The following is a 57,671-nucleotide window of genomic DNA, read 5'->3' as shown; positions in this document are numbered from 1 at the left end:
TAAGAAGTTTTCTTTCCTCTTTGTGATGGCAGGGAACGTCATCGAATTTAGGATCAAAAGCCGGAGAAACGGTGTAACGTTTGCTATAGTGCAGTAAAGGGCGCAAATTGATGCCGTAACTGTCTTCTAATAAGGCGAGATTATTGTAACGGGCGCAGATGCGAATCACGTTCATCATTGCAACAGGAGAGCCGGCAACCGCCGCAAGCCAAATCAAATCGTGGTTGCCCCATTGGATGTCGACGGAGGGAAGTTGCATCAATCGCTCGATGATTGCATCAGGTTTAGGTCCTCGATCAAAAATATCTCCGACCACATGCAAATGATCCACCACCAAACGTTGAATTGTATACGAAAGAGCCACGATCAACGCCTCGGCTTGTTCAAGAGCAATTAATTTTGTAATGATTCCTTCGAAATAATCGATTTTATCTTTTTGCGCTTCGACTTCGCTTAATAATTCTTCTAAAATGTAAGCAAATTGAGGTGGCAATGTTTTGCGGACTTTTGAACGGGTATATTTTCGTCCGGCATAATTGGTTACCCGCAGCAAAGCCAGTAATTGTTGGCGAAACCAGACGGGGCGTTTTTCAGGAGACAGCTGTAACTGTTTCATTTTTTCTTCCGGGTAATAGATCAGTGTACATAAGTCCAGCAATTGTTTCTCGGAAAACGTGGGGAAACATTCTCGAACTTTTTCTTTCACACTTCCTGAACCATTGCGTAAAACATGATCGAATGCTGCAAATTCACCGTGGATATCACTGACAAAGTGTTCGGTGCCTTTTGGCAGGCGATGAATCGCTTCTAAATTGATCAATTCCGTCAAAACGGCTTCTTTCGTTGCAAATTTTTCTTTCAATAGGTGCAAGTATTTTTCTTCCACGATTTTCGCTCCTTTTTACATGGTCACTTTCCAATATAGCAAAAAATAAATTAAAAGTATAGGTGTAAATAATGATATTTCACGCTGCTTATTCGTGTTATAGGATAAATGGTCTACATGGTGTTTTCTGAGAAAAAATAAGTAGCGAAGAGGAAATCGCTGTAGAAATCAAAAAATAGATTACAAAGCGACCTCTTTTTTTGCAGGAAAAAACGAATAATTTGCGGTAATCTGCTTTTTTTCAAGGGATATCAGTTGCGCCATTTCTGGTTTGTCAGTAAAATGTTGATGGGACAGAAGGGAGCAATAGGCATGGTAGAATTTACTGTAGGTAGACAGTCACGTATCAAGACGATTGCAATTCGTGTAAAAAACCGTGATAAAATGATTGAGTTTTATCGTGATATGATTGGCTTTTCTTTGAAACGAGAAGAAAACGAACTAGCGATTTTTGGGACGATTGATCAACCAAATGAATTGTTGTGGTTGGAGGAAAGCCCACGAGCAGAAGACTTTTTAGGAGAAATCAAAAAATTACAGCGCCTGCGTTTAGTCGTATCGGATACCGAAGCAGCGGAAATTTTGAAACGCTTGAATGATCGGGAGTACGCGCTTGAATATGCAACCTATGAACAAGCTTGGGGAATTTTGGTGGCAGATCCGGAAGGCAACCCGCTGGAAATTTATTATGAAGCAACTGAAGCAGCACCGGAAGAATTAGCAACGCAAGCGACAGGCACCTTTGCCGGTTTGACAGAGCCCGCTCATTTTGGAAAAGTTCATCTTCATGCCAGCAATTTAAACGAAGAAGTCCTCTTTTTTGACGAATATTTGAAGTTAGCTGATTTTGCCGCGGCAGATGGAACGTCAGAAGCGAGCTTCGAGGTGGAATTAACAGAAGCCCATGGTGGAACGATTGATCTGGAAACCCACAAAGTATTAGGGTTGGATTTTTTCAAGGTGAGCGTAACAAATCAAGAATTAGAAGCGTTGGAAAATCGCTTGGAAGCGAAGAAACAATCGTTTTATTACGATAAGAAAAAAGGTATCTTAACTATTTATGATGCTATTGGTCTTGAATGGTGGTTTGTGGCAGATGCCGCAAACTAAACAGGAAATAGAAAAAAACAGGTTGACTCGTGAGAGCCAACCTGTTTTTTTTATTTAGTCGGCTTAATACCAGCCGTTTGCTAACCAGAAGGATTGAGCAGCTTCCCAAGAGCCATAACGTTCAGCTACATAGTTGTCTGCGACTTTTTCTTGGTTTGCAGCAGAGTAGTCACCATTTAAGTAAGAAGAGTCTAATTGGTAACGACCGTAGTATCTGCCATTTTGTGCAGTATAAGAACCACTAGATTCTTTTTGCGCGATCCATTCTTTTGCAGAAGAAGTTGTTGCGGTCGATGTCGTCTCTGTTGTGTCTGCTTGTTCGGTACTTTGTGTTGCTTCCGCTTGGTAAGCAGGTTCAGTTGCTTCTTGTGCTGTTTCAGTTGTTTCAGCAACTTCTGCAGGTGCAGTTGTAACTGTTCCCTCAGTATCGATTGTTAATTGTTGACCAACATAAATCAAATTGCGATCAGCGATTTCGTTGTCAGCAACTAGAGTGTCGATTAAGCTGTCATCTCCAACGAATGCTTGAGAGATAGAAAAAAGCGTATCACCACTTTGCACGGTATATACTTCAGCCGCATCTGCATTTGAACCAAAAGAAAAGCCTAGACCTGCAGCAAGCAAGCCGCCAAAAAGTACTGTTTTTCCTAATTTCATAAAAAATTCCTCCATCTGTGCTTAGGCCGAGTTCACTAAGCGGATTGTGTGTTTCTCAGGTACAAGAGCTACTTTAACACGCATTTATATTTCATTGGTAAAAACAAGATGACGTTTCATCACAAATGGATAAAGATTGTTACATAAAAGGAAGTTTTTTTACAACGTGTAATAAAGAACAAACAACGTCATGGAAAAAACGAAACAAGGAAAAAAGCGTTATAATGAAAGAAAACCAATTTCGGAGGTACACTATGTATCCAGCAACACAAAAAATCATCCAGAAAAAAATGCAACAAGGTGTTTATCCCGGGGTCATCTATGAATTGATTCATGGGAAAAATAAAGAGATGGGAATTTACGGCGCTGCCGCCATCCTTCCGGAGTTTCAGGGAATGGAAGAATCTCTGCTGTTTGATGTTGCCTCTTTGACTAAAGTTGTATGTACAACCACGGTGGTTCTCAAATTATGGGAACAAGGTGAACTCATGATTGATCAATCACTGCATACCTATTTGCCAGAATTTTTGAATCGGGAAATTACGTTGCGTCATTTATTGACCCATACGGCGGATATCCAGACCTGGATTCCAAATCGGGATCAGCTGAATAAAGAGGCGCTGCGACAAGCGTATCTAAAAATGGAAAATGGCGAAAATATTGGGAAAGTCGTTAATTATACGGATGCCGGTACGATTTTGCTAGGATTCATGTTGGAAAAATTGTTTCAAAAACCGGTGATAGAAATCTTTCAAGAAGAAGTTTTAACACCGCTTAAAATGACTGCAAGTTGCTTTTTGCCTTCAGATAAGAAAAAAATCATTCCCACCCAGCAGCAAGCAGACGGCACTGTTTTGCGGGGAATCACCCATGATCCGAAAGCGCGAATATTAGCAGAACATGCCGGAAATGCCGGATTATTTACGAATTTGGCGGATTTGGAAAAATTTGTGCAGATGTATCTTGATTGGGGAATGATAGCGGGACAGTCTTTTTTGCGAAAAAAAACAATTATTCAGCTGCTAAAAGATCAAACTCCTGATGGAAAAGGCGGACGCTCATTCGGTTGGGATCTAAAAATAGCATCCAAACAATCTGCTTTGTTTCATACCGGTTATACCGGCACTTTTTTGTTAATTGATCCTCAAAGGCAGGAGGCGTGTATCTTTTTGAGCAATCGCATTCACCCCAATGATGATCGGGCGGGCTATATCAAACACCGAGACGAAATTCTGGCGGTCTATCAAAAAGAACGTTTCCTTGAATGAAAAAATGATATAATGGCTAAGGAAAGTGCGGTCATTCTGTCTAATTTTGTAAATCAAAGCAAGAGAAAGATGACCGTAATGAAAAATCGTATGAAATCTAAAAATTTTATACCAAAAAAATGAATGAGGAGAGTTAAGATGGAACCACTATTTATGAAACCTGTCTTCCAAGAAAAAATTTGGGGCGGCAGCCGTCTGCGTTCTGTTTTCGGTTTTGACATTCCTAACGATAAAATTGGCGAAGATTGGGCAATCAGTGCCCATCCCCATGGAGTCAGCGTAATTGAAAACGGTAAATTTAAAGGAAAAAAATTGGATGAATTGTGGCAAACCAATAAAGAGTTATTTGGCAATCCTAGTGAACCAGTTTTCCCATTACTGATTAAAATTTTAGATGCAGAAGATGACTTATCAGTACAAGTCCATCCTGATGATGCCTACGGAAAAATCCACGAAGGCGAATTAGGAAAAACGGAATGCTGGTACATTATCGATGCGGAGCCCGGCGCAGAAATTGTGTATGGTCACCATGCCAAAACACGGGAAGAATTAGCAGAAATGATTCATGATGGACGTTGGGATGATTTATTAAAACGGGTCCCTGTGAAAAAAGGGGATTTCTATTATGTACCGAGTGGAACGATCCATGCAATTGGGAAAGGCATTATGATTTTAGAAACTCAACAAAGTTCAGATACGACTTATCGGGTATATGACTACGATCGCAAAGACGATCAGGGCAATACGCGGGAACTGCATATTCAACAATCTATTGATGTGACAACAGTTCCAGCACGCAAGCCTGAATTATCAATCACCGAAGTCAAACAAGGAAAATCGTCGGTAGTCACTTATCTGAAAACAGATTTCTTCAACGTATATGAATGGCAAGTAGTTGGTCAACTTAAATTAGAGGCACAAGCCCCTTATACGTTGATGACAGTTATTGACGGCTATGGACATTTGATTATTGATGGAAAATCGTATGAATTGAAAAAAGGCACTAGTTGTCTTTTACCAACAGGAATCGATCAATGGCAACTAGAGGGCGAACTAACGATCATCGCTTCTGAACCAGGGAAATAAACAAAATGCTCAGAGCCCGAAATAAACGAGCTCTGAGCATTTTTTTAGATTTTTTTCAGGTTCAACACGGTTTCTCTCCGGATCAATTTGTGAGGAACGATTACTCGGATACCGGAAGAAACTTGTTGATTGATTTGTTCCATCAGTTTTTGAGTCGCCATCTTTCCCAATTGCGTGACATCCACATCGATACTGGTGAGGTAAGGATGAGTTAATGTAGAAAAGATCGAGTTATTAAAGCTGACAAGAGAAAGATCGTCCGGAACGTGATACCCGAAAAGATTTGCCAGTTGCATGACCCGCACAGCGAACAAATCATCAATGACTACTAGTGCAGTTGCTTTGGTTTCCTTTAATACGGTTTCAAACGCTACATAATCTTCCGGTTCTTCAAAAGTGACTGCTGGAAAGGTTGGCAATTGTGCAATCATCAAGGCTTTTTGGTAACCAAAATAGCGTTCAAAATAAAGATTTTCCCGAACGGTATTGGTGATGAATAAAATACGTTCATGCCCGTTTTCAATCAAATGCTCGGTGGCTTGTTTTCCTAACAGTTGATTGTCGTTATCGACAAAAACGATTTTTTCCTCGTTTTTGTAGGCTTGTCCAATCAAGGTGAAGGGGATACTGTTTTTAAATAAATAATCAATCACCGGATCATGATTGTCTGAATAGGTAAGGATGAAGCCATCCACTTGTTTTTGTTGGTGCATCCGTTTAACGTTTTCTAAAAGGGTGTCAAAATCAGGTGCCGAAGCAACCGCCACCGACATTTGAAACCGGCTGGCTTCTTCGTTGACTGCTTCGATCGTTTCCAAATAAAAGGGATTACCTAAACGTTCTTTGGAATCCAATGGTGGCAAGATAACGCCAATCGCACTGGAAATTTGTTTCCCAAGATTGCGGGCAGTCATGTTTGGTACGTACCCCAGTTCTTTCATCACTTTGCGGACTTTTTTCTTAGTCTCCTCAGAAATGCTGGAATGGTCATTGATCACGCGGGAAACAGTCGAGGTAGCGACTCCCGCTTTTTTGGCTACGTCTTTAACCGTGATACTCATGGATCGACACTTCCTCATGCTAAAGATAAAATTTTCTTGTTCATCATATCAAAGTTCTGTTGAAGATTCTACGGACAAATGAAGAAAACGGAGGAAATCTCCGCTTTCTTTTTATTCAGGAATCGCTACAGTAAGTTCAGCTGTTAAGGTAACTGGTTCATCGTAGAGAGATAAGGCGATCGGTTCGCCGGAAACCAGTGACAAGCGAACGGTCTCTTTGTTCACATTAATGGCGATCAGTCGTCCGCGATAGTTGATGTGAAAGGCATAGCTGTCCCAAGTCTTAGGCAAGAATGGTGCGAAACGCAAGGTTTCATGATCGGTTTTCATTTGTGCAAATCCTTGCACGATTGCTAACCAGCTGCCGGTCATTGAAGTAATATGCAGTCCATCCTCCGTATCGTTATTGTAATTGTCTAAATCTAAACGAGCTGTCCGTTCGTACATTTCCAACGCTTTTTCCTCCATTCCCAGCTCCGCCGCTAAAATGGCGTGAACGCTGGCAGAAAGGGAAGATTCATGAACAGTCATTGGTTCGTAGAAATTAAAGTTATTGCGCTTTTGTTCTTCTGTAAACTGATCTTGGAAGAAATAAATTCCTTGCAGCACATCTGCCTGTTTGATAAAACAAGAACGCAAGATGCGATCCCATGACCAGTTTTGATTCAATGGTAATTGAGCAGGGTCAAGATCAGAAACTGGCATTAGGTCTTTATCTAGGAAAGTATCGTGTTGGACGAAGATTCCTAATTCCTTATTTTCTGGGAAGTACATGTTGTCGATAATATCTTGCCATTTTTCTTGTTCAGCTTCAGAAATCGACACCGTCGCACTTTCTTTGAAACGACGATAATTTTCTAAGGTATAGCTGAGAACCCATGTTGCAATCGTGTTGGTGTACCAGTTATTGTTGATGTTGTTTTCATATTCATTTGGTCCGGTCACGCCATGAATCATATATTTTTTATTGCGTTTAGAGTAATGGACCCGATCAGCCCAGAAGCGGGCGATTTCTGTCAATACTTCTAAGCCTTCTGTTTTTAAATACGTTGTGTCACCTGTGTAGTTCGTGTAATTATAAATGGCATAAGCAATCGCACCGTTTCGATGAATTTCTTCAAAGGTGATTTCCCATTCGTTGTGGCACTCGACACCGGTAAAGGTGACCATGGGATAAAGCGCTCCTTTTAATCCCTGTTGTTGCGCATTGTGATGGGCTTCCGGTAATTGATTGTGACGGTATTTCAAAAGATTCAACGAAACTTCCGGTTTTGCCAAAGCTAAATACAAAGGAACAGCATAGGCTTCTGTGTCCCAATAGGTTGCACCGCCGTATTTTTCACCAGTAAATCCTTTTGGTCCAATGTTCAAACGTTCATCTTCGCCGTAATACGTGGAGAAGAGTTGGAATAAATTAAAACGGATGCCTTGCTGCGCTGCAGGATTGCCCTCGATTGTTACATCGGCCAATGCCCAACGTTTTTTCCACGCATCAATTTGTTCGGCTTTTAATTCTTCGTAGGATTCCGAATAGGTTGAAAATAACTCCGCAGCCATTGCTGTTTGTTGTTCTGGAACATCACGGCTGGTCAGTAAAATGACTTTTTTATCTAAAGTGATTGTTTCGCCGGCAGCGGCGTGGAAATTAAAACGATCCGTGATGCCGAGAGTTTCCGTTGTTGTTTCTTCACTTAAAAGAGAATGTTTCATTGCAGCAGTCACAGTAAAGCGTTCAATGCCAAAGTTATTTGGGATTGTTCGGATGGTCAAATGACTCATATCCTCCGTCGTTCCGCTATCAAGGGCTTCCCAAAACAGTTCGTCATAGTTGCTGTCTTCGTTACGAACATTGCTGTCAAGCTGAGAAAGAACGGTGATGTCAGCTTCCCCGGCAAGCACTTCTGCTGTTAACCGTATCAAAGCTAATTCTTTTTTAACGATGCTTAAAAAGCGTTCAAAGCTGAATTTGATGGTTGCACCGTCAACATCTACGGTAAAGGATCGTGACAAAATACCTGTCTGCATGTCCAATTCCAAATAAAAATCACGATGGGGCAGTTGATTTAAATCGATTTTTTGATCGTTGACGAAAAGATCCATCTTAATAAAATTAACTGCGTTGATGACTTTGCCGAAATATTCCGGATACCCGTTTTTCCACCAACCGACGCGGGTTTTATCAGGATACCAAACACCGGCAAGATAGGTGCCAAGGTGATGGTCACCACTGTAGCTTTCTTCAAAATTTCCCCGCATGCCCATGTACCCATTACCGATACTGGTCAAAGATTCTTGCAAGCGGCGGTGATCTTTACTTAAAGTGGTGGTTGCGATTTTCCAAGGATCAATAGCAAAAAGGCGTTGGATTTGTTTCATTTATTTTCCCTCCAATAGACTTCGTTCTTCCACCTAATAGTAAACGCAATCGATTGCATTAGTCAAGAAGAATCGTTGCAAAATAGAATTTTTTTTGGAAAAAGGAGAAATGTCACGAGTCTTTTGTTGATGGTAGCCGAAACAAATGGAAAAAGAGTGAAAAGGAAAAACAATTTATTTGTGGTTTACAAACGCAACCTTTCTGACTATAATGAAAAACATAACGAAACCGATTGCGTTAATAAAAGCCTTTTTGTTCTGCTTGTTGCTGAATAATGATAGTGCCGATGGCTGACGTGAAAACTTGCTACATAAAAAAGGAGATAGAAAGATGAAAAAATTATTGAGCTTTGAATTTTGGCAGAAATTTGGGAAAGCCCTGATGGTTGTAATTGCAGTAATGCCGGCTGCTGGATTAATGATCAGTATTGGAAAAACGATTCCGATGATCAATCCGGATCTGGGATTTTTGATTACAACAGGTGGCGTTATTGAAAATATCGGTTGGGCAGTTATTGGTAATTTGCATGTTCTGTTTGCACTGGCAATCGGTGGAAGCTGGGCGAAGGAACGGGCAGGCGGTGCGTTTGCTGCCGGGCTATCATTTATTTTGATTAACCGAATCACCGGTTCGATCTTTGGCGTAACCAGTGCAATGCTTGCCGATGAAAAAGCATTTACCCACACATTATTGGGAACAAAAATTATGGTAGACGGATTTTTCACCAGCGTTTTAGAAGCGCCAGCTTTGAACATGGGCGTATTTGTCGGGATTATTGCGGGATTTGTTGGAGCCACTGCCTACAATAAATATTATAATTTCCGCAAATTACCGGAAGCGTTGTCCTTTTTTAATGGCAAACGATTTGTTCCCTTTGTCGTTATTTTTCGTTCGGTGCTTGTTTCATTAGTTTTAGCACTTGTTTGGCCGGTCATTCAAGCCGGAATTAATAATTTCGGTTTGTGGATTGCGCAATCACAAGAATCTGCACCAGTTTTAGCGCCGTTTTTATATGGTACATTGGAACGCTTGCTGTTGCCATTTGGTTTGCATCACATGTTAACAATTCCTATCAACTATACAGAATTGGGAGGCGCCTACACGATTCTTTCTGGTGCGCAAGCAGGAACGCAGGTCTTTGGACAAGATCCTCTTTGGCTAGCATGGGCAACGGATTTGGTGAATTTGAAAGATGCCGGTGACCTTAGTCAATACCAACACGTTTTAGGCAATTGGACACCTGCCCGTTTTAAAGTTGGACAAATGATTGGGGCATCTGGTATTTTGATGGGCTTGGCGGCAGCAATGTATCGCAATGTTGATCCTGATAAAAAAGATCGGTACAAATCAATGTATTTTTCAGCAGCACTGGCTGTCTTTTTAACTGGTGTGACAGAACCGTTGGAATTTATGTTTATGTTTGCAGCAGTACCACTTTATGCCGTGTACGCTGTCATTCAAGGTGCAGCCTTTGCGATGGCAGATATTGTTAATTTGCGGGTGCATTCTTTCGGGAATATTGAATTGTTGACACGAACCCCGATGGCACTTAAAGCGGGACTGGGAATGGATTTGGTGAACTTTGTCTGGGTTACTCTCGTATTTGGCGTGTTGATGTACTTTTTGGCTAATTTTTTGATTAAGAAATTTAATTTTGCTACACCGGGAAGAAACGGCAATTATGAAACAGATGCACCGGAAACAACTCCCACAACTGATAGAAAAACAGGAACTCTTGATCCCAACGATCAAATTGTAAAAATTATTAATTTGTTAGGCGGCCGGGAAAATATTACAGACGTTGATGCCTGCATGACGCGTTTACGGGTCAGTGTCAAGGATCGAGAAAAAGTTGGCGGCGAAGCAGAATGGAAAAACGCTGGAGCGATGGGCGTATTGGTAAAAGACAATGGGGTGCAAGCCGTTTATGGACCAAAAGCAGATATTTTAAAATCGGATATTCAAGACACTTTAGAATCCGGAGTTGAAATTCCAAAAGCTGTTTTTTCAGAGACAGGGGTAGAAACAGCAACGGATGACTACAAAGGAATCACAGAAACATTTGTGAGCGTTGCAACAGGAAATGTATTCCCAATCACGGCAGTTAATGACCCTGTTTTTTCACAAAAAATGATGGGAGACGGTTTTGGGGTGGAGCCTGAAAATGGCAAGATCGTTGCCCCCGTCAACGGCAGCATCACAAGTATTTTTCCAACAAAGCATGCATTGGGAATTTTGACAGAAAGTGGACTCGAAGTTTTAGTGCATATGGGGATCGACACGGTGGATTTAAAAGGAGCACCTTTTGAACTTAAAGTCAGTGAGGGCCAAACCGTTGCAGCAGGTGATTTACTGGCAGAGGTGGCTCTAGATAAAATCACGCAAGCCGGCAAACAAACGACTATGATCGTTGCTTTTACAAATAGTGCTGTGATTAAATCTCTTCAATTGACTGAACAGGGGCCACAAACAGCCGGCAAACAAATCGGTACCGTGGAACTCTAGCCAATAGCAGCAATCAATGCTAAGCTAAACAAAGAAGCAAGACAGAAAGGTTGTTTGGTGAAATGGCGAAATTTTTAACGTTAAATACCCATAGTTGGATGGAGGAAGATCCAGAAGAAAAATTGGAACAACTTGCAGAACAAATTCTTGCAGAACAGTATGATGGAATTTGTCTTCAGGAGGTCAATCAACGAATCGATGCAAAGGAAGCTGTTCTTGACGGGGCTTATTGCCCGACGAACAGTGAAGTGATGATTCGGGAGGATAATTTTGCCCTGCGTTTAGTGGAACTGTTACAGATTCAGGATCAAGAGTATTATTGGACTTGGGCTTATAGTCACATTGGCTATGATATTTACCAAGAAGGTTCTGCGATTTTGTCCAAAGAACCAATCATTGCCAACGATTTTTTCGTTTCTCAAAGTCGAGCAGAAACGGACTATCACACAAGAAAACTGGTGACGGGACTGACTGAAATCGAAGGGAAGATGGTGCGATTAGTCAGTTGTCATTATTCTTGGTGGCAAGAAGGCTTTGCCAAGGAATGGCGAGAAACAGAAAAGGCTCTGACAGGAAAAGAGTTGTTGGTTATTATGGGTGATTTCAATAATCCGGCAGACAGCGAAGGCTATCACTTGGTGACTGAAAGCACATTAACCTTGCAAGACGCCTTCCAGACTGCGCAGCAACGAAAGGGAAACCACACGATCGAAAAAGAAATCGATGGATGGCAAAACAATACTGAAGCGTTGCGAATTGATTTTATTTTTCTTTCTGCTTCCTTTGAAGTTTTAACGTATCAAACCGTATTTGACGGCAAACAAACACCTGTTGTCAGTGACCATTATGGCGTAGCGGTAACAACCGTGTGAAAAAAGGTTCTTGCAAAATTTGCAAGAACCTTTTTTTAATACCATGCCGGTTTATCTCCGTCTGTATTGGGTTTATTGATTCCAAGAGATTCTCTTTGATGAGATTCAGGGTGCAAAATCAACTGACGAATGAAATCCGCCACGCTTTCACGAGATACTTCTGTTCCCTTGAAAGGGTCCCCTTTTTGAGTTAGTTCATAGGAAACCTCCGTCTTATTTGTTAACCATGCTGGACGAAGAATCGTGTAGTCCAACCCGGAGTTTTCAATTAGTTCGGCTGCTTTACTATAGGTTTCCAAATAGCCGCCATCCAGCATTTGATGATTCCAAATACCAAAATTTCCTGGTACTTCATCATAAATTCCTAAGGTTGAAACCCAAATCAATCGCTTTACACCGGTTTCTTTCATGGCTTCTACAATAGTTTTTGCTTGGTTTTCAATGGTTTTGCCGGCAAGATTTGCATACACGATCGTTGCACCGTCAATAGCTTCTTTTACTTGTTCTAAATTTTCAGCATCGCCTTCAATCAGCCGACCATTTTGTGGGGCTGTAAGGCGTGCTGCGTTTCGTAAAAATAAGCGTTGAGTCACTGGATCCTTCACCAATTTTTTTGTGACTAGCTGTGCAATTTTTCCGTGGGCGCCTAAAATAGCTATCTCCATTATCTATCGCTCCTTTTTTTCACTTACTTCTCTTTCGTTATAGAAGGAAGTGCAAGGAATTTCAAGAAAGGACACTTACAAAAAAGAACGTTTACGACAAACAGACTAATTTGTCGTAAACGTTCGCGATTAAGCAATTTCTGATAAAGTTGGTAATTTTACGTCTTTGCCGTATTTATTTTCTAAGGCTGTTTTAAGCAAGCGATAAGCCAATTGTTCATTGCGGGCTAAAATTGGTCCGTGAAAATAGGAGCCATAAACATTTTTGTAGATGACACCTTCGGATTGATCTTCGCCATTGTTGCCGTGACCTTCGACAACTTTCCCCAATGGGCGTTCCCCTTTTCCTAAAAAGGTACGACCGTTATGGTTTTCAAATCCATAATAGGTTTCATCGTATTCTTCATTATGAATCACGATATCACCGATATAGCGATTGTTGTCCTGGCTAAGGGTGTAATGGTCCAATGCTCCGATACCCTCGATTTTTTCTCCGTGGGCGCCCATGTAATAATGCCCCAGCAATTGATAGCCGCCGCAAATTGCTAACATCACTCGATTGTCTTCAATATATTTGGTTAAGTCAGCTTTTTTTTCTTGAATATCTTGAGAAACGATCAGCTGTTCAAAATCTTGACCACCGCCGAAAAACACCAAATCATATTTTTCCGGATCAAAGGGTTGATGAATGCTGACAACCTCAGTCGTCATGGTGATTCCTAATTTTTTTGCCAAATATTGCAGCATCAGCAGATTACCATTGTCGCCATAGGTATTCAACAAGTTGCCATAAAGATGCGCCAAGGTTAGTTCATATTTACCCACGATCCATGCCCCCTTTGATATAACCTTTTTCTGCTAATTTCTTTCGTAATTGCAGTACAGCCGTATATGTTGCCAAAATATAGACATGCTCTGTCGGCAAAGCTTTGATATCGGTGATTACTTCCTCCAAGTCTTTTGTTTCCGTCAATTTTTCTTCTGGGATACCGGCAACTTTCAAACGCAGTGCCATATCTTTATGACGTTCGCCGCCAGCGATAACTTTTGGAATAGCCATCTCAGCAAAGGCTTCGTGATTGCCATCCCAAATCCAGCTGACATCAATTCCATCTGCATAGTTGGCATTTAAAAGACACACAAGAGAGAAAGGATAAGGGGATAATCCGATCATGTCGATGACTTGATTTAGACCCACGGGATTTTTTACCAAAACCAAAGTACATTGTTTTCCATCAATCTCAATGATTTCCTGTCTACCAAAAACTTTTTCATCATAACCTAGTCCGGCTTTGATTTTTTCCGGAGCAACGTGATAGTATTCTGCCACAGCGCTGGCTGCTAATGCATTGTAGACATTATACATGCCACCGACTTCAATCGTGTAGGGGTGGTCGTCAATGACAAAATTAGCGGAAGTGTTGTTCATCGAGACCATCTTTGTCAATTTGTAATCAAGTTCTGGACGATGAAATCCGCAATTTGGACAGTAATATTTCCCAAGGTTGGCGTAGGTGATCATTTGATAGTGTAAAATATGATGGCACTTGGGACATAAAACACCGTCGGTATTGTAGTGAGCCATTTGCTCTTCATCCGGCAGATGATCAAATCCGTAATACTTGCGCGGATTGACCGTTTCTAAGGAATTAAAAATCGGTGAATCGCCATTGCAAAGAATCGTTGCTTCCGGTGATTTTGCCGCACCTTCGACAATCAAACGGTAAGTGGTATAAATTTCACCATACCGATCCATTTGATCCCGAAAAATATTTGTAAAAACAAAAAGCTTGGGTTTGATATACTCTGTGACTTTGCTTAAACTAGCTTCATCAATCTCCAGCACCGCAAAGTTTTTTTGTCCTTTTTTTGGTTTTGCTGATAAAAAGGTGGACACGATTCCTTGTACCATATTGGCGCCAGTTGGATTTGTCAGTACTTCGTCAAATTCCTGACGAAGAATATTGACAGTTAAGGCTGTCGTTAAGGTTTTACCATTTGTACCGGTAACCACGACCACTTCATAATCTTCAGAAAAATGGTGTAAAATATTTGGATCGATCTTTAGGGCAAGTTTGCCAGGATAACTGGACCCGCCTTTAAAAAAGGTTTTTAAAACCCATTGAGATGTCTTGCCGACGGTGACCGCCAGATGACTGCGTAAACTCATAGATGATTTGCCTCCAATTGAGTAAGTAACGTTGGATAATGAAAATAATCAACTTATCATACCATAGGATTGAAAAAATGTGGAAACAGCTTTTCAATTCCTTAAAAAAGTTTAGAGAAATTTTGCTGAAACCCATAAGTCAACCGATGATAATCTGTTCTGTAGGGTATTCGTAGCTCAAGTCCCGGGTTTCTTTTGGCACGAAAAGCAGGAGGGTGTAAAGCATACCGATTCGTCCAATAAACATTAAAATTGCGATAATGATTTTACCGGTGGCAGAAAGATCGGCAGTAATGCCCAAAGACAATCCGGTGGTTCCAAAAGCGGAGGTCACCTCGACGATGATTGCAATCAAGGGCTGATCTTCAATTGCGGAAAGAAAAAGCACGCTGAAAAAACACATCCCGAGAGAAAGCATAAAGACCACCACGGATTTTCGCACATCTGCCTCACTGATTCGTCGACCGAAAATGTTGATATGATCTTCACTTTTCAGAAAAGAATAAAGATATAAACCGATGATTGCAACCGTCGTCGTTCGAATTCCTCCTCCTACTGAACTGGGACTACAGCCAATAAACATCAAAAGAGAAAAAATAATCAAGGTGGTTACTTGAAATTGGTTCAGATCGTGAATCTGCAAGCCAGCATTACGGGTGGTCATGGAGTAGAAAAAACTGTTGATCCATTTGCCGCTAAGAGACATGTCCGCAAACAGATGATTGTTTTCCAAAAGATAGATCAAAAGCGCTCCACCAAGAAATAAAATGACAAATGCCAGTACCGCGATTTTTGTAAACAAGGAGAAGCGAAAAGGCAGCATTCCTTTGCGTTTCTTTCTTCGATACTGCAACCATTCGCGAAAATCCATCAGGACAGGAAACCCGATTCCACCGAGGAAAATCAAAATCATAATCATCGTTAGAAAAAAATAATCTTTTGCGAAAGGGCGAATTGATTCACCGGTCACATCAAAGCCGGAGTTGGTCACTGCGGAAATCGCTTGATAAAAGCCGTAAAAAATCGCATCTCGCCAATGGGTATAATATCCCCTAACATAAAAGTAAATGGAAAATAAAGTTCCAAAAATTCCTTGCGCTGCTAACAAAATAATAAAGGTGATGCGAATCAAACGCACAATTCCGCTGAGTCGCGGCTGATTCATATCAGTCATGATCAACTGCCGCTGTTTCAAAGAAATCCTACGTTTGGATACAATGAAAAAGAAGGTGGAAATCATCATGATCCCTAAGCCACCTACTTGAAACAAAATTTCCAAAAGCAAGATGCCGCGATCGTTAAAGACGCTGTTGATATTAAATGTCGTTAACCCCGTCACACTGACAGTGCTGATCGCCATAAAGAGCATATCAATGAAGGAAGCTTCTGCTCCCGGTTGGCGAAAGACCGGCAAATAAAATAAAATCAAGGATAACACCGTCATAATCAAATAATACGAGACGATAATCTGGATGGAAGATACATTATTTGCAAGAAAAAAACGGCCCTTACGAAGAGAAAGCCGAAAAAAGCGTCGGATGTCCATGAAATTCTCCTAACTTAAAATTCGATACCTTCAGTATAGCAAATTTAATGAAAATACGGTATTTTTCCTTCGGTTAGCAAAAACCATACTTTTTTCAATAATTATCAATAATCTTAAAAAAAACCTTATCTTTTGAACACAATTTATTCATACTTTCCAGCTATTCTATAGACATACCAACAAACAACCCAAAACACTTTTCATTTTTAACTCCTTCCCCGTTCTTGAAAAAGGACGGGGCCCTTTTTTTCACGTCATATCTTTTGATAATGGCGTGTTTTTTTGTATCCTTTTTTTGGGAGACGACTATAATAAGAGGAAAAAGAAAAGAAAGAGGGAAACGATGGAGAGTGTCTTAGTAGTTTTAAGAGGGAATTCTGGTAGCGGAAAAACAACGATTGCTAAATCTCTTCAAGAAAAATTAGGAGCTAGAACCATGTTGATTTCGCAAGATGTTATACGCCGAGAAATTTTGAAAGTTCGCGACACAGAAAATAATCCATCTGTTGAATTGATCCGGCAAATGGCTGAATATGGAAAAACAGTTAGCCCAGTTGTCATTATTGAAGGAATTTTAGTCAATAGGCGTTACCAATCCATGCTGTTTTCCTTGATTGAATCTTTTCAAGGGAATGCATTGGTTTATTATTTTGATTTGAGTTTTTCTGAAACGGTAAAACGTCATAAAACAAAACCAAATAAAGAGGAATTTGGCGAGGAACAGCTACAAAAATGGTGGAATGAAAAAGATTTTCTAGGAGTGACTAATGAGGTTTTACTCACTGACCATCAAAAGAAAGAGAACATCATCAAACAGATTTTAGGTGATTTAGCTGTTTATACAAAAATAAATGATTGATCTTTAGTATAAAAAATTCCCTTTATTTACAACTAGTTAAGAATGGAGGATGTCTATGATTGAAATAAAAGTAAATGTGGTAATAACTCCTAAGCAAATTGCTGCCGTCTATCAAGAGGCTGAATTTGATAAATCGATTGAAAATGAAATGCGGCTTAAAAAAATGCTGACGGAGACACCGTTGACAATCAGTGCATGGGAAAAGGAACAGCTGATTGGCTTTGTCCGATGTTTGACTGACTTTGAATATTTTTGTTACATCAGTGATTTGGTGATTCTTCCTGAATACCAAGGGAAAAAAATCGGCAGCCGATTGTTAGCGGAGGTACAGGAGTATTTGGGAAATCGAGTATTGCTGACTTTGCGATCAGAAGAAACAGCACAAGGATTTTATCAAAAAATTGGGTATGAAAAAACGGATGCGATGTTTCGAATCCATCGGGAGAGATAACATGTTGATTATTGAGAAAAATAAAACCATTTCTATTGAAGAAATGAGTGCAGTTTTTAAAAATTCCGGTATCCGACGTCCGATTCACGACAAGCAACGGTTGAAACGAATGCGAGATAATGCCACTATCTTGTATACAGCTTGGCAAGATGGACAAATTGTAGGACTTTTAAGAGGCGTCTCCGATGGTTCATATTGCTGCTTTATTTCTGATTTGGCCGTGGATAAAAGCTATCAGCGACAAGGTATCGGAAAAAAGTTAATGACAGCATTAAAGCAAGACTTGGGTCCAAAGATTTCTCTTGTTTTACTGGCGGCACCTGAGGCGATGGCGTATTATCCTAAACTCGGTTTTGAGCAGGTGACTGCTGCCTTCAAAGTACCGCGAAAGTATTAGAAAAAGCTAACTAATAAAAAGAATGGAGGGAAAGTAATGGAGCTGGCAGCTTATGAAGCAACATTGCCGGAAAAATGGCGGGACAGTTATTTCAGCTTAAAGGAAAGCCTTCTCACCAATCTTCCAGAAGGTTTTGAATTGATAATGCAATACGGAATGCCAACGTTTGTCGTTCCCCTCAGTACATTTCCACAAGGGTATTTGGGACGTAAGAATGAGCCGTTGCCTTTTCTTTCTTTGGCGGCGCAAAAAAATCATTTGGCCCTTTATCACATGGGGTTGATGGGTAACAAAGAACTGCTGACCTGGTTTCAAACCAAGTATGCAGAAGCTGTACCAACAAAGCTAAACATGGGCAAAAGTTGTATTCGCTTTACAAATACGAAACATATTCCTTATAAGCTGATAGGAGAATTGGCGCAAAAAATAACCGTAACAGAGTGGATCGAAGCCTACATGAGGTATCAGAAAAAATAAAAAGAACGCTGACCTTGAGAGAATTTTAGGTCAGCCTTTTTCTAATCAAACAATTTATCCGATTCAAAGGTGTGGGTTAACTCATTCCAGAACATCTGATATTCAAAGTTTTTTCCCTCCAGAACCAGTTGAAGCCGTTTTTTAATATCTGATTTGATTTCTAAATTAGGAATCTCAGCTATATCAAACCACTGACACGCACCTTCTGCTCCATTTGGAATCAATTCACCGGTAAAATCCGTACATAAGTAGTCTAAAAAAATAAATTGCTCCCGCTTGATTTCATTGATAAATCCAGAAACGCCCTTCAAGGTGATACTTTTTGCCACAAGCCCGGTTTCTTCCTTCAATTCACAGATGGCAGAATCGGTAAAGGTTTCAGGAAATTCAACTTTCCCTCCCGGTGGAACAAAACCAGAAAAATCACCTTTGTTTCGTTCAATCAACAAAACCTGCTGCTCTTTTTTTACAACCACTGTATTCCAAAATCTAAAATGAATTCCTTCAGTCAAACGAAGCCCTCCTTTTTTTGATATTATAACCGAACCTATCCATCCACGAAAGAAGTTGCAACGTTCTTTTTTATTTTCAAATTTTATTTTTCGGTGTCTTTTGTTATGATAGGAAAGACTAAAAATAAAAGAGGTTATTTCAAAAATGGTAAAAAAATACGCAAAAACATTTCAGATAAATTATCCTGATAGTGATGCTTTCCAACAAATTAAACTTTCCCGATTGTTTGATCTTTGCACCATTGTTTCTTATGAACATAGTAATGTGATTGGAATCGATACGGCATATCTTGATCGCATGGGAGTAAATTGGATCATCAATGAAGCTGAATGCAGCTTCGAAAAATTTCCAAAATACAATGATACGATTACGATTGAAGTCTACGCAACCACCTACAATAAATTTTTTATCTACCGTAAATTTGAGATTTTTAACGAGACAAAGGAAATTATTGGAACAGTTTTTATGTCGCTATCCTTATTAAATCTGGAGAAGCGCAAGATTCATACGATTTCCGAAGAAGTCGGGGAAGCTTTTGGAGCAGAATTTTCAAAAAGAATCCATCGTTTTGAACGAACAGACGGAACGCAATTACCGGAAGCACCAACCTATCAGATACTCCCAAAATACAGTCATCTAGACTATAATCAGCATGTATACAATGTCTTTTACTATGATTGGATGTTAGACAGCTTACCGTTAGAAATACTACGGGAAAATCAAATTAAAAAATTGACGATGCGCTTTGAAGAAGAAATCGCTAAAGATGAACCCATTGCGGTGTATCACGCCATCACAGAGGACAACCAGCTGACAACTATCACTGCAATAAAAGCCCAAGACAAAGAAAAAGCAATCGCCACGATTGTTTGGGAGACAAAGGACAAGCAATGAGTTCTCGCTGAAAAAAAGCGGCAGAAGCAAAAGGAAGGAGGTTTTATCATGAAACTAGCGATTCTAGGATATTCCGGCAGTGGAAAGTCAACGTTGGCGCGGTTTATTTCTGAAAAAAGAAATCTTCCTCTCCTTCATCTTGACGCGGTCAATTTTGTTCAGGATTGGCAAGAGCGAGACAAAGAAGAAGCAAGAACAATTGTGAGGGATTTTTTAACAAAGGAAGACTGGCTCATTGAAGGCAATTACAATAACTTTTTGCAACAGGAGCGTTTAAAACAAGCGGATCAGATTTATATTTTGACCTTTTCAAGATGGACCTCCTTACGAAGAATTCTTGCCCGGGGCATTAACTATCGAGGGAAAGTTCGTCCAGATATGGCAGCCGGCTGCATCGAAAAAGTAGATGCTGCTTTTTTATGGTGGGTGTTGTATGAAGGAAGAACAGCAGAAAAACGCAACCACTTTACAGCAATCAAGAACCAGTATCCGACAAAAACAATCCTTATAAAAAACCAACGGCAATTAGATAAAATCTATCAGCAATTTCAATCAAAGTGAATGCTGTCTTGCCCTTTCTCCCATCTACCTTGAATTTAGGACTGTAAAAAACTTCGATTTTCCGCTATAATACCAAAGGAAAGCGGAGGGCGGAATATGGCACAATTATTTTTTAAATACGGTACAATGAACAGTGGAAAGACAATTGAAATTTTGAAGGTTGCTCATAATTACGAAGAACAAGACAAACCCGTGGTAATCATGACTAGCGGTGTCGATACACGTTCTGGAATCGGCAATGTATCCAGTCGCATTGGCTTGGAGCGAGAAGCGATTCCGATTTTTGAGGAAACCGATATTTTTCAAGTTATTTGCGATTTACCCTTCAAACCTTATTGTATTTTGATTGATGAAGCGCAATTTTTAATGAAAAAGCACGTGCTGGATCTTACAAAGGTAGTAGATGATCTGAATATTCCAGTCATGGCCTTTGGGTTAAAAAATGACTTCCGTAATGAGCTGTTTGAAGGCTCAAAATATTTGCTGCTGTATGCCGATAAAATTGAAGAAATGAAAACAATCTGTTGGTTTTGTCATAAAAAAGCCACAATGAATCTGCACTATATTGATGGAAAACCAATCTATGAAGGAGACCAAGTTCAAATTGGGGGCAATGAGGCCTATTACCCAGTTTGTCGTCACCATTATTTCCATCCTGAAATCAAATAAGAAGGAGAACAGGCATGTACGATCAATTGCAGGCGATTGAAGATCGCTACGAAGAATTAGGCGAACTATTGAGCGACCCAGCGGTAATTTCCGATACCAAGCGCTTCATGGAGCTTTCAAAAGAAGAAGCAAATACCCGTGAAACCGTGGAAGTTTATCGTCGCTACAAAGAAGTAGTCCAAGGAATCAAGGATACAGAAGAACTGCTAGGGGAAAGCTTGGACGCGGATATGGCTGAAATGGCGAAAGAAGAATTATCCGATCTAAAAAAAGAAAAAGAAGTTATCGAAGACCGCATCAAAATTTTATTGTTGCCAAAAGATCCCAATGATGACAAAAATATTATCATGGAAATCCGTGGTGCAGCAGGCGGCGATGAAGCAGCACTTTTTGCTGGTGATTTATTTACTATGTATCAAAAATATGCAGAAAGCCAAGGCTGGAAAGTTGAAGTCATGGATGCCAACATCACAGGAATCGGCGGGTACAAAGAAGTAATCATGATGATTTCCGGCAGCAACGTGTATTCAAAATTAAAATACGAAAGCGGTGCGCATCGGGTCCAACGGGTTCCTTCAACAGAATCGCAAGGACGTATTCACACCTCTACTGCAACCGTGGTCGTTATGCCGGAAGCAGAAGAAGTAGACGCGGAACTTGACGACAAAGATATCCGGATCGATATTTACCACGCATCCGGTGCTGGTGGACAGCACGTCAACAAAACGGCATCAGCGGTTCGACTGACCCATATTCCTACCGGTATCGTAGTTGCGATGCAGGACGAACGTTCACAATTAAAAAATCGGGAAAAAGCCATGAAAGTATTGCGGGCACGGGTATATGATCAAATTTCCCACGAAGCACAAAGCGAATACGATGCAACTCGTAAATCAGCTGTTGGAACTGGAGATCGCTCGGAACGGATTCGTACCTATAATTTTCCGCAAAATCGGGTGACCGATCATCGAATTGGCTTGACTATCCAAAAATTGGATCAAATTCTTGCAGGTAAATTAGATGAAATCGTTGATGCGTTGATTCTTTACGATCAAACCTCAAAATTGGAAGAAATTCAAAATGGTTAAAAAAACGTATCGAGAAGTCCTGAACCGGGCTTCTTCTTTTTTAGAATCTCAGGGAAAAGAAGGCTACGCCATTCAATTTTTGTTTTTGGAACGAAAAAAATGGACGAAAATGGACTGGTTACTGGCAATGAATCAAACAATTTCTACAGAAGAGGAAGAGCTGATCCAGCAAGATTTAACGGCATTGCTGGCAAATCATCCTCCGCATTATTTGTTGGGCTATGCGGATTTTTACGGACATCGCTTCAAAGTGACACCAGCAACACTGATTCCTCGACCAGAAACAGAAGAGCTGGTGGCGGAATGTTTGAAGGAAAGCGGGAAAGAAAAACAACTTGTTGTTGATGTAGGAACTGGAACAGGAGCCATTGCAATCAGTTTAAAGTTGGCTTGTCCTGACTGGCAAATGATTGCAGTTGATCTTTCTCCTGAAGCACTTACTGTGGCGAAAGAAAATGCGACAAATTTAGGTGCTGTGATCGATTTTCGTTTAGGGGATACCTTGGCACCTGTCGAAGAAAAAATAGATATTTTAATTTCCAATCCTCCATATATCAGTACCGAAGAATGGGGACTGATGGATGAAAGTGTTCGGACTTTCGAACCGAAAATGGCTTTGTTCGCCGAGGAAAACGGTTTGGCTCTCTACCAAAAAATTGCCGCAGAAGGAAAGAAAAAACTTCATCCAGAAGGCAAGATTTTTTTAGAAATCGGTTTTCAACAAGGACCCGCAGTTAAAAAGATTTTTGAGAAAGCTTTTTCAGAAAAGAAAGTGAAAATTCTTCAAGATATGTCTGGGAAAGATCGGATGATTTTTGTCTCCTAAAGGCCAACATGTGGAAAAAAATTTTTTTAAAATGTTTCACATTAAAAAAACAGGTTAAGACTGGTAGTTACACAAGTTTAAAAGTTGTCAACAGGGTTATGCACACTTGACAAATTAGTTATCCACAAAATGTGAATAACTAATTGAGGAATGTTGAAAACTTAATCATTTTATTGAGAAAGGCTGTGAATAAACTGTGGAAACAAAATGCTATGAGTGGACGGATATTGCGGAAGCGGCACAAAAAATTAAAGATGGAGAACTAATTGCTTTTCCAACTGAAACGGTGTATGGACTGGGGGCTAACGCTCTTTTGCCAGAAGCTGTCCAGCAGGTTTTCAAAGTTAAAGGACGCCCTAGCGACAATCCACTGATCGTTCACGTGAAAGATTTTCAGCAAGTGCTTCCATTTGTGGATAAAATACATCCTTTAGCAGAAAAAATCGTTGAAATGTATTGGCCAGGTCCGTTAACGTTGATTTTCTCCATCAAAAAAGGACAGTTACCAACTGTTGTGACGGGAGGGTTATCCACAGCGGCATTTCGTATGCCTGCAAATAAAAAAACACTTTCATTGATTGAGCAGGCGGGTGTACCAATCGTTGGCCCGAGCGCAAATACGTCAGGAAAACCTAGCCCCACTACTAGTGAACATGTTTTCCATGATCTGAAAGGGAAAATTGCAGGAATTTTAGAAGACGGAGCGACTGCCATTGGGGTTGAATCAACGGTACTTGATTTAAGTGATCCAACAACTTCACCGGTGATTTTGCGTCCGGGTGCGATCACGAAAGAAGAATTAGAAGCCAAGTTGCAGACAACGATTTTATTAGATAAGCATTTGGTTAAAGAATCGGAGACCCCGAAAGCACCGGGAATGAAATACAAACATTATTCACCGGATACATCAGTCATGATGGTAAAATCCGCAGACTGGCAAGTCGTTTTAGATTGGGTGAAGGATAAACAAATTCGTGCAGGAGTGATCGCTGGACCGCAAATTTCAGAAAAAATGCGTTTTGAAGCTGCCGCAGTTTTTATGTTTCCGAAAGACACAGTTGAGGCCGCCGCAAAAGGTTTATTTGCCGGATTGCGGGCGTTGGATGAACCTCGCTTGGGATTAGATGTAATTTTTGTTGAAGTTTTTCCAGAAACCGGCTTGGGTGCTGCATACATGAATCGTTTAAAAAAAGCCGCTGCACAAACCTATTTTTCAGCAGCGACCAAATAAAAAAGTTCGAAAAACTGTCTCAAACTGGACAGTTTTTCGAACTTTTTTGTTACGCATCGTGATCGTGCTGTTGATTCTCTAAAATTTGTTCAATGCTTTCTCGTTCGCCCGCTAAAAAGTGGGGCAGATACAAAGGAATCTCTTCAAAAAACCTGCTTTGGTTTTCATAAGCGGAAGGATCAAGACTTCCTTCCTCCGTAGCAATTTCAATCAGCATTCGATTTGGTTCCCGGAAATAAAGGGAGGTAAAAAATTCGCGATGTTTGATACCAGAATTTAGAAAATTTCGTTGATTTAATTGTTCGTCCAATTCCCGCAGCCGTTTTTCATCTTTGACTCCGAAGGCAACGTGATGGATGCCGCCGATACCAAGTTCTGCTAATGGGCTATGGATATCGTGGATCAAATGAACTTCTTGATAGAAAGTCGTCTCTTGATTATCCAAAATGGTGACTTCTGTATTTGTGTCAAAAAAAGTCGTTTGCTTTTGTTGGTGCCAACCTAAAAGATTCGTTAATTCTTTTTCTGTGGCGGCTGGGTATTGCCCACGCAGTTGGATTGCATCAATTCCCAAAATCGCATGTTCCACTGGTACGTCGGTATCTGCAAAGGGATAGAAATCATCGGCTTTTTCAAATTCTCTGAGTGGTGTGAGGGAAATTTGTGTGTCATCCGGGGCTTCAAAACGCAAGAGTGGGCGACCATTGAACGTTTCGATACCGTAATGGCAAATGCCGGCAGCTTCCAATCGCGCCTCCCAGAAAGTCAGGGATTCTTCGGAGGGGACCTTCATAACTACCCGTTCGATATTATTGGTTCCAAATTTATGATCTTCCCCTTCACGGACTTCAAAAAAAGTCAGTTCTGTACCAATCCGTTCTTGGTTATCGGAAAAAAAGAGATGATACATGGTGTGATCATCTTGATTGATCGTTTTCATTAGTAATTTTAAGCCAAGTATATTATGATAAAAATCAAACGTCGGTTGAATAAATCGATTTAAAATGGAGATATGATGGATGCGTGCATTCATTTAAAAAATCCTTTCTCTTAGGAGGTTATTATGGAAAAATTTTTTCAACAAGGGCAAGATGACACGCTAGTCGTTGCCTTTCATGGAACCGGCGGCAATGAATACCAACTGCTGTCGACAATCGCGGCTTTATTTCCGGATGCCAGTGTACTGAGCTATTTGGGAACTGAAAAAACGGGTCAGGAACGTCGATTCTTTGCACAATTAGTCGATGGAAAATTGGATCGGGTTGATTTTGAAAAACGAGTGACAGAATTTCTTGAAGAAGAATGGCCAACCGTAACCAAAAAAGAACGAATCATTTTCATCGGTTATTCTAATGGTGCTAATTTTGTTTTAGGCTTGTTGGAAAAGCAGCCTGAACTTGCTGATACGGTTATTTTACTTCATCCAAGTAATTTCGTCTATCAATTCGAAACGACAGCAGCTTCGACACAGCTTTTGTTGACAAGTGGTGCGCAAGATTCTATCAGCTTACCGGGAGAAGCGTTGGCATTGTCACAACAATTGGAAAAATCTTTTTCCAATGTCCATTTTCTATTGTTGGACGGTGACCATCAAGTCAGTGAAGATGAAATCAATCGTTTGAAAACCTATCTAAAGAAATAACATAAGGGAAAAGACTGTAGACAAAGCTGTGGGTTGGCTTAGGTCTACAGTCTTTTTAAGTTTGGGCGATGGGAAATGAATGAAGGAGAGGGTCTTGATTATTTTTGGAGTAGTGCACGTTTTTTGATCCTAACTTGTCTTAGCTACAGATAAAAATTAATTGTCTATTTCCATTGAATCGTTATCGTATAGTGTCATATAAATAAAATTAATACTACTATTCAAAAAATCAAAAAAATATTTTAAAGAAAGCGATTTCGTGTTATGGTGGAATAAAAGGGCAATGAAACATTGCACCTGGTTTAGGATTACCTTCTGGTACATCAACTAAATACCTATACTATACTTTAGCGTCGGAAGTGATAAGTTTTGGTTAGAATATAACTTATAAAATATCGGAAGGAGGATTGAAATGATAGTAGAAATAGCTATGGTCCTCAGTTATATTTTGGGTGTGGGAAAACTCATTCTAGGTATCTCTCTTTTTATCTTTATGATTAAAGTTTTAAATAGTTTAAAAGAAATAAAAGAAGAGTTAAAAAAACAAGCTAATGACACGAGTAATCATAAATAAAATTACTTTTTTAATTAGAAGATGGATGATTTTATGAGCAACGAAGCATATCAAGTAATCTTGCTTCGTTGCTTTTTGATTTTTTCACAATAATTCTCTATAGGTATAAATCAGTCGGGTTTATCCGGTTGATAAATGTTAAATAAATTCTTTAACCGGTTCACATAGTCCATTTTTACGTTGATTACTTGCAACATGAACACCAGCTCTCCTTCTATCACGTAGAAAATCAACTCTCTTTTTTGGAAAATGCTCATTCTCAATGTTTTATTAGGACTATTTTTTTGTCTGATGCGTTCGTCAAAACGGATACTTGAATGAGGAAAAGTTTTTAAAACCTGCCTGTCATCAAAAATATCTTTGATTTTTGTGAAATCAAACGGATTAATTAGTAAGATGGACATTAAATGATAAAATAGAAGATATACAGTGTATTACTATTCTGATCGGAGGGAGAGGGCTATGGGGAACATAGTAAAAAAAATTGCTGCACTTTTTAGGAACATACGCTTTTTAGGTGGAGATTCATTTAATCGGAACGCAAATTCTGAATTGTATTTACGAGAACAAAATCTCAAACGTATTGAAAGGGAACGGGAACGAAAGGAAAACAAAAAAGAATAACTAGATCAAGGTTTCATTTTCCTAAAACTTATTTTTTGTTGATTTATGCAACAGGGTAAATAGTTTGTATCCCAGACGTATCATTCCATAAACGATGCTGATAATAAAAATAAATTTGAAAAAATTAAACATAAAAACTATGTTAAAAGCATATCTCATCCATAGAATCCAAAGGACTAGTGCTAGGATTATTTTTCCTTTTGGGTTTCATTTTCTGATAAGCACCCATTGCAAAAAGTCTTCATCTACTTGTTTCGTTTCATGAAATTCCTTTTTCAATTTTTTAAACATAGGCTGATTTCCTCTTTTTAGTGTATGTTACCATAGTTTTCTTGAATAGATAGAGTTGTTACACATAATACACGGATTGTATAGTTCATAAAAATAAAGCGCTTTAAAAAACATTGACTTTCTTTCGCAAACTCGGTATATTTTAAGTAATAAGAATATGTGGATAGTGATTGTTTCAATACAAGCTAAACCTAATTGCCTTAAAAACGAATTTTTTCGTCTTTTTTTGAGGATAATTAGGCTTTTTTTATGGGAAGGAGTTTGAAAAGTGCGGATTGAAAAGATTCTAAATAACAATGTCATTGTTTCAAGGGATAATGAGAACAACGAGATCATCGCAATGGGCAGAGGCTTGGCATTTAATAAACGCGCCGGAGATTTGATTCCAGCAGAAAAAATCGACAAAGTCTTTCGTTTGACAAATACCTCAACAGCACAGAAATTTCAGGAATTGCTAAACGATATTCCTATTGAGTATCTAGCGTTGGCAGATGAAATTATTGAATACGCAAAATCTTCTCTTGAGATCTCCTTGAATGAATCAGTCTATGTGTCGCTGACGGATCACTTGTACACAGCAATCGAACGCAGCAAAAACAACATTTCAGTCCCAAATATTTTGCTTTGGGATATTAAACGGTTGTTTCCTAAAGAATTCCAAGTTGGGAAAAAGGCAACGGAAAAAATCAGTGAATATTATCAAGTGCAGCTCTCAGAAGATGAAGCTGGGTTTATCGCCTTGCATTTGGTGAATGGTCAGACAGAAGAAGGTCAGGAAGACATGTACGCCTTCACCAAGACTTTACAGGATATTATAAATATTGTTCGCTATTATTTTAAGATTGATTTTGATGAAGAGTCGGTTTATTTTTATCGATTTACTACTCATTTACGCTTCTTTTTATCCCGAGTTACCAGCCAAACAATCCACGATGGCGAGGTAGAAGAGGAATTGTTGCAGATCGTTACAAAAAAATACAGTAATGCGTTGCGTTGTGTCGAAAAAATCGATCAATTTCTTGCAGATAAATATTCCTACACAATGTCTAGTGACGAAAAAATGTATTTAACGATTCATATTGCCCGTTTGGTGCAAAAAAGTCGTTGAGAATAAAAAATTTAAGGAGGATTGTTGAACAAAAATGCAGAACCCATCTGCCTATGAAGCTTCAGGAAAAGCTTCGTTTTGGATAGTGACATTCAGTTGGCTAAACCTTCAATCAAAACAAAATTGGAGGAAGAATCATGGGAAAATATCAAGAATTAGCAAAGAAAATTGTAGCAAATGTCGGTGGAAAAGAAAATATCAATGGTTTGACACATTGTATCACTCGCTTACGCTTCAAGTTAAAAGATGAAAGCAAAGCAAACGATGAAATTCTGAAAAACATGGATGGGGTAGTGACCGTAATGAAAAGTGGCGGTCAGTATCAAGTGGTCATTGGTAATCATGTACCGGCAGTTTTTGAGGATGTCGTGGAAGTGACGGGTGTCATGAGTGAAGACGGGGGAGAAAAAACAAACCAAGGAATTTTCAATACGTTGATCGATGTCATCAGTTCGGTGTTTCAACCGTTTTTAGGCGCATTAGCTGCCAGTGGGATGATTAAAGGGATCAATGCGCTATTGGTAGCAACAGGGGTTTTAGCGACCACCAGCGGTACTTATCAGATGTTGAATGGTGTTGGGGATGCGTTGTTTTACTTCATGCCAGTAGCGGTGGCTGTTGCGGCGGCGAAAAAATTCAACGTCAATCAATATGTGGGATTAGCGATTGGTGCAGCTTTAGTTTATCCGAGTTTGCAATTGGATGCTTTTTCGGCGGCTGGAGAACCGATCATGACCTTGTTTAATGGCAGTTTGTTTGCTAGTCCCGTCTACACAACATTTTTAGGGATTCCTTTGGTAGCAACAAACTACACCAGTTCAGTGGTTCCAGCGATTTTTGTCGTATGGGTGGCGAGCAAGGTTCAAAAGGTTGCGAAAAAGACGTTGCCTGAATTGCTTCAAGCATTCTTTGTTCCTTTTTTCGTATTGCTGATTTCCGTTCCACTAGGGTTCTTAGTAATTGGACCAGTGATTAGCTTGCTGACCAATCTGTTAGCGGGTGGATTTGATGCTTTGATGAATTTCTCACCGATTTTATTTGGTCTGATTCTAGGAACGCTATGGCAAGTTTTGGTTATCTTCGGGCTTCATTGGAGTGTCATTCCAATTGCGATGATTCAACTGTCTTCCTTAGGGTTTGCGACAGCTTTAATTGGTACTTTTGGGGCAAGTTTTGCTCAAACTGCGGCAGTCTTTGCAATGTATTTCAAATTGAAAAACCCGAAAGAAAAGGCCTTGGTTATTCCAGCAGTTATTTCCGGACTTTGTGGTGTAACAGAGCCGGCGATTTATGGATTATCCTTACCTAAGAAAAAACCATTTATTTTCTCAATGATTGGTGGAGGGATCAGTGGCGCTTTCTTAGCTGCAATGGGAGCACGGCAATTCACAATGGGCGGATTAGGCGTTTTTGGGATTCCTAGTTTTGTCAACACAGAGACAGGTGATATGAGTGGAATGGTCTACTCATTAATTGCTGTTGCCATTGCTTCGGTTGTCGGTTTTGTCTTGACTTTCTTCTTCTGGAAAGACGATGCAGTGGAAGCAGAAGTTTCGGTTAAAAATACGGCAACAACAGTTAAAGAAACGATTAGCGCACCTCTGCAAGGAGAAATCGCTCCTTTATCGGTCGCAAAAGATGAAGCCTTTGCTCAAGGGGCTTTAGGAAAAGGAATCTTGATTTATCCAAAAACCGGCGAAGTCGTGGCACCATTTGACGGTACAGTGATGACATTGTTTCCAACGAAACATGCCATTGGGCTAGTTTCTGACGGCGGATTGGAATTGTTGATCCATATTGGTTTGGATACTGTTCAACTGAATGGAAAGTTTTTTGAAGCGCATGTGCAGCAAGGCGACCATGTGAAAAAAGGACAGGCGTTGATTACCTTTGATTTGGAAGCCATCAAACAAGCCGGCTACAGTGTGGAAACTCCGGTTATCGTAACGAACGCAGAGGATTATTTGGATATTTTAGAAAGTCAGAATTCCTTCGTCAGTAATGGAGATGAATTGATTACGGCTTTGATTTAACGGATTTCTAAACGGTCTCTCAAGAAAAAATCTTTTGAGACCGTTTGTTTTATTGTCAATTGGGCAAAAAAGAATCATGAATCAAAGAGTCCAACGGTTTTTCCTGCATAACGGTAGAAGAGATTGGTCGTTTGTCGATGGCTTGACCGATTTGAACCAAATGCTGAAGATTTTGCTGATAATTTTCGGCAAAAATACAACTGTACAGCACATCTAACAAGTAACAAATGGAAGTGTTGATGGTAAAATTACCTATTTTAGAATAAAGACGTTCCCGAGTGGTTAAATGCAAAGCTGTATCACTGATTTTTGTCAGGGAATTATTTCCGATACTCGTTAAAGCAATGATCGGAACGTGGTTTTTCTTTAGTAAATTAGCGATTTGCAAGGTCATTTGGTTTTCACCGGTATAAGAGATCAAAATAGCGCACGTGTCGCTGGAACAATTGTAGGCTTCATAGGCAGCTTCACCAAAAGTAGTGACGATCGAAACTTCTTTTTTGATGCGTTTCATTTTTAACGCGAAATCCTGTGAGATCAGTGTATTGGCGTTGCTGGCAAAAATTTTTATGGTGGTAGCTTTTAATAAAAATTGTTTGGCCTGCTGCAGTTCATCGTGAGTCAATAAACTCAGGGTGTCATCAATCGTCGTTTTTTCTAAGACTGCTAGTTTATTGGCAATCGTTAAAAGCCCATCTGTTGCGGAAAAAGGCAAGTTTGCATCTACTTTTGTAAAATGCTGCTGCAAATAATTTTGTTCCGTCAAGTAGACATCCCGCAACTCAATCCAACCGGCAAAACCTAATTTTTTTGCGATTCGAATTAGGGTAGAAGGATGAACGAAGGTTGCTTGTGCAATTTCTTTGATGGTCTTATCGGCCAAATTTTCGGAATGGTTCAAAATATAGGTAATCACTGCCGATTCTGCGGTAGAAAAATCCGTTTGCTTTATCTTTTCACTGACTAGCATCTCTTCACTCCTTTTTACAAATAATAATTAATTTATGTAAATCTATCATAGCGTATTTTAAAGTGCTAGCAAAATTTTTTTGTAATTTGTAAATCGTATTTACATAATTTTACGAAAAGAAACGAAAATATGTAAATTGGTTTTGATAAAAGCGGTTTAATCTTGTTTTAAGAATTTACAAACGAGATAATAAAAATGTAAATAATTCAACGGAGGCGATGGAATGACTGGAATCAAAATTGCAACGATTGGCGGCGGTAGCAGCTATACCCCGGAATTAATGGAAGGCTTTATTAAGCGATATGAAGAACTACCGATTCGTGAAATTTGGCTGGTGGATGTTGAAGCAGGACGAGAAAAATTAGCAATCGTCGGTGAAATGGCGCAACGTATGTGGGATGCTTCTCCTTATGATGTCACTATTTACTGCACGTTGAATCGAGAAGAAGCATTAAAAGATGCGGATTTTGTTACGACACAATTTCGGGTGGGGCAGTTGGATGCCCGAGTAAAAGACGAACGTATTCCGGCTTATTACGGCATAATCGGTCAAGAAACAAACGGTGCTGGGGGAATGTTCAAAGCTTTTCGTACAATTCCGGTGATTTTAGAAATCGTCGAAGACATGAAACGTCTTTGTCCGAATGCCTGGTTGATTAATTTTGCCAATCCTAGCGGGATGGTCACAGAAGCAGTTGTGCGCTACGGAAAATGGGAGCGAGTGATCGGGTTGTGTAACGTGCCGGTGATGGCAATGATGACGGAACCGGAAATGTTAAAGCAGCCAAAAGAAGAGTTGATTTATAAGTTTGCTGGATTGAATCATTTCCATTGGCATAAAGTGGCGGATAAAAAAGGCAATGATTTAACAAAACAATTAATCGATCAGCTTTATGCAGAAGACAATGGACTGCCAAAAAATATTTTTGATATTCCATTTTTTAAAGAACAATTGCTGCAGATGGAAATGATTCCTTGTGGGTACCATCGTTATTATTATCGAGAAGAAGAAATGCTGGCTCATGCTTTAGAGGAATATCAAACGATCGGTACTCGGGCGCAACAGGTGAAAGAGACCGAAGCAGAACTTTTTGAACTTTATAAAGATCCAAATTTAGATCATAAACCAGAGCAACTGCAAAAACGCGGAGGCGCCTATTATTCAGATGCAGCTTGTGAAACCATCGCATCTATTTATGGAAACAAAGAGACCCAAATTGTCGTGTCAACAAAAAATGATGGCGCAATTCCTGATTTACCGGCAGATTGTGTAGTTGAAGTGACGGCTTATGTAGGAGGACAAGGTGCGAGAAACGTTGCCTTTGGTTCTTTGCCGCCAGCAGAACGAGGTTGGTTGCAGTTAATGAAGAATATGGAACTGGTGACGATTGAAGCCGCAGTGACGGGAGACTATGGGACGGCATTGCAAGCATTCACAATCAATCCATTGGTTCGTTCGGGAGAAACGGCAAAACGAGTGATGGATGAACTATTTATTGCGCATAAAGCACATTTGCCGCAATTTGCGGAAGCAATCGAAAAATTGGAAGCTGACGGCATTACGGTTCAAGACAAAATCGCACGGCAGCTAGATGAAGAACCCGTGGTGGCAAATAATAAAACGAAGTAAAAACAAGGAGGATTTTGAGGTATGAGTTTTAGAAAAGATTTCTTATGGGGCGGCGCAACAGCGGCCAATCAGTGTGAAGGTGGATACGCGGAAGATGGGCGCGGATTAGCAAACGTGGATGTTGTTCCAATTGGAAAAGATCGTTTTCCAGTAATTACTGGCGAAAAGAAGATGTTTGATTTTGATGATGAACATTTTTATCCTGCAAAAGTAGCCATCGATATGTACCATCAGTATAAAGAAGATATCGCATTGTTTGCGGAAATGGGCTTTAAAACCTATCGTCTCTCGATTGCTTGGAGTCGGATTTTTCCCAAAGGTGATGAAAAAGAACCTAACGAAGCCGGGCTGAAATTTTACGAAGATGTTTTCAAGGAATGCCAAAAATACGGAATTGAACCTTTAGTGACCATCACTCATTTTGATTGTCCGATGCATTTGATTGAAACCTACGGGGCGTGGCGTTCACGGGAATTGGTTGGATTTTATGAAAACTTGTGTCGAGTAATTTTTAATCGTTACAAAGGATTAGTCAAATATTGGTTGACTTTTAATGAAATCAATATGATTCTTCATGCACCTTTTATGGGCGCAGGGTTATACTTTGAAGAAGGCGACAACAAAGAACAAGTGAAGTACCAAGCGGCCCATCACGAATTATTAGCCAGTGCAATCGCAACAAAAATCGCCCATGAAGTGGACCCGGAAAATAAAGTGGGCTGTATGCTGGCAGCAGGTGCCAACTATCCTTATACAAGCAAACCGGAAGATGTTTGGGCTTCTCGGAAAGCAGATCGGGAAAATTATTTCTTCATTGATGTGCAATCACGGGGAGAATATCCAGCCTATGCCTTAAAAGAAATGGAACGAAACGGTATCACGATTGCAATGGAAGAGGGGGATTTGGAGCTGTTAAAAGCTCATACGGTTGATTTTATTTCTTTCTCTTATTATTCTTCGCGAGTAGCAACGACCGATCCAAAATTATTGGAGCAAACAGCAGGGAATATTTTTGCTTCGGTCAAAAATCCGTATCTTGAAGCAAGTGAATGGGGTTGGCAAATCGATCCACTAGGCTTGCGGATCACCATGAATGATTTGTACGATCGTTACCAAAAACCATTGTTCATTGTAGAAAACGGTCTGGGGGCAATCGATACGCCGGATGAAAACGGGTATGTAGAGGATGATTACCGCATTGAGTACTTGGCTGCCCATATCCAAGCGATGAAAGATGCAGTGGAACAAGATGGCGTTGATCTTTTAGGTTACACAACTTGGGGATGTATCGATTTAGTTTCTGCAGGTACCGGGGAAATGAAGAAACGTTACGGTTTTATTTATGTAGATCGGGACAATGAAGGAAATGGTACGTTGAAACGAAGCAAGAAAAAATCCTTTGATTGGTACAAGCAAGTGATTGAATCAAATGGTGAAAACCTCGAAAATAAGTAAAATGATGGAGCAGTTTAGCGGCTGCTCCTTTTTTAGTGCAAGTTTTCTGACAAAAATAGTAAAATAGAGTAAGGTTAAAGAGTAACGATTGAACGAGGAGGACACAATTTTATGAGTTTAAAAGATACGTACAAATTAGCAAACGGTGTGGAAATTCCCGTTGTCGGTTTTGGGACATGGCAAACGCCTTCTGGTGAAGTAGCAGAAGAATCCGTTTTAGCCGCTTTGAAAGCTGGGTATCGTCACATTGATACAGCGGCAGCATATGGTAATGAAGAATCCGTGGGCAAAGGTATCAAGGCCAGCGGAGTTCCTAGAGAAGAACTATTTATTACAACAAAATTATGGAACAAACATCATTCTTATGCATTGGCAAAACAAGCGATTGAAGATTCTCTAACAAAATTAGGGGTGGACTACTTAGATTTATATTTGATCCACTGGCCTAATCCAATTGATTTTCGCGAAAATTGGGAACAAGCCAATGCAGAGGCATGGCGGGCAATGGAAGAAGCTGTGGAAGCGGGTAAAATCCGTGCCATCGGTGTTTCTAATTTCCGTCCTCACCATTTGGATGCGTTGTTGAAAACCGCAAAAATCAAACCAGTAGTTAACCAAATTTTCTTGAACCCAAGCGATTTACAACCGGAAGTAGTGGCTTACAATGATGCCCACGATATTTTGAGTGAAGCATACAGTCCACTGGGAACTGGGAAAATTTTTGATGTTCCTGAATTGAAAGAAGTTGCAGATAAATACAATAAGACAGTTGCACAAGTTGTCTTGCGTTGGAGTTTGCAACACGGTTTCTTACCACTGCCAAAATCAGTTCATGATGAACGAATCAAAGAAAACACCGAATTGTTTGATTTTGAATTAACGGCAGAAGATGTAAAATTAATCGATGGTCTGCATGGCGTCGCTGGATTGGCAAAAAATCCAGATGAAGCGACATTTTAAACACGGAGAAATAGAGGGTTTAAAATAATATTTTGTCAAATTAGACGAATGGTATTACAAAATGTCCGTGAAAATGAATGGATAATACAAAAAGTTAAAAACCCGTTTTAAATGGTTATAAACCATTTGAAACGGGTTTTATCTATAGATTTAGGTCTAAAACTTCTTTAAAATAATATAGACGACACTTATTAGGTTCAGGACAATCAATCCTATTTGTAGAATGATTATCTGGTTACCTAAAAAAGAAAAAAATACATTGAATAAAGTTTCCCTACATTTTATCAGCGCTATTTACAAGGATTTTTGAATCGAGTTTTTGATGAACAATTAATGGAGTAAAGTTAATAGTTAGGATTATTAAATAACCTGTAGAGGAACAGTCTAATGTGAACAATTTTGTATCATTTTAGCCTTTTTTTACTTGTGTAAATCTGAATTCTTAATACAAAAAAATTCATCAATTAAAGGCTACATATATTTTGACAAACGCACAATAAATGAATATAATCTAGCAAAGTAAGCGTTTTCTTCGGAGAGGAAGATTAAAATGTCCGTAGGATTTTACCTAGTAAGTGCCAAAGAAATCCCAGAAATGTTTTCTAATCAAGCTGCTGAATTTTTATCAAAAAAAGATTTATATTCTTTAGGTTACTCAAAAAAAGAGATAAAGGAAATTTCAAGTTATGCACCTTTCGTTGTTAGTAGTTTAAATAGTAATGAAAAATTATTTGCACTTGACTTTAATCCCGATAATGAACCGAGTATAGAAATAATAAGAGACATGACTCCTGAAACTATAAGTCAATATGCAATAGGTAAATACTATTATGAGATTAAAGTAAATAAATGGGATGGATTTTATGAATCACTAGCGCAATATTTAAAAGAGATATCAGAACCTTATGAACTTTGGGAAATCTGGGAAGGAACAATTGATAAAAAAAATATAAAGTATTATGAGCTACAAGAAATTTCTGAAGAAGAACTGAGAAAGATTTTTCGAAATGATGTTTTTTTAGATCCGGTGGTTGCAAAACGAAAATGAAGAAAAACTGGATAGTGTCAATTATATTAGTTACAATATTTTTTGCTACAACTATTTTAATTATCCTAATTTACAATGCAAAATTTGTTTCAAGTCACAAAATACTACTTAGTTTTATTGAATTTTACGATAATGATTTTCCACAAAGTAGAGAGTTAGATTCAACATTAAAAGTGGGTATTGTTGATGGAGGTATTGCTACCTCAACCGATGAGCTAAGTAATATTACACTTATACAGAAGAAGTTTGTATTCAATTCTACTCTCGTAGACTCTGAGCATGCAACCGCAATAGCAGGTATAATAGCTGCAACTAAAAACAAAAAAGGCATTAAAGGTATTGTTTCGAATGTTGAAATAATAAATACTGTAGTAACAGAAAATGGAAAAGCAACACAGGATAATATTTCAAAAGGAATTATGTACTGTGCTACTAATGGAGCAAATGTTATTAATGTTAGTATCGAAGTGGATGTTTTCGAATCAATATTATTAGAAGCCATCAGGTATGCTGCTGAACGAGATATTATTGTGAACTTTGCAAATGGTAACGGGGGATGGAGGGTAAATTTAAAAAAAATAGAAAAGCCAATGATTGATAATCTTAATTTCATTGGGAGCTTAGATCGAAACGGAAAGATATCAAAACTCAACATGAGGTATAGGAGGGCAGATGCGTACGAACTCGGAGAAGATATCTTATCTATTGGTATTAATGATACTTATACTTTGTTTAGTGGCACATCATTTGCATGTGCAGTGGCAACTGGGAAAATCAACCGGGGTAGAGTTGCATAGAAAATCTAGTACATGGAGATTCCATCATTATCATCCTGCTGTTAGAATTGTTAGTGGGAAATATAAATATAGATTAAATCATTCATTTTTTGGAACTGGTGTGTATGGATAAAAAAATTAATTGCCTTTGTTAAATTTTATAGAAAAAATCAAAGAATGAGAACTAACTATCTAAAAAACTAACCCACTGTACATTTTTAATTTTTCTATGATGAGGTGTTCATAAAATGTGAACTGAAAAGATTCTAAAAAAGCGATGTCTCCCTGAGTTATGATGATGTGAAAGCGAAAATGGTATATAAGTTATTTCAAATACTGATTGATCATGATAACGGTTGTCAAAATGAACGGGAAAAGTATGAGTTGCTTTTGACCCTTTCTGTTTTAGATGAACCCTACTGGTCAAAATATTTAGAAACTCATTATCATGCGTAGAAATATTTCGATTTAAACGAAGCGACATTTTAAAAACGAAAGATACTAAAGAAAACGTCGGAGAAAAATTCCGGCGTTTTCTTTATACTTTTTTTATCTTTTTTAGCCAGTTTCTTTATGCTTCTTCGATAAACTACAAAAAAAGGAGTGAAGAAATCTATGCAGGAATTGGTATTGAAAACAACCAATATTACTAAGAAATATCAAGGAATCAAAGCATTGGATAATGTGTCCATTGCAATCAAACGCGGTGCAATCTACGGCTTGATCGGCGAAAATGGCGCCGGGAAATCCACTTTTATGCGGGCAATCATGGACCTGATTGCGATTGATGAAGGGGAAATCGAATTGTTTGGACGAACCGACAAGCAAGGGTTGCAACAGGCACGCCGTCAAATGGGACAATCAATTGAATCGCCCGCCCTGTATCCAGAATTGACCGCTATGGAAAATTTGCAAGTACAGGCAGCAAATGGCGGGGTCGGAGTAAGTCAGATTTCTGACTTACTGACGCTACTGCATCTTCAAAATACTGGTAAAAAGAAAGTGAAAAATTTTTCTTTAGGGATGCGGCAACGTTTGGCAATTGCAATGGCATTGATTACAAATCCAGAATTTTTGATTTTAGATGAACCGACAAATGGGCTGGACCCATCCGGAATCGTTGAGATTCGAGAAATCATTCAGCAGTTAGTGACTGAAAAAGGTATTACCGTCCTACTTTCCAGCCATCTGTTGAATGAGTTGGCAGAAATTGCCACAGATTATGGAATTTTACACAAAGGACGACTGATCAAAGAATTGACAAAGGAAGAATTACAGCAAGAAAGTCGGCAGTACATCGAGTTGGAAACGCCAGTTGTTCAAAAGGCGCTGGTGGTTTTGGATGCACAAAAAATCACTGCATATAAAGTGGTGGATCAAAAGACAATCCATATTTATCAACAAAATGATCGGGTAGCACAGCTCAATCGACTTCTGGTGTTGGCTGATATACCGGTCACGCGCATCGGGGTGACCCGTCAAAATCTGGAAACTTATTTCTTGGAACTTACGGAGGGAAACGAACATGACAAACTTACTTCGAGCCGATAAATTAAAACTATTGAAAAGTCGAAAATTATGGTTGGTTCTTGGACTTTTTGTGTTTATTCCGATATTTCAAGTAATCAATAGTTGGGTGGAAACCCGATATGGTGTCGTGTTGGAACCAGTAAAGGATTTAGTAACGAATGGTGCATCCGGTGTGCTTGGCGTAGCAAAAAATAGTGAGATTGTTTTGTTTATTCTTGCCGCGTTGGTTAGTTTTTTTGTTAATGAAGAATTTCAGCAGGGAACAATCCGTAATGCGTTATCGATTGGTCGCAACCGCAGTCATTTTTATTTTGCAAAGGGTGTGACGTTGGCTGGTGTGACGTTGATTGCTTGTGTCGTATTGACGGTTTTAGAGGTGATCTGTTTTACAATTTTCTTTGGTTTTGGTTCGATGGAAGGAATCGATAACTATTTTCTTTATGGCATCAATGTCTTTTTAACGATTTATTTGCTGATACTGGCAAATGTCGCAGTTTTTGTCATGATTTCTTTTATTACGAAGAACATCGGCATTTCCTTGATTTGGAATTGGCTGTATATTTTGGGAATCATTTTTTTGCCTTCTTTGTTGCAACGAAGTCCGGCTACTCAATTTTTACTGGATTGGATCACTGGAACCTTTCTATTTTATTCCAGCTTTACACAACCGGCAGAAATTGCTCGGTTTCCATGGTTGATTTTCGTTAGTTTGTTCACGATTGTGGTATCATCAGGAATAGGGATTTTCTTTTTTAAACGATCAGATATCAAGTAGGTGAGCAGATGACCAAGATTTTATTGGTGGAAGATGATGCAGAAATTCAAACGATACTCAAAGAATTGCTGGCTGATTATGAAGTGATCAGTGCCTATTCTGGAACGGAGGGTCAATTACGTTTTCAGCAGGAAAATTTTGATTTGGTTTTACTGGATTTGATGTTGCCGGGATTAAATGGGGAAGAGGTGTTGGCATGGATTCGTCAGCAGTCCTCTTTGCCAGTCATTGTAATTTCCGCAAAAAATGACTTAACAGAAAAAGTTGCCCTGCTGAAAGCTGGAGCCGATGATTATTTGGTCAAACCGTTTGATTTATACGAACTATTGGCACGAATCCAAATTCAGTTACGGCATGCGACGAAGGAAACGAAGGGGCAGATGTTACATTATCAAGAGCTTTCTATTAATTTGGAGACGAGGGAAGTCCGAGTAAAAGAGGTTGTTTTGCATTTGACTGCTAGAGAATATGCAATTTTACTGCTCTTTTTACAGTTTCCCAAAAAGGTATTCAGCCGCAGCAACATTTATGAAACTGTCTGGCAGGAACCTTTTCTTGCCGGCGAAAAAACCATCAATGTGCATATCAGCAATCTACGAGGAAAGCTGCATCAAGCTGGCGCAGAATATATCAAAACGGTTTGGGGCGTAGGCTTTAAATTTGATTAAGGAGTCAGTGAGATGTGGGGAATAGCAAGTATCATTGGAATCTTTTTACTGCTAGGCGGGAGCTATCTTTACAGTCTTAAACGAGAACTGCGACGTTTGCGGCAAAAAATCAAGAAGCTGCCGGAACATGCTTCCCATGGCGGTCGAGTGGCGGTTGATTTTCACGAAAAAGAATTGGTGCAGCTTGTCGAGTCTATCAATCAATTAGTGTCTTATTATGAAGAACAAAGTATTCACAGCAAACAATTGGAAAATAATTTGCAACAAGCAATCACGGGTTTGTCTCATGATTTGCGAACCCCTTTGACAGCCATCAGTGGTTACACACAACTGATGGAAAAAGAAATTGATCCGCAAAAACGGCAGCACTATTTGCAAAATATTCGCAAATCGGTCGACCGATTGATTGAAATGAATGAACATTTTTATGAATTAGCAAGAATCGAATTGGACCAACAGCCAATCCAACAAGTCCGGTTTTCCAGCTATCAGCTATTGGAAGAATTATTTATTAGTTATTATGAACAATTTGTGGAAGGTCAGTTGGTGGTACAGTTTCCAGAGGATGTGCCGGAAACGTGGATTTTAGGTGATCCGCTACTGTACACGCGTGTTGTACAAAATATCATTCAAAACAGTCTGCGGTATGCGAAAAAACAAATTGTTATTTCGGTAACGGTGGAGGAGCAGGTTCTTTTACGAATTGAAAATGATTTGAAGGATTCTTCGCTGGATGTTCAACGAGTGTTTGATCGCTTTTATACAGGAAACGCCAGTCGAACCAATGCCGCCAGTGGGTTAGGTTTAACGATTGCCAAAACCATGACAGAAAAAATGGGCGGAAAAATGACCGCTGAAATGAAGGATAATTTATTTTGTTTACATTTATCCTTTCCAAAAATCAGATAAAAAGCAGTAAAATCCGTTCAACAATGAGAACGAGTTTTACTGCTTTTTGCTTTGAGATCAGTCTAAAATATCATCACTTGTAGGAATTTCGCCGGCTTCTAATTTGAAATCAGGAGCAGGATGAAGTTTTTCTGGGACATCCGTTCGCCAGCCAGTTGCTTGCTGCGGTTCAGGGGCATCAACTTCTCGAAGAATTTCTTCTGGAAGTTCTTGTTGGATTCGGTAGCCTTCTGCTTGAGCTGCATCTAATAAAGACAATAAATGTTCCCATGATTCTTGAGTTAAGACCGTGACATCCAAGCCTTGGTCATTTGTAAGTGAAACAACGGAATCCAATTGCCCACCGACTGCCGCCAAAATTTCCTCTGCTGTCAAAGTACTATTTTCTAATTGAATCTTCTGTACCATTAAAATCCCTTCTTTCTAAAGCTCTTTCTTTTAGTGTACGGGAAAAGCCGTGACGATAAAAGGAAAATGATTGGCTGAAATGAAAAGCCGGTGAATGGAAGGCAACTAATTGCCGAAAAAAATGTTTCTCGGTAGAATAGGCATAGAAAGCGAGGGATCAGGATGACAACATATAAAAATGTCTTTATTGGTTTTGGAAAAGGAGGAAAAACGTTAGCTAAAACACTGGCGAAGTATGGAGAAGAAGTGCTGATGATCGAAGAATCCAAGCAAATGTATGGGGGGACTTGTATCAATATCGGGTGCATTCCATCGAAATCGTTGATCGTTAATGGCAATCGCAAAGTTCCGTTTGAAGAAGCAGTTACCAAACGGGGAGATTTGACGGAACGTTTACGAAATAAAAACTTTCATATGATTGCTGACGAAAAAACAGCTGAAGTTTGGACGGGAAAAGCCCGTTTTACAGCCAATCATGATTTGGAAGTGACCATGACAAATGGCGAAATTCGCAAGTTAACGGGAGAACGGATTTTTATCAATACCGGCTCGACTCCAATTTTGCCGGAAGTTCCCGGAATCACGAAAAGCAGTCGGGTTGTGACTTCAAAAGAGATCATGGAGCTGCCGGTTTTACCTAAACGCTTAACAATCATTGGTGCCGGCTATATTGGTTTAGAATTTGCCGCCATGTTTGCGGATTATGGTGCAACAGTTACCGTCATCGACAACCACGAAACCTTTATTCCTCGAGAAGATTCGGACATTGCGAAGATGATTTTTCATGATTTGACAGAAAAAGGGATTCGCTTTGAATTAGGTGCCAAACTTTTAGAAGTCACCGACACAGCAGAAGGCGTTCAGGTGAGGTATGAAAAAGATGGACAGCATACTTTAGAGGGTGACTTAATCCTTGCAGCAACCGGACGTCACCCCAATACTGCTGATTTGGGACTGGAAAATACCCAAATTGCAGTAAAAAAAAGCGGAATCGTTGTGGATGATTATTTGAGAACGACGGTGGAGAATGTTTGGGCAATCGGTGATGTTAAAGGTGGACTGCAATTCACTTATATTTCCCTTGATGATTACCGAATCATTGCGGATCAAATAGTTCATACCGGAGATCGCAAAGTCAGTGACCGCAAAAATGTTCCTTATACGGTTTTCTTAACCCCACCGTTGTCTACGGTCGGTTTGACGGAAGCTCAAGCAAAAGAACAAGGGTACGTTTATAAAGTGTATCAATTATTGAGTGCTGGTGTTCCGAAAGCCCAAGTGTTGGAAGATCCACGGGGAATTTTTAAAATTCTTGTCGATACAACCACCAATCTGATTCTAGGAGCTTCAATTTATGCCGAAGAATCTCACGAAGTCATCAATCTGATTACTCTAGCAATGAATGCCAAATTACCGTATACTATTTTACGAGATCAAATCTACACCCATCCCACAATGGCAGAAGCATTGAATGATGTTTTAAACTAGCAAAAAAACCGCAGATTCGCGGTTTTTTTTATCTTTTACCAATGAAATCCTTGCTTCTTCAAAAATTCGCTGGTTTCCAAACGACGTGGCTCTGAAAAAAATGCCAGCATTTTTTTTGACCATGAGGTTTGTTGCTGATTGGTTGTCCGTTTCGCGTAGTAAGCGGCAGTTTGTTCGTCATAGGCTTGCAGATGTTCAAAGTTTACTGGTTGGTAGCGATCCACACTGAGAATTTCAGCGGCAGGCAATCTTTTTTTTGGCTGATTTCGCATTTTGGGGTAACCAATAGAAAGACCAAAAAGCGGCACAGTGTGTTTTGGTAAATCCAGCAATTCTGCCAGTTGAAACAAATCGTTTCGGATGCCGCCAATGTAGCAGATGCCTAACCCGTTGCCTTCTGCAAATACCGCCATGTTTTGTGCGGCGATGGTTGTATCGACGATTGCTACGGTCAAGGCTTCCATGGTTTCCAGATTAGAAATAGCCGTTGCTCGTTGATGGTGTGCCAATAATTGTGCGTGACGATTCAAATCGGCAACAAAAACATAAAAGACACCTGCGCCAGTTACATAACCGGGACAGTTGGCAATTGCTTCGATGGTTGCTAGTTTTTGCGGGTCACGTACTTCAATTATTGAATAGGCTTGAACAAAATTAGAGCTTGATCCGCTTTGAGCAGCGGCAATCAGTTTTTCTTTTAGAGAATCGGGTACCTTTTTTTCTTCAAAAGAACGCACCGAAGTATGTCCCATAAATGATGTATACAAATCCATTGCTATTCGCCTCGTTTTTATACTAGTTATTTTGTAGGAATCAAGTTCTTTTTCCTTGTTTATCTTAGCTGAAAATGGGCAGAATGCCAATCATCCGGTTTTATAAGAATTTTTTGTTTCCTTCTTTTGTATTTAGGATTACACTTGTTTTGTCAATGAAATTTAGAGAGGAAGATTCCATGAAAAAATTCAAGAGTGCCTGCACGACGATTTTAGTCGGTAAAAATGCAAGTATTGATGGCTCCACGATGATTGCCCGCAATGAAGACGGTTCTGTTGCGCTGGGTCCTAAAAAATTTGTCGTAATTACGCCAGACCAACAACCAAGAACCTATCAATCAAAAATCAGCAAAGTAACGATTCAGTTGCCGGATAATCCTTTGCGTTATACTTCAACACCAGACGCAGATGAAGAGAAAATCGGCATCTGGGGAGAATCAGGAATCAATAGCAAAAATGTTGCAATGTCTGCTACGGAAACCATTACGACAAATTCCCGAGTTTTAGGGATTGATCCCTATGTTACCGACGGAATCGGAGAAGAAGACTTGCTGACAATTGTCTTGCCTTATATCAACAGTGCTAAGGAAGGCGTGCTGCGTTTGGGAGCATTGCTGGAAGAATTTGGTACGTACGAACCAAACGGCATTGCTTTTTCTGATAAGGAAGAAATTTGGTGGTTGGAAACGATTGGTGGACATCATTGGGCAGCGATTCGAATTCCAGATGATGCTTACGTGATTGCTCCAAATCGCATGAATATCGATCACTATGATTTTGATTCAGCCGATGTTCTTTACGCAAAAGATTTGCCAGATTTGATCGAAAAACATCACCTAAATCCTGATTTTGAAGGAGTTAATTTACGGCATATCTTTGGGAGTGCGACCATTAAAGACAACCATTACAATAATCCAAGGGCATGGTATGGACAAAAATATTTTGATCCCGCAGCAGAAATTGAACCAACCGATCAGGATCTGCCATTTATTTGCTACCCTAAACAAAAAATCACGATTGAAGATGTAAAGTGGGTTTTGAGTTCTCATTATCAAGATACGCCTTATGATCCTTATGGTACGGGAACGGAAGCAGAGAAGAAACGATTTCGTCCAATCGGTATCAACCGGAATCATGAATTGCATATTTTGCAAATTCGTAAGGATGTACCGGAGGCGCTTGCCGGAATTCACTGGCTGGCCTTTGGACCGAATACGTTCAATTCCGTCGTTCCTTTTTACAGCAATGTTGAAAAGACACCTGCTTGTTACCGAAATACCACGGACACCTGTGATTTGACAAATATGTACTGGTTGAGTTGTACTGCCGCCTTGCTGGGAGATGCCAACTATGATTTATACAGTGACATTGCCGATTCTTTTGAACAAGAAACAGTAGCTGCTTTTCGTTATCGTCAGCTTTCAGCCGATCAAGAAGCAATGAAACAAGAGAAACTTACGGATTATTTGGCGAAGGTCAACGACGAGCTGGCACAAATTTCTCTTGAAAAAACAACGGCCATGATTGGCAAGATGATTGCCAAAGGTGCCAATCAAATGAAATTACGCTTTAATTTAGGAGATTAAGTTTAACGTGAGAACATCGAGGAATCGGTGTTCTTTTTTTACTTAAAAATTCTTTGGTAATGAGGTAAGATAGCATTGATAGATACACTCAAAATTTTTTCAAAAAGCCTGTAATAGCAACATGATACGATATGTATCATGCAATTTATGAGGATGGTAGGAATTATAGCTTTTCTTTCACACCGTTTTCCTAAATAATTATTTTGGAGGGGATACTGTGAACATCGGGGATAAAATCAAGGAACAAAGACTAAAGAAAGGATGGACACAAGAACAGCTTGGACAATTGTTAAATGTCTCCAGACCTACGATTTCCAGTTGGGAAGTTGGACGAAACTATCCCGATTTAGAGACAATAATTGCTATTAGCGACTTATTCGGTATCTCCCTAGATCATTTATTACGGGAGGACAAAGAAATGGCAAAAGATACAACCAAAAAAATAAAAAACGGAAGAATCTACAAATATGTGTTGATTGGTCTTGCGGTTATTCTCATACCCTATTCTGCCTTTCATCTAAAATTAAGGTATGACGAACATACTTACAGAACAAATTTAGACCAGCGTCATTGGGTGCAGTTATCAGATACAGATAGTCCTGATTCTGATGGGAACGCCTACGAATTAATCGAAAATACTATTCACTACTGGACATATGTCTTGCCGACAGGCTGGGTTGGTTTTCCATTGGATGAACAAAAACTTTCTATAGTAACAAATAAAGAAGATTTTTTTATTACCATTGATCATGATGGCAAAATCGGTGTAAGCATTTCTCCCGAGAATGATGCCAACTTCAATAAACAGGTTTACGTTAATACGAATAAACAAGGAGAATTGATTGAACCTAAAGCAAGCTGGTCAACAAAATACAAAGAAAATATTCTTGAGTATCTGAAGAAATATCAGGACATCCACGCAGAGTTAATCACTCGTTCCATTGAAAAGTTGGATGAGGTTGCTGGGTAGTAGATTTAGAGGGTTCTTCAATGTTTGGATTTTTTAAATTTTTCAAAAGTTATAAAAAAAGGACGAGATTTAACTTTCAGTTAATAAAACTTCTCTATGCTATACCTGTAAACAAAAGAGGAGGATTTAATATGAAAGAGATCAAATCCATATACTTTATAGAAGAAACCGAAAAAATCGAGGGTAGTTACATTGAAGTACGCAAACTATTCGTAGCGGAAAATCAAGAGAATGCCTTTAATGAATATGAACGTTTGGTTCAAGAAAAACCTGAAAAATCAAAAGGATTGATTCTCAGCGAATATTTGATCAAGGCAGAAAGCAGTTTGTTGCAAAAGCTGTTACGGATGTGGAAGCAATTGCCTGCCGATTTTTATCGAAAAATCAATATTTTAAATTACTCCCCAATTGCTGAATATTGTGGATAATAAACCTGTTTTATCACAAATCATTAATTTATAACGAATTATTGATTAAAAAATACGAATAATACCAGTGGTTGAAGTTTCAGTCATGGCTTTCGGCGGTTGTTCCAAGTAGAATGAATCCAGGAAACTTTTATTGAGGGGGCATTCTTTTGAAAATCGTAATCGCTGGTGTGGGTGCAATGGGCAGTCGCTTTGCTGTCATGTTGAAACAAGCAGGGAATGAGGTACTGTTGGTGGATGGCTGGGCAGAACATGTGCAGCAGATCAAGCAACATGGATTAAAAGCAAATTATAATGGTGAAGAAATCAGAGTGGACTTACCAATCGTGGAACAGAAAAATATCGATCAGGCCTTTTCAGCTGATTTGATTCTTGTTTTTACGAAAGCAATGCAGTTGGCAGAAATGATGCAGGCAATTCAACCAATGATTCAGGAAAAAACCAACGTACTTTGTCTTCTGAATGGAATCGGACACGAAGACACGTTGGCGAATTATCTTCCGAGAGAGCAGATTTTTATCGGCAATACGATTTGGACGGCAGGGTTGATTGGCCCGGGAGAAGTTCAGCTTTTTGGCGAAGGATCGGTTACACTGCAAAATTTAGCAGTCGGACAAGCGGCAGCTGCAAAAGAGTTGGCAGACGTTTTATCTGCTGCAAAACTAAACGCTGCTTATTCTGAGAATATCCGCCATGCTATTTATCAAAAAGCCTGTGTCAACGGCACAATGAACGGCTTGTGTACCTTGTTGGATGTCAATATGTACGAATTGGGACAGACGACGGGTGCTAAAGAGATGGTCACAGCCATCGTAACGGAATTTTCAAACGTAGCAGCAGCTGAAAATATTCAACTAGATATTTCAGAAACCGTTGCTTACGTGGAAAAATGTTACGATCCAGAAACTATCGGCTTGCATTATCCTTCAATGCATCAAGATTTAATCAAAAATCGACGAGCAACAGAAATTGATTATATCAACGGGGCAATTGCCAAAAAAGGAAAAAAATACGGCATTCCTACACCCTACTGTAATTTTTTAACCCAACTGATTCATAGCAAAGAAGAACTTTTAGGGGTAAAATAGGAAAAAAGACAGAAGGGAAGGACGAACATGCAGACAGAAACACTGCAATCTGCAGATGGCCGCCACTTTCTACACGTTGCTTTATGGCTGCCGCAGGAAAAACCAAAGGCGGTGGTTCAAATTATTCACGGAATGGTGGAGCATATTATTCGATATGAAGAATTTGCTTTATTTCTTGTTGAACAGGGAATCGCAGTTGTAGGACACGATCATTTAGGGCATGGCTTTTCATCAACTCCCGAAGAATTTGGTCATTTTGGTGATCAAAAGGGCGCAGAATATTTGGTAGCTGACACTGCGGCAGTGTATCAAACCTATCGTAATCGGTTTCCAGAGATACCGTATTTTATTTTGGGGCACAGTATGGGTTCTTTAGTTTTACGAAATTTTTTGCAGCAATATCCGACAGCAGAACTTAGCGGTGCAATCCTTATGGGAACCAATCATTCATCACAAATAAAAATGCAGGCGGCGTTGTTGCTCAGCAAAGTGCTGATGGTACTTCAAGGCAAACAACATCCGTCTCAATTTTTGGATCGACTTGCATTTGGCGGCTTCAATCGTCGGTTTCGGCCGGCACGAACCCCAAAGGATTGGTTGAGTCGAGATACTGAAATGGTGGACCGTTATTTAGCCGATGAAAAAACTCAATTTATTTTTACCACGCAAGCCTATCACGATTTGTTTCGTTTGACAAAAAATGCCGGTGATCCAAAAAAAATTCGGCAAGGGGTACCGGATTTTCCTGTGTTGTTGATTTCCGGGAAAGAAGATCCCGTGGGAAATTTTGGCAAAGGTATGATTGCTTTGCAACGGCTACTAGAAAAATGTTGGCAACAACCGATTCAATTACATTTGCTTCCGGATGGGAGACATGAACTATTGAATGAAACCAATCGTCAGGAAATTTACCAAGAACTAGCGGAGTGGTTCGCAAAATACGGCGCATAAAAAGCACAACAGCCAAACACTGGAAAATAATTTCCGGCAGTTTGGCTGTTGTGCTTCCTGTTTATGAGTACTGTTTTTTATTCGCTGACGGTCTCTTTAGTGACGCCTTTGTAAACTGTTGTGCGGCGAACATAATAGAAAAGTAAGCTGGCAACATAGCCGACAAGGGTTGGTACGACCCAGCCTAAGCTAAGTGAAGCAAATGGAACGTAATGATGATAGAATTCCAATACCTTTGCAACGACATATTGTTGGCTGACCAATGCTGGTGAACTTGCCAACATATCTAAAACAGCCGGTACTGCGGCAAACAACATAGTTACTTGATACACCACGGGACTTGTTTGGAAAAATTTTGCAGTTAATGAAAGTAAGATTAGTGCCAATGACAATGGATATAAAAGCATCAAGACTGGCAATGACCATTGGATGATATTATCTAATCCAGCATTTGCCACAACAAAAGAAATTACGGTGGTTAAACGCAGCCAAAACATGTAGCTGACTTTTGGAAATAGTTTATTGAAATCTTGGGCAAATGAAACAACCAAGCCCATTGCGGTAGTAAATACACCTAAAGTAACTAACACTCCTAAAAAGACTGTTCCGAAATTACCAAGGTAGTGAGTGACGATTTGAGAAAGTGCGGTACCACCATTATCGGATAATGACAGTTGATTCAAACTCATTGCTCCTAGGAGAACCAAACCAAAATAGATGACAACTTCAAGCAGGACGCTAAGTGTTCCGGCTTTAGCAGTTAATTCTGTTACTTGCTTGTTTTTAAAACCAAGATCTCGAACTGCATGGACGAAGGTAACACTCAGTGCTAACAAAGCGACGGCATCGACTGTATTGTAACCTTCCAAAACACCGTTTGTTAAAGAATTCGTTTTGTAAGCTGCATCAGCGGCTTGATCCAAAGCACCCATTGGGTTGACTAATGCAATCACAAAAACTACTGCTAATAGGACTAAGAAGATTGTGTTTAAATATTTTCCGACATATTTTACCAAGCGACTTGGATGCACCGTTAGGAAATAAGCAAGTCCGAAGAAAGCGGCAGAGAATAAAAGCATTCCGACGGTTGTATATTTTTCAGGTAAGAAAGGTTTTGCTGCCATTTCAAACGCTGTGGCAGCCGTTCTTGGTGTTCCAAAGAACGGACCGATTGTTAAATGAACGAGAACTAAGAATAAAGCAGCATACCATTTTCCTACCGGCTTGGCTAAATCATAAAGACCATCACTTTTTGTGACAACAACCGCTAAGATTGCCAGAAGTGGGAAGAGTGCGCCAGAGATAGCAAAGCCGACGCCTGCGCTCAACCAATGTTCACCCGCCATTTGACCAAGATGGACTGGAAAGATCAAATTTCCTGAACCAAAAAACATCCCAAAGATTAATGAGCTGACCACCAGCAGTTGTTTCCATGAATAGTGCTTCTTTGTTTTTTCCATAAATAATTCCTCCGATAAATATAAATAATAGTTAAATCAGTGCCTTGCGGATAAATTCGAATGTCACTAATGTCCGTTTCCATGAAAACCACCACCTTTAAAAAATAAAAAAGCCCTTTTCCCAGTATTGGGAAAAGGGCTCTAATTGCTAGAACGGTACCACCTTTTTGATAGCTAAAAAAACTATCGCTCATTTCACGGACGCTTAAAAGTTATCCGCTAGCCTGATAATGGTGGCAGCCACAATGCTCTACATTTTCGACATTGGCTCAGAAATGATGTTCGTCTACTCGATCTATTGTCATTTTTCACTGTCATGACTCACTAAAAATAAATCCCTGAATAGCTACTGTTTTCCTCGTTGCTTTATGATATGAATTTGTTGAAGTAATAATAATCCCCGTTTTGAAAAAAAGCAAGAGTTTTTTTAGAAATATTTTTATTTTGGCAACGTATAATGAAAAATTAAGCAAAATAACGAAACCGGTTGCGTTTTTAATTTTTTTAATTTCTTAAAAATAAAATCCTATTATTATCCACTAAACTATCTCTTTTAAATAAAAATAGTCATATTTGTTACCGCTAACAATAATTAAGGGGTTGACTATAAGTGTAATCGGTTGCATAATAATAGTATCGAATGCAAGGAGGAAAGAAAATGGATAAAAAGATGTGGAAAAAACTTGGAATGGTTACATTTGCTACTGCTATGGGATTTGCTTTGTCAGCGTGTGGGAACGCGTCAGATAGTGCAGGTGGTGGTTCTGAGTCAGATGGGGACAAAACAGAAATCGATATTTTCCAATTTAAAGTAGAATTTAAGGATCAATTTGAAGAACTGGCAAAAAAATATGAAGAAAAAAATCCTGACGTTAAAATCAATATTGAAACAGTCGGCGGCGGAAGTGATTACGGTGCAGCGCTGAAATCAAAATTCTCATCAGGAAATGAACCGGATATCTTTAACATCGGTGGTCCGGAAGATGTCAACATGTGGATCGACAGTTTGACAGACTTAAGCGATACTGAGTCAGCAAAACAAGCATTGGATGGAACGTTAACCGGTGCAACGAAAGATGGAAAAGTTCTAGGGTTACCGTATAACATTGAAGGCTATGGCGTGTTGTACAACAAAGAAATTTTTGAAAAAGCTGGAATTGACGCATCAAAAATTGCCACTTTAGATGATTTGGAAGCAGCAGCGAAAACATTGGATGAAAAGAAATCGGAATTAGGGATTGATGCACCGTTTGCTTTAGCAGCAAAAGAACAATGGATTACAGGGTTGCATTCTTCCAATGCCTTTCTAAATGCAGAATTTGATAATGACGTAATGAAGGCATATGAATCAAAAACGGTTGAGTTCAAATATGGCGATCAATTCAAGAAATACATTGATATCAGCAATGAATATTCTGTACAACCAACTAATAGCCTAGATTATTCACAACAAATCGAACAGTTGTTTTCAAATGGGAAAGTTGCGATGACCCAACAAGGAAACTGGGTATATCCAACAATCGAAGGAATCAACCCAGATTTGGCAAATGAAAATATTGGTCTTTTACCGATTCCGATTGATGGTGTGACAGAAGGAACGATTCCAGTTGGCGTACCAATGTATTGGGGTGTAAATCCTAAAGGCTCAAAAGAAGAAGTTCAAGCATCTAAAGATTTCTTAGATTATCTTTACACTTCTGATGAAGGAAAACAAATCGTGCTGGAAGATTTCAAATTTGTGCCTGCCTATAAAGGATACGACACAGATAAAATCTCCGATCCATTATCAAAAGATGTTTACACGTATTATACGGATGGCAAGACGACTGGATGGGTCTTCATGGGCTACCCAGCTGCATGGGGTGAACAAACTGTCGGTGCACAAATCCAAAAATATGTAGCTGGCGAAGCTTCATGGGATGAAGTTGTAAAAACAGCACAAGATAAGTGGGCGGAAGAAAGAAAGTAAACATTCGTTATGCACGAGAGAAAGCTCTGGCTGCCTCTCGTGTTTTAATTAAGGGGGACAACACCATGAAGTATCAAAAGAAACACTGGTTTTATATTTTTTCTGCACCGGTACTTATTGCATTGACGTTAGTTGTTATTGTGCCATTCATTTATGGAATCTATTATTCGTTTACTGATTGGGATGCAGTTGCAAAAGGAAACTTTGTTGGAATTGAAAATTATGTCAATGTCTTCAAAGACAGCGGATTTTGGAGCGCCATTTGGTTTACGGTCAAGTTCTCTGCGGTTTCCATTATTCTGATCAACGTAATTGGTTTAAGCTTAGCAATTCTTGTTACCAGCAAGTTTAAAGGTTCCAATCTTTTGCGTACGATTTTCTTTATGCCAAATTTGATTGGCGGACTTATTCTTGGGTTCATTTGGCAGTTTATTTTCATCAATGCCTTTTCAGCGATTGGGGATACTTTAGGAAACGCCGGACTTAAAACCTGGTTATCAACGACTCAAACTGGTTTTTGGGCGATGGTTATCGTGATGTGCTGGCAAATGTCAGGGTACATTATGGTTATTTATATTTCTTATTTACAAGGAGTCGACGAATCATTACTAGAAGCTGCCGATTTGGATGGCGCAACTGCTTGGCAAAAATTCTGGAATGTAAAATTCCCACTAATCATGCCCGGCTTTACTGTAAGCTTGTTTATGACATTATCCAACTGTTTCAAGCTGTACGATCAAAACTTGTCTTTGACAAACGGCGGACCTTACAGTTCTACACAGATGGTTGCGATGAATATTTATAATACAGCCTTTTTAGAAAATAAAATGGGCTATGCACAATCAAAAGCAGTTATTTTCTTCCTATTTGTTGCTATTATTTCCTTGACGCAGGTTTATTTAACCAAGAGAAAAGAGGTCGAAGCATAATGAAAAAACAAAAAGTAGCCAGTCAATTAGGTCGAAGCCTGCTTGGGTTGGTTTTAGGGTTAGTATGGTTGATTCCCTTTTATTTGATGCTGACGAATTCTTTTAAAACAAAACAAGAAATTTTTACAAATCCATTGGGAACCCCTGATAGTTTTACCTTTGAAAATTATCCGGAGTCATTTCGTCAATTGGATTTCTTGAAAACATTGTTTAATTCTCTATTCATTACCATTATCAGTGTTGTTGTCATCATCATTTTCTCCGCAATGTGTGCCTATGCCTTGGAACGTACAAAAACCAAATTTAGCGGCATTTTGTTTATGTTATTTGTTGCAGCAATGCTGGTTCCTTTCCAATCAGTTATGATCCCGTTAGTGTCAATTTTTGGAAAAGCGCAAATGTTGAATCAAGTGGGAATTATTTTCATGTACTTAGGTTTTGGGGCAAGCATGTCGATCTTTTTGTATCATGGTGCGTTAAAAGCAATTCCAAAAGCCTTGGATGAAGCGGCGATCATTGATGGGGCGACTCGATTTCAAGTATTCTGGAAAGTTATTTTTCCAATGCTTAAACCAACAACAGTTACAGTAGCTGTTTTAAATACGATGTGGATTTGGAATGACTATTTGTTACCATCACTCGTTATTAATTCACCATCCACACAAACGATTCCATTAAAAATGTTCTTTTTCTTTGGACAGTACACGAAACAATGGCATCTTGCGTTAGCCGGATTAGTAATTGCTGTATTACCAGTAATCATTTTCTACTTTATTATGCAAAAACAAATTATCAAAGGTGTTGCTGAAGGAGCAGTGAAATAGGATAAATTAGTAAGATAATTAGAAGATCAAGGAGTTTTTTTATGACAACCATTGCAGATGTTGCAAAAGCAGCCAATGTTTCTAAGATGACGGTTTCTCGTGTAATCAATCATCCAGAGAAGGTTACAGATGAATTAAAAAAATTGGTATATCGTGCGATGGGTGAACTTGATTACCAACCGAACATTATGGCAAAAGCACTCGCAAATAAACGAACACAAATCATAAAGTTATTTATTTTGGAAGAAATTGATTCGACAGAACCATATTATATGAATCTGTTGATGGGAATCGCTAGAGCGGTTGGGAACTGCCACTATTCCTTACAATTAGTGACAAAAGGAGAGTTTGATACGAATAACTGTGATGGCGTGATTATTACAGGATTTCGTAAGAACGATTTGGAATTGATAAAATCTATTGATAAACCAGTCGTGTTATTTGGCGAAAATGATCAAAATTTTGATTTTGTCGATTGCGATAATTGGTACGGCACGAGAACCACCACGAAGTATGCGATTGAAACTGGCTATGAACAGATTGTTTATATTGGTATGGATGTTGATGAATCCTTCGAACACGCTCGAGAAAAGGGCTATCTGGAGGAAATGAAGCAACATCAAAAAACGGCAACGGTTTATCATTTTAATAATCATTCCACCCTTTCCCAACAATTTATTGAAAAAAATTGGCAAGAGTTTCTAAAAAATACTTGTTTTATTTGCAGTACGGATCGCTTAGCAATCGGTATTGAGCGGGGAATTCAAAAATGTGGCGGATCAATACCCGATGATTTTGGAATCATCGGGTTTGATGGCGTTTTTCTCGATCAGATAAGCTTTCCCAAAATGACAACGGCAAAACAGCCGTTGGTCACCATGGGCGAAGCGTGCGGGGAAATGCTAATTAAAAAAATTGAAGCGGGTGGAAGAAGTCAAGGATATCGCCGTTTTTTGCCAGAACTCGTCGTGAGAGAATCAACGAAAAAAGCAAAGGAGTCAACAACATGATTACATCTGCAATCTATCATCGTCCAGAAAGCGAATTTGCGTATTTGTATAAAGACAAAACCATGCATGTAAGACTGCGAACAGCCAGAGGAGATGTGAAACAAGCCAATCTTTTACATGGCGATCCCTACACACTAAATGAAGAGAAATGGTACCAACAAAAATTACCGATGACCAAATATTTATCGACAGATTTATATGATTATTGGGTCGTTGATACGGAAGAAAAATATAATCGCATGTCCTATGCTTTTGAAGTTGTTGGACTGGATGGCATTCGAGCGTTGTTCGGTGACCACGGGATTTATCCTTTTGAAGAAAATTATTTGGCGATGCCCAATAATTATTTTCGGATGCCGTATTTTCACGATGCCGATCGTTTCCAAGCGCCGGAATGGGTAAAAAAGACGGTATGGTATCAAATTTTTCCCGAACGGTTTGCTAATGGGGATCCCACCAATGACCCCGAAGGAACATTAGCATGGGGATCGAAAGCACCGGATCGGCAGGATTTTTTTGGTGGGGATTTACAAGGTGTGATTGATCACTTGGATCATTTAGTGGAGCTGGGAATCAACGGTATTTATTTTTGTCCGATTTTTGAAGCTTACTCTAATCATAAATACGATACAATTAACTATTTGAATATTGATCCGGCCTTTGGTGATAAGGAAACCTTCAAAAAATTAGTGGACGAATGTCATCGCCGGGGAATCAAAGTAATGCTGGATGCAGTATTTAATCATATTGGGGATACCTCTCCACAATGGCAGGATGTAATTAAAAATGGCAAGGATTCTCCTTATGCCGATTGGTTTCATATCCATGAATTTCCGGTTTCTTATCAAGAGAGTGCTGACTTTGAGCAAGCCTCTAACATTACCTATGATGTGTTTGCCTTTGCCCCTCACATGCCAAAATTAAATACGGCAAATCCTGAGGTCAAAGCCTATCTGTTAGAAATTGCAAAGTACTGGATCGAAGAATTTGATATCGATGCGTGGCGTTTGGATGTTGCCAATGAGGTGGATCATCAGTTTTGGAAGGAATTTCGCAAAGTTTGTGATGAAACAAAAAAAGATTTCTATATTTTAGGCGAAATTTGGCATTCTTCACAAAGTTGGTTGCAAGGCGATGAATTCCATGCGGTTATGAACTATGCGTATACCGATGCAATTATGGAATTTTTCGTTAAAGATAAAATTCCTATGACGAAAATGGTCTCAGAAATCAATAGTCAGTTGATGATGTATCGTCAACAAACCAATGAAATTCAATTTAATGTGCTGGATTCTCATGATACACCACGTTTACTGACAGAAGCCGAGGGAAATAAAGATTTAATGAAGCAGGTTCTGGCATTTACCTTCATGCAGCCGGGCGTACCTTGCATTTATTACGGCGATGAATTTGCAATGACCGGTGAAATGGACCCAGATTGTCGGAAATGTATGGACTGGACGTCAGGAGATCAGGATATGTTTGCCTTCTTCAAAGAACTGATTGCCTTTCGTAAAAACAATCAAGCTATTTTCTCAGAAGGAAAAATGGTTTGGCAGCAGGTGGAAGAAGAGCGTGGAGTGATTGAATTGCAGCGGCAAATCAACGAACAAACGGTGAGAGGGCACTTTAATGCCGGCAAAGAGCTGCAAGAGATTCCATTACCAAAAGAAATTCTCCTGTCTCATTTGACGAGTGTTCAGGGAACACACTTAGTAATTTCACCAAATGGATTTGTGATCACGAAATAGACTGAAACGTTAAAAAAGCGAGGGAATAACATGAAAAAAAATTGGTGGCAAGAAGTGGTGGTTTATCAAATTTATCCTCGAAGTTTTATGGATGCTAACGGAGATGGTATCGGGGATTTGCGAGGAATCATTTCTAAATTGGACTACCTTGAAAAATTAGGTATTGGTGCGATTTGGTTGTCTCCTGTTTATCAATCACCCAATGATGACAATGGATATGATATTTCCGATTATCAAGCAATAATGACAGAATTTGGCACTATGGCAGATTTGGATGAATTGATTGCTGAGGCAAAAAAACGTGGGATTCAATTAATTATGGATTTAGTAGTCAATCATACGTCAGATGAACACCACTGGTTTATTGAAGCGAAAAAAGGTCAAGATAACCCTTACCGGGAATATTATGTGTGGGCAGATCCAGTCAATGGGAAGGAACCGAATGACTTGCGTTCCACTTTTTCTGGTTCAGCATGGGCTTTTGACGAAGAGAGCGGACAGTATTACCTTCATCTTTTCAGCAAAAAACAACCAGATTTGAATTGGCAAAATCCAGCAGTTCGTCAGGAAGTCTACGACATGATGAATTTTTGGATCGACAAAGGCATCGGCGGTTTCCGAATGGACGTAATCGATTTGATTGGTAAACTTCCTGAAAAGGAAATTACCGGCAATGGTCCACAACTGCATGAGTTTTTACAGGAAATGAACCAAAAAACTTTTGGCGGAAAAAATTTATTGACCGTTGGGGAGACGTGGGGAGCGACACCTGAAATTGCCAAAGAATATTCTGATCCTCGACGAAAAGAATTGTCGATGGTTTTCCAATTTGAACATATTGGACTAGATGAAATTCCCGGAAAAGAAAAATGGG

General features: G+C 39.4%; 55 protein-coding genes (2 of these 55 cut by a window edge). 41 read left to right on the top strand and 14 right to left on the bottom strand.

All coding sequences use genetic code 11. From position 1 onward, the window contains the following. On the bottom strand, window positions 1-886 hold the 5' portion of the coding sequence (locus BAU16_RS07450; protein ID WP_161526832.1) for a fructose-1,6-bisphosphatase. It extends 1,028 nt beyond the left edge of the window; the window shows 886 of its 1,914 coding nt (coding positions 1-886); its start codon is at window positions 884-886; the stop codon falls past the left edge of the window. A 312-nt stretch (window positions 887-1,198) separates the two neighbouring features. Here BAU16_RS07450 and BAU16_RS07445 point away from each other — a divergent pair, with 312 nt between their 5' ends. Next, window positions 1,199-1,996: a CppA N-terminal domain-containing protein gene (locus tag BAU16_RS07445; protein WP_161526831.1), complete on the top strand. Its 798-nt coding sequence runs from the start codon at window positions 1,199-1,201 to the stop codon at window positions 1,994-1,996. Between the two features lie 63 nt (window positions 1,997-2,059). Here BAU16_RS07445 and BAU16_RS07440 read toward each other — a convergent pair whose 3' ends face one another. Next, complete coding sequence (locus BAU16_RS07440; protein ID WP_161526830.1) at window positions 2,060-2,653, bottom strand: LysM peptidoglycan-binding domain-containing protein; 594 nt, start codon at window positions 2,651-2,653, stop codon at window positions 2,060-2,062. Between the two features lie 254 nt (window positions 2,654-2,907). On the opposite strand from BAU16_RS07440, the gene BAU16_RS07435 reads away from it, so the two are divergent. Beyond that, window positions 2,908-3,921, top strand: coding sequence for a serine hydrolase domain-containing protein (locus tag BAU16_RS07435; RefSeq protein ID WP_161526829.1), 1,014 nt, complete (start codon window positions 2,908-2,910; stop codon window positions 3,919-3,921). A gap of 138 nt (window positions 3,922-4,059) precedes the next feature. Then, window positions 4,060-5,007, top strand: coding sequence for a mannose-6-phosphate isomerase, class I (manA, locus tag BAU16_RS07430; RefSeq protein WP_048603890.1), 948 nt, complete (start codon window positions 4,060-4,062; stop codon window positions 5,005-5,007). A gap of 44 nt (window positions 5,008-5,051) precedes the next feature. On the opposite strand, the gene BAU16_RS07425 is transcribed toward manA, so the two are convergent. Together BAU16_RS07425 and BAU16_RS07420 are read right to left on the bottom strand one after the other, a co-directional pair. Further along, complete coding sequence (locus tag BAU16_RS07425) at window positions 5,052-6,068, bottom strand: LacI family DNA-binding transcriptional regulator (protein ID WP_048603891.1); 1,017 nt, start codon at window positions 6,066-6,068, stop codon at window positions 5,052-5,054. A gap of 111 nt (window positions 6,069-6,179) precedes the next feature. After that, window positions 6,180-8,444, bottom strand: coding sequence for a glycoside hydrolase family 65 protein (locus BAU16_RS07420; protein WP_161526828.1), 2,265 nt, complete (start codon window positions 8,442-8,444; stop codon window positions 6,180-6,182). Between the two features lie 331 nt (window positions 8,445-8,775). Between BAU16_RS07420 and BAU16_RS07415 the strand changes: the two genes are divergently transcribed. Together BAU16_RS07415 and BAU16_RS07410 are read left to right on the top strand one after the other, a co-directional pair. Continuing rightward, window positions 8,776-10,950, top strand: coding sequence for a PTS transporter subunit IIBC (locus BAU16_RS07415; protein WP_161526827.1), 2,175 nt, complete (start codon window positions 8,776-8,778; stop codon window positions 10,948-10,950). A gap of 62 nt (window positions 10,951-11,012) precedes the next feature. Further along, window positions 11,013-11,822 carry an endonuclease/exonuclease/phosphatase family protein gene (locus BAU16_RS07410; protein ID WP_161526826.1) on the top strand — a complete coding sequence of 270 codons (810 nt, stop codon included), beginning with the start codon at window positions 11,013-11,015 and terminating at the stop codon, window positions 11,820-11,822. A 35-nt stretch (window positions 11,823-11,857) separates the two neighbouring features. On the opposite strand, the gene BAU16_RS07405 is transcribed toward BAU16_RS07410, so the two are convergent. From BAU16_RS07405 to BAU16_RS07390, 4 genes are all read right to left on the bottom strand, one after another. Beyond that, a complete protein-coding gene (locus BAU16_RS07405) occupies window positions 11,858-12,490 on the bottom strand; it encodes an SDR family oxidoreductase (protein WP_171000812.1) in 633 nt (210 codons plus the stop codon). Between the two features lie 126 nt (window positions 12,491-12,616). Further along, on the bottom strand, window positions 12,617-13,312 hold the full coding sequence (locus BAU16_RS07400; RefSeq protein WP_048603895.1) for a type 1 glutamine amidotransferase: 696 nt from the start codon (window positions 13,310-13,312) through the stop codon (window positions 12,617-12,619). After that, the gene (locus BAU16_RS07395; RefSeq protein WP_161526825.1) at window positions 13,305-14,657 is read right to left on the bottom strand and encodes a Mur ligase family protein; all 1,353 of its coding nucleotides are present in this window, start codon (window positions 14,655-14,657) and stop codon (window positions 13,305-13,307) included. Before BAU16_RS07395 ends, BAU16_RS07400 begins: the two co-directional genes overlap by 8 nt. 139 nt (window positions 14,658-14,796) lie before the next feature. Further along, entirely contained in the window at window positions 14,797-16,203 is a 1,407-nt protein-coding gene (locus BAU16_RS07390) for a TrkH family potassium uptake protein (RefSeq protein ID WP_137605367.1), read from the bottom strand. Between the two features lie 274 nt (window positions 16,204-16,477). On the opposite strand from BAU16_RS07390, the gene BAU16_RS07385 reads away from it, so the two are divergent. From BAU16_RS07385 to BAU16_RS07370, 4 genes are read left to right on the top strand one after another with little or no spacing between them, the layout of a single operon-like run. Next, complete coding sequence (locus tag BAU16_RS07385; protein WP_272927843.1) at window positions 16,478-17,062, top strand: kinase; 585 nt, start codon at window positions 16,478-16,480, stop codon at window positions 17,060-17,062. A 55-nt stretch (window positions 17,063-17,117) separates the two neighbouring features. Further along, entirely contained in the window at window positions 17,118-17,513 is a 396-nt protein-coding gene (locus BAU16_RS07380; RefSeq protein WP_161526824.1) for a GNAT family N-acetyltransferase, read from the top strand. A 1-nt stretch (window position 17,514) separates the two neighbouring features. Then, entirely contained in the window at window positions 17,515-17,910 is a 396-nt protein-coding gene (locus BAU16_RS07375) for a GNAT family N-acetyltransferase (RefSeq protein WP_048603900.1), read from the top strand. A gap of 36 nt (window positions 17,911-17,946) precedes the next feature. After that, window positions 17,947-18,387, top strand: coding sequence for a DUF1801 domain-containing protein (locus BAU16_RS07370; RefSeq protein ID WP_048603901.1), 441 nt, complete (start codon window positions 17,947-17,949; stop codon window positions 18,385-18,387). Window positions 18,388-18,428: 41 nt separating this feature from the next. Here BAU16_RS07370 and BAU16_RS07365 read toward each other — a convergent pair whose 3' ends face one another. Next, window positions 18,429-18,899: an NUDIX domain-containing protein gene (locus tag BAU16_RS07365; protein ID WP_161526823.1), complete on the bottom strand. Its 471-nt coding sequence runs from the start codon at window positions 18,897-18,899 to the stop codon at window positions 18,429-18,431. A 145-nt stretch (window positions 18,900-19,044) separates the two neighbouring features. On the opposite strand from BAU16_RS07365, the gene BAU16_RS07360 reads away from it, so the two are divergent. The 6 genes from BAU16_RS07360 (at window position 19,045) to BAU16_RS07335 (ending at window position 24,169) form a co-directional block, all read left to right on the top strand. Beyond that, window positions 19,045-19,794, top strand: coding sequence for an acyl-[acyl-carrier-protein] thioesterase (locus BAU16_RS07360; protein WP_161526822.1), 750 nt, complete (start codon window positions 19,045-19,047; stop codon window positions 19,792-19,794). A gap of 48 nt (window positions 19,795-19,842) precedes the next feature. Further along, window positions 19,843-20,355: a DNA topology modulation protein FlaR gene (locus BAU16_RS07355; protein WP_137605361.1), complete on the top strand. Its 513-nt coding sequence runs from the start codon at window positions 19,843-19,845 to the stop codon at window positions 20,353-20,355. A 96-nt stretch (window positions 20,356-20,451) separates the two neighbouring features. Then, complete coding sequence (locus tag BAU16_RS07350; RefSeq protein WP_161526821.1) at window positions 20,452-21,024, top strand: thymidine kinase; 573 nt, start codon at window positions 20,452-20,454, stop codon at window positions 21,022-21,024. Between the two features lie 14 nt (window positions 21,025-21,038). Then, the gene (prfA, locus tag BAU16_RS07345) at window positions 21,039-22,112 is read left to right on the top strand and encodes a peptide chain release factor 1 (protein ID WP_048603906.1); all 1,074 of its coding nucleotides are present in this window, start codon (window positions 21,039-21,041) and stop codon (window positions 22,110-22,112) included. Continuing rightward, a complete protein-coding gene (prmC, locus tag BAU16_RS07340) occupies window positions 22,105-22,938 on the top strand; it encodes a peptide chain release factor N(5)-glutamine methyltransferase (RefSeq protein WP_161526820.1) in 834 nt (277 codons plus the stop codon). Before prfA ends, prmC begins: the two co-directional genes overlap by 8 nt. Window positions 22,939-23,134: 196 nt before the next feature. Next, on the top strand, window positions 23,135-24,169 hold the full coding sequence (locus BAU16_RS07335) for an L-threonylcarbamoyladenylate synthase (protein WP_161526819.1): 1,035 nt from the start codon (window positions 23,135-23,137) through the stop codon (window positions 24,167-24,169). A 49-nt stretch (window positions 24,170-24,218) separates the two neighbouring features. Here BAU16_RS07335 and BAU16_RS07330 read toward each other — a convergent pair whose 3' ends face one another. Continuing rightward, complete coding sequence (locus tag BAU16_RS07330; RefSeq protein ID WP_161526818.1) at window positions 24,219-25,202, bottom strand: VOC family protein; 984 nt, start codon at window positions 25,200-25,202, stop codon at window positions 24,219-24,221. 30 nt (window positions 25,203-25,232) lie between these two features. Here BAU16_RS07330 and BAU16_RS07325 point away from each other — a divergent pair, with 30 nt between their 5' ends. From BAU16_RS07325 to BAU16_RS07310, 4 genes are all read left to right on the top strand, one after another. Continuing rightward, entirely contained in the window at window positions 25,233-25,811 is a 579-nt protein-coding gene (locus BAU16_RS07325) for an alpha/beta hydrolase (protein ID WP_161526817.1), read from the top strand. 412 nt (window positions 25,812-26,223) lie between these two features. After that, window positions 26,224-26,385, top strand: a complete 162-nt coding sequence (locus BAU16_RS07320; protein WP_156171203.1) for a hypothetical protein — start codon at window positions 26,224-26,226, stop codon at window positions 26,383-26,385. A 1,183-nt stretch (window positions 26,386-27,568) separates the two neighbouring features. Then, window positions 27,569-28,408: a BglG family transcription antiterminator LicT gene (gene licT / locus BAU16_RS07315; RefSeq protein WP_048603912.1), complete on the top strand. Its 840-nt coding sequence runs from the start codon at window positions 27,569-27,571 to the stop codon at window positions 28,406-28,408. A gap of 137 nt (window positions 28,409-28,545) precedes the next feature. Next, window positions 28,546-30,441, top strand: a complete 1,896-nt coding sequence (locus BAU16_RS07310) for a beta-glucoside-specific PTS transporter subunit IIABC (RefSeq protein WP_048603913.1) — start codon at window positions 28,546-28,548, stop codon at window positions 30,439-30,441. Between the two features lie 55 nt (window positions 30,442-30,496). Here BAU16_RS07310 and BAU16_RS07305 read toward each other — a convergent pair whose 3' ends face one another. Continuing rightward, window positions 30,497-31,411, bottom strand: coding sequence for a MurR/RpiR family transcriptional regulator (locus BAU16_RS07305; RefSeq protein ID WP_161526816.1), 915 nt, complete (start codon window positions 31,409-31,411; stop codon window positions 30,497-30,499). 223 nt (window positions 31,412-31,634) lie between these two features. On the opposite strand from BAU16_RS07305, the gene BAU16_RS07300 reads away from it, so the two are divergent. The 10 genes from BAU16_RS07300 (at window position 31,635) to BAU16_RS07255 (ending at window position 41,162) form a co-directional block, all read left to right on the top strand. After that, on the top strand, window positions 31,635-33,041 hold the full coding sequence (locus BAU16_RS07300; protein WP_161526815.1) for a 6-phospho-beta-glucosidase: 1,407 nt from the start codon (window positions 31,635-31,637) through the stop codon (window positions 33,039-33,041). Between the two features lie 21 nt (window positions 33,042-33,062). Beyond that, window positions 33,063-34,496 (top strand): 6-phospho-beta-glucosidase, encoded by a 1,434-nt coding sequence (locus tag BAU16_RS07295; RefSeq protein ID WP_137605350.1) that lies wholly within the window; start codon window positions 33,063-33,065, stop codon window positions 34,494-34,496. A gap of 111 nt (window positions 34,497-34,607) precedes the next feature. Next, window positions 34,608-35,456: an aldo/keto reductase gene (locus tag BAU16_RS07290; protein WP_137605349.1), complete on the top strand. Its 849-nt coding sequence runs from the start codon at window positions 34,608-34,610 to the stop codon at window positions 35,454-35,456. A gap of 550 nt (window positions 35,457-36,006) precedes the next feature. Then, window positions 36,007-36,504 (top strand): hypothetical protein, encoded by a 498-nt coding sequence (locus BAU16_RS07285; protein ID WP_161526814.1) that lies wholly within the window; start codon window positions 36,007-36,009, stop codon window positions 36,502-36,504. Then, a complete protein-coding gene (locus tag BAU16_RS07280; protein ID WP_161526813.1) occupies window positions 36,501-37,301 on the top strand; it encodes a S8 family peptidase in 801 nt (266 codons plus the stop codon). Before BAU16_RS07285 ends, BAU16_RS07280 begins: the two co-directional genes overlap by 4 nt. Before the next feature lie 291 nt (window positions 37,302-37,592). Further along, window positions 37,593-37,736 (top strand): hypothetical protein, encoded by a 144-nt coding sequence (locus BAU16_RS07275; RefSeq protein WP_161526812.1) that lies wholly within the window; start codon window positions 37,593-37,595, stop codon window positions 37,734-37,736. Window positions 37,737-37,895: 159 nt separating this feature from the next. Then, window positions 37,896-38,831 (top strand): ATP-binding cassette domain-containing protein, encoded by a 936-nt coding sequence (locus BAU16_RS07270; protein ID WP_048603918.1) that lies wholly within the window; start codon window positions 37,896-37,898, stop codon window positions 38,829-38,831. Then, complete coding sequence (locus BAU16_RS07265; RefSeq protein ID WP_161526811.1) at window positions 38,806-39,585, top strand: ABC transporter permease; 780 nt, start codon at window positions 38,806-38,808, stop codon at window positions 39,583-39,585. Before BAU16_RS07270 ends, BAU16_RS07265 begins: the two co-directional genes overlap by 26 nt. A gap of 8 nt (window positions 39,586-39,593) precedes the next feature. Further along, entirely contained in the window at window positions 39,594-40,253 is a 660-nt protein-coding gene (locus BAU16_RS07260; protein ID WP_161526810.1) for a response regulator transcription factor, read from the top strand. A 12-nt stretch (window positions 40,254-40,265) separates the two neighbouring features. Further along, window positions 40,266-41,162: a sensor histidine kinase gene (locus BAU16_RS07255; protein WP_161526809.1), complete on the top strand. Its 897-nt coding sequence runs from the start codon at window positions 40,266-40,268 to the stop codon at window positions 41,160-41,162. A 57-nt stretch (window positions 41,163-41,219) separates the two neighbouring features. Here BAU16_RS07255 and BAU16_RS07250 read toward each other — a convergent pair whose 3' ends face one another. Next, window positions 41,220-41,570, bottom strand: coding sequence for a hypothetical protein (locus BAU16_RS07250; RefSeq protein WP_137605345.1), 351 nt, complete (start codon window positions 41,568-41,570; stop codon window positions 41,220-41,222). Between the two features lie 162 nt (window positions 41,571-41,732). Here BAU16_RS07250 and BAU16_RS07245 point away from each other — a divergent pair, with 162 nt between their 5' ends. Then, window positions 41,733-43,058, top strand: coding sequence for an FAD-dependent oxidoreductase (locus BAU16_RS07245; protein ID WP_161526808.1), 1,326 nt, complete (start codon window positions 41,733-41,735; stop codon window positions 43,056-43,058). Between the two features lie 35 nt (window positions 43,059-43,093). Here BAU16_RS07245 and BAU16_RS07240 read toward each other — a convergent pair whose 3' ends face one another. Continuing rightward, window positions 43,094-43,831, bottom strand: coding sequence for an NADPH-dependent oxidoreductase (locus BAU16_RS07240; protein ID WP_161526807.1), 738 nt, complete (start codon window positions 43,829-43,831; stop codon window positions 43,094-43,096). 179 nt (window positions 43,832-44,010) lie between these two features. Here BAU16_RS07240 and BAU16_RS07235 point away from each other — a divergent pair, with 179 nt between their 5' ends. From BAU16_RS07235 to BAU16_RS07215, 5 genes are all read left to right on the top strand, one after another. Further along, window positions 44,011-45,417, top strand: a complete 1,407-nt coding sequence (locus tag BAU16_RS07235) for a C69 family dipeptidase (protein ID WP_161526806.1) — start codon at window positions 44,011-44,013, stop codon at window positions 45,415-45,417. A 217-nt stretch (window positions 45,418-45,634) separates the two neighbouring features. Continuing rightward, entirely contained in the window at window positions 45,635-46,387 is a 753-nt protein-coding gene (locus tag BAU16_RS07230; protein WP_161526805.1) for a helix-turn-helix domain-containing protein, read from the top strand. Between the two features lie 131 nt (window positions 46,388-46,518). After that, complete coding sequence (locus BAU16_RS07225; protein WP_048603928.1) at window positions 46,519-46,815, top strand: hypothetical protein; 297 nt, start codon at window positions 46,519-46,521, stop codon at window positions 46,813-46,815. Window positions 46,816-46,964: 149 nt separating this feature from the next. Next, a complete protein-coding gene (locus BAU16_RS07220; RefSeq protein ID WP_161526804.1) occupies window positions 46,965-47,903 on the top strand; it encodes a 2-dehydropantoate 2-reductase in 939 nt (312 codons plus the stop codon). 27 nt (window positions 47,904-47,930) lie between these two features. Beyond that, window positions 47,931-48,854 (top strand): alpha/beta fold hydrolase, encoded by a 924-nt coding sequence (locus BAU16_RS07215; protein ID WP_161526803.1) that lies wholly within the window; start codon window positions 47,931-47,933, stop codon window positions 48,852-48,854. A 77-nt stretch (window positions 48,855-48,931) separates the two neighbouring features. Here BAU16_RS07215 and brnQ read toward each other — a convergent pair whose 3' ends face one another. Then, on the bottom strand, window positions 48,932-50,314 hold the full coding sequence (brnQ, locus tag BAU16_RS07210; protein ID WP_048603931.1) for a branched-chain amino acid transport system II carrier protein: 1,383 nt from the start codon (window positions 50,312-50,314) through the stop codon (window positions 48,932-48,934). Window positions 50,315-50,972: 658 nt separating this feature from the next. On the opposite strand from brnQ, the gene BAU16_RS07205 reads away from it, so the two are divergent. From BAU16_RS07205 to BAU16_RS07180, 6 genes are all read left to right on the top strand, one after another. Further along, complete coding sequence (locus tag BAU16_RS07205; RefSeq protein ID WP_231586072.1) at window positions 50,973-52,283, top strand: ABC transporter substrate-binding protein; 1,311 nt, start codon at window positions 50,973-50,975, stop codon at window positions 52,281-52,283. A gap of 65 nt (window positions 52,284-52,348) precedes the next feature. Beyond that, window positions 52,349-53,212 (top strand): carbohydrate ABC transporter permease, encoded by an 864-nt coding sequence (locus BAU16_RS07200; RefSeq protein ID WP_048603932.1) that lies wholly within the window; start codon window positions 52,349-52,351, stop codon window positions 53,210-53,212. Then, on the top strand, window positions 53,212-54,036 hold the full coding sequence (locus BAU16_RS07195) for a carbohydrate ABC transporter permease (RefSeq protein WP_048603933.1): 825 nt from the start codon (window positions 53,212-53,214) through the stop codon (window positions 54,034-54,036). Before BAU16_RS07200 ends, BAU16_RS07195 begins: the two co-directional genes overlap by 1 nt. A 41-nt stretch (window positions 54,037-54,077) precedes the next feature. After that, complete coding sequence (locus BAU16_RS07190; RefSeq protein ID WP_137605338.1) at window positions 54,078-55,046, top strand: LacI family DNA-binding transcriptional regulator; 969 nt, start codon at window positions 54,078-54,080, stop codon at window positions 55,044-55,046. Beyond that, entirely contained in the window at window positions 55,043-56,797 is a 1,755-nt protein-coding gene (locus tag BAU16_RS07185; RefSeq protein ID WP_161526802.1) for a glycoside hydrolase family 13 protein, read from the top strand. The genes BAU16_RS07190 and BAU16_RS07185 overlap by 4 nt, the downstream gene beginning before the upstream one ends. Window positions 56,798-56,827: 30 nt before the next feature. Further along, window positions 56,828-57,671: the 5' portion of a glycoside hydrolase family 13 protein gene (locus tag BAU16_RS07180; protein WP_161526801.1), read on the top strand. 776 nt of this gene lie beyond the right edge of the window; 844 of the gene's 1,620 nt are visible here — the first part of the coding sequence; the start codon lies at window positions 56,828-56,830; the stop codon falls past the right edge of the window.

This window comes from Enterococcus sp. JM9B, assembly GCF_009933265.1.
Taxonomy (GTDB): Bacteria; Bacillota; Bacilli; order Lactobacillales; family Enterococcaceae; genus Enterococcus_C; species Enterococcus_C songbeiensis.
This window is presented reverse-complemented; position numbering and strand designations above follow the sequence as displayed.

What these genes read in the sequence shown, in the direction of transcription:
- BAU16_RS07250 (WP_137605345.1), bottom strand. Translation starts at nt 41,570, where the DNA reads ATGGTACAGAAGATTCAATTAGAAAATAGTACTTTGACAGCAGAGGAA.
- BAU16_RS07215 (WP_161526803.1), top strand. Translation starts at nt 47,931, where the DNA reads ATGCAGACAGAAACACTGCAATCTGCAGATGGCCGCCACTTTCTACAC.
- BAU16_RS07195 (WP_048603933.1), top strand. Translation starts at nt 53,212, where the DNA reads ATGAAAAAACAAAAAGTAGCCAGTCAATTAGGTCGAAGCCTGCTTGGG.
- BAU16_RS07285 (WP_161526814.1), top strand. Translation starts at nt 36,007, where the DNA reads ATGTCCGTAGGATTTTACCTAGTAAGTGCCAAAGAAATCCCAGAAATG.
- BAU16_RS07435 (WP_161526829.1), top strand. Translation starts at nt 2,908, where the DNA reads ATGTATCCAGCAACACAAAAAATCATCCAGAAAAAAATGCAACAAGGT.
- BAU16_RS07235 (WP_161526806.1), top strand. Translation starts at nt 44,011, where the DNA reads ATGAAAAAATTCAAGAGTGCCTGCACGACGATTTTAGTCGGTAAAAAT.
- prmC (WP_161526820.1), top strand. Translation starts at nt 22,105, where the DNA reads ATGGTTAAAAAAACGTATCGAGAAGTCCTGAACCGGGCTTCTTCTTTT.
- BAU16_RS07300 (WP_161526815.1), top strand. Translation starts at nt 31,635, where the DNA reads ATGACTGGAATCAAAATTGCAACGATTGGCGGCGGTAGCAGCTATACC.
- BAU16_RS07350 (WP_161526821.1), top strand. Translation starts at nt 20,452, where the DNA reads ATGGCACAATTATTTTTTAAATACGGTACAATGAACAGTGGAAAGACA.
- manA (WP_048603890.1), top strand. Translation starts at nt 4,060, where the DNA reads ATGGAACCACTATTTATGAAACCTGTCTTCCAAGAAAAAATTTGGGGC.
- BAU16_RS07190 (WP_137605338.1), top strand. Translation starts at nt 54,078, where the DNA reads ATGACAACCATTGCAGATGTTGCAAAAGCAGCCAATGTTTCTAAGATG.
- BAU16_RS07415 (WP_161526827.1), top strand. Translation starts at nt 8,776, where the DNA reads ATGAAAAAATTATTGAGCTTTGAATTTTGGCAGAAATTTGGGAAAGCC.
- BAU16_RS07260 (WP_161526810.1), top strand. Translation starts at nt 39,594, where the DNA reads ATGACCAAGATTTTATTGGTGGAAGATGATGCAGAAATTCAAACGATA.
- BAU16_RS07380 (WP_161526824.1), top strand. Translation starts at nt 17,118, where the DNA reads ATGATTGAAATAAAAGTAAATGTGGTAATAACTCCTAAGCAAATTGCT.
- BAU16_RS07245 (WP_161526808.1), top strand. Translation starts at nt 41,733, where the DNA reads ATGACAACATATAAAAATGTCTTTATTGGTTTTGGAAAAGGAGGAAAA.
- BAU16_RS07205 (WP_231586072.1), top strand. Translation starts at nt 50,973, where the DNA reads ATGGATAAAAAGATGTGGAAAAAACTTGGAATGGTTACATTTGCTACT.
- brnQ (WP_048603931.1), bottom strand. Translation starts at nt 50,314, where the DNA reads ATGGAAAAAACAAAGAAGCACTATTCATGGAAACAACTGCTGGTGGTC.
- BAU16_RS07240 (WP_161526807.1), bottom strand. Translation starts at nt 43,831, where the DNA reads ATGGATTTGTATACATCATTTATGGGACATACTTCGGTGCGTTCTTTT.
- BAU16_RS07310 (WP_048603913.1), top strand. Translation starts at nt 28,546, where the DNA reads ATGGGAAAATATCAAGAATTAGCAAAGAAAATTGTAGCAAATGTCGGT.
- BAU16_RS07425 (WP_048603891.1), bottom strand. Translation starts at nt 6,068, where the DNA reads ATGAGTATCACGGTTAAAGACGTAGCCAAAAAAGCGGGAGTCGCTACC.
- BAU16_RS07290 (WP_137605349.1), top strand. Translation starts at nt 34,608, where the DNA reads ATGAGTTTAAAAGATACGTACAAATTAGCAAACGGTGTGGAAATTCCC.
- BAU16_RS07270 (WP_048603918.1), top strand. Translation starts at nt 37,896, where the DNA reads ATGCAGGAATTGGTATTGAAAACAACCAATATTACTAAGAAATATCAA.
- BAU16_RS07325 (WP_161526817.1), top strand. Translation starts at nt 25,233, where the DNA reads ATGGAAAAATTTTTTCAACAAGGGCAAGATGACACGCTAGTCGTTGCC.
- BAU16_RS07410 (WP_161526826.1), top strand. Translation starts at nt 11,013, where the DNA reads ATGGCGAAATTTTTAACGTTAAATACCCATAGTTGGATGGAGGAAGAT.
- BAU16_RS07375 (WP_048603900.1), top strand. Translation starts at nt 17,515, where the DNA reads ATGTTGATTATTGAGAAAAATAAAACCATTTCTATTGAAGAAATGAGT.
- BAU16_RS07295 (WP_137605350.1), top strand. Translation starts at nt 33,063, where the DNA reads ATGAGTTTTAGAAAAGATTTCTTATGGGGCGGCGCAACAGCGGCCAAT.
- BAU16_RS07395 (WP_161526825.1), bottom strand. Translation starts at nt 14,657, where the DNA reads ATGAGTTTACGCAGTCATCTGGCGGTCACCGTCGGCAAGACATCTCAA.
- BAU16_RS07200 (WP_048603932.1), top strand. Translation starts at nt 52,349, where the DNA reads ATGAAGTATCAAAAGAAACACTGGTTTTATATTTTTTCTGCACCGGTA.
- BAU16_RS07320 (WP_156171203.1), top strand. Translation starts at nt 26,224, where the DNA reads ATGATAGTAGAAATAGCTATGGTCCTCAGTTATATTTTGGGTGTGGGA.
- BAU16_RS07355 (WP_137605361.1), top strand. Translation starts at nt 19,843, where the DNA reads ATGAAACTAGCGATTCTAGGATATTCCGGCAGTGGAAAGTCAACGTTG.
- BAU16_RS07390 (WP_137605367.1), bottom strand. Translation starts at nt 16,203, where the DNA reads ATGGACATCCGACGCTTTTTTCGGCTTTCTCTTCGTAAGGGCCGTTTT.
- BAU16_RS07330 (WP_161526818.1), bottom strand. Translation starts at nt 25,202, where the DNA reads ATGAATGCACGCATCCATCATATCTCCATTTTAAATCGATTTATTCAA.
- prfA (WP_048603906.1), top strand. Translation starts at nt 21,039, where the DNA reads ATGTACGATCAATTGCAGGCGATTGAAGATCGCTACGAAGAATTAGGC.
- BAU16_RS07275 (WP_161526812.1), top strand. Translation starts at nt 37,593, where the DNA reads ATGGTATATAAGTTATTTCAAATACTGATTGATCATGATAACGGTTGT.
- BAU16_RS07255 (WP_161526809.1), top strand. Translation starts at nt 40,266, where the DNA reads ATGTGGGGAATAGCAAGTATCATTGGAATCTTTTTACTGCTAGGCGGG.
- BAU16_RS07440 (WP_161526830.1), bottom strand. Translation starts at nt 2,653, where the DNA reads ATGAAATTAGGAAAAACAGTACTTTTTGGCGGCTTGCTTGCTGCAGGT.
- BAU16_RS07305 (WP_161526816.1), bottom strand. Translation starts at nt 31,411, where the DNA reads ATGCTAGTCAGTGAAAAGATAAAGCAAACGGATTTTTCTACCGCAGAA.
- BAU16_RS07360 (WP_161526822.1), top strand. Translation starts at nt 19,045, where the DNA reads ATGGTAAAAAAATACGCAAAAACATTTCAGATAAATTATCCTGATAGT.
- BAU16_RS07370 (WP_048603901.1), top strand. Translation starts at nt 17,947, where the DNA reads ATGGAGCTGGCAGCTTATGAAGCAACATTGCCGGAAAAATGGCGGGAC.
- BAU16_RS07420 (WP_161526828.1), bottom strand. Translation starts at nt 8,444, where the DNA reads ATGAAACAAATCCAACGCCTTTTTGCTATTGATCCTTGGAAAATCGCA.
- BAU16_RS07280 (WP_161526813.1), top strand. Translation starts at nt 36,501, where the DNA reads ATGAAGAAAAACTGGATAGTGTCAATTATATTAGTTACAATATTTTTT.
- BAU16_RS07265 (WP_161526811.1), top strand. Translation starts at nt 38,806, where the DNA reads ATGACAAACTTACTTCGAGCCGATAAATTAAAACTATTGAAAAGTCGA.
- BAU16_RS07445 (WP_161526831.1), top strand. Translation starts at nt 1,199, where the DNA reads ATGGTAGAATTTACTGTAGGTAGACAGTCACGTATCAAGACGATTGCA.
- BAU16_RS07185 (WP_161526802.1), top strand. Translation starts at nt 55,043, where the DNA reads ATGATTACATCTGCAATCTATCATCGTCCAGAAAGCGAATTTGCGTAT.
- BAU16_RS07225 (WP_048603928.1), top strand. Translation starts at nt 46,519, where the DNA reads ATGAAAGAGATCAAATCCATATACTTTATAGAAGAAACCGAAAAAATC.